Genomic DNA, 53,941 nt, shown 5'->3' with positions numbered 1-53,941 from the left:
CATCCTGTTCAGCCGCCTGATCGCCGAAGCGCGCTGGAAGGGCTTTAAGCGCCTGCGCATCACCACCGGCGCCGAGAATCACGCCATGCGCGCGCTGGCCCGGAAGTTCGGCGCAAATCTGCAATTCCGCCATGGCGAATCGACCGGCACGATCGATCTCATCAAGACACCTGAAGCCGAGCTCGCCGATCTCGCGGCCTCGCCGTTCACGGCGGGGCGCGCTTTGCTCAGCTTCAATTCAACCTGCTGGAAGATCATCTCCAGCATGTACGGCAACCGCGCCGCCTGAGGCGAAAGCCACCTGAATCAAAAAGCGGACCGGCTAAAACCGGTCCGCTTTTGTATTGGGGCAGGGAACGATGCGCTCAGGTGCCGGTGCGCTTATCGTTGCCGAAACGGCGGACGACACGACGCTCGACCACCACCGAGCGCTGCGCGCCCTGTTCGCCGGCGATCACGCGCGTGGCGGTGATGCGGCTGTTGGTGCGGGCCTGCTTCTTCACCTCAGCCTGGACGATTTCGATTGGCATGCCCATCAGCGCTGCGGCGATCTCGGCCTGCTGCTCCTGGTCGTCGGTGATGCCGACGGCGGCGAAAATCGCCTCGTCCAGGGTCGGGGGATCGTGGCGCACGCGCCGCGTGCCATATTTGGTATTCCAGTCTGCGCTCATAACGGCCTCGTTTCGATGCCGGGATACCTAGTGCCGTCCATGTTGCATTGCAATATGAATTTGGTGTGGCATCTCAGCTATGCACTCACAGCTTCTCGAGCTTGCTGGCGTCATAAAGCTCGAGCGTGGTCGGACCAACAGAAAGTGAGCGCAAGGCCCGCACCGTTTCGCCGGATGCAGGTACCGCAAAATGAGCCGCAAGCGCGGCGCGGTCAGCCCATTGCTCGAAGAACACCAGCCTGAGCGGGTTCTCGCAGTCGACATGCACCGCATGCGAGATGCAGCCGGGCTCCTGTCGCGACCGATGAACGTGCTCGAGGCTCAGGCGCCGCGCCTCCTCCAATGTCTCTGGTCGGGCCGTTACGCTGCCGGTTACCACGATCATGCGATGTCTCCCGATGTGTGTGCCGCCTAGGGCAGGGATGCCTCACGGGCGATGTCTTTCACCGGCGCCTGCGGCCAGCGCTTCAGCGCCGCGCGTCCGGCCGCGGTCAGCCCATAGATTCCCCGCTCAGTGCGTTCGAACCAGCCATACACATTGTTAAGCATGATCTTGCCGACATCGGGACAGCGTTGGCGCAATTCGCTCACGCGCCGCGGGCCGTCGGCCAGCTCCGAAGCGCAGGCCAGCGCCTGCTGCCGATAGGCCGTCATGATTGGTGCGCGCGTGCTGCCGCCGAGCACGGGATCGCCCTGGCGGCGCTGATGTTCGGCGACGAGGCGCGAACGGACCTTCGGCTCGCGGCGCGGGGCTGCCGTCGGCGGCTTCACCAGCACCTCGACCTGGCCGCGGTCGGTGACCCCGAGCATACCGAAGCCGAGCCGGCGGCAGAGATTGCGATAGCGCGCATCGCTCTCGCGTCCCTTGCCGCGCACCGACATTTTGGCGGCGATCCAGACCTCGTCACCGGCGGGCGCGCGGTCGACCGCTTGCAGGATCAGCTCGAGATTGAAGGCGAGCTTGAGCTCGCCGATCACCACGACAGGCGGATCGCCGGCGCTGAGGCCCACGAGATCGCAGCCGCCGATCTCGCCCTTGACCGAGAAGCCGAGTTCTTCGAGGAAGCGTTTGACGGGGAGATAAAGTTCAGTTTCCAAGGAAAGCTTCCGAGTCTTGCGTTCGGATCCGAGAATCAGTTGCGGGCAGTTTAGCCCGGAACGGGCTCGGAACTTTGCACCATTTGATCGGGAACCGATGGTGCGGTTATTCTGCGGATGGCACAGCCGGGCGCTTGCAACGATGACAATCAGGAACGGGCTCTATCACATCCGCATCGAGATGCTCGATGCGGTCCAGGGCGGCAATCAGGGCGTCATGGTGCTGCGCGACGGCACCATGCGCGGCGGCGATTCATTCTTCTTCGCCTACGGCACCTACACCTCGGCCGCCGGCAAGTGGAAGGGCGAGCTGACCAACGAGGAGCATTCACCCTCGTTCGACGAACGTCCGGTGTGGGGGCGCAAGGTCGTGACCATCGGCTTCAGCGGCACCTACAATGACGAGACCGCGTACGGCGAAGGCATCGCGCTCGCGGGCAAGCAGAGCATTCGTTTCAAGGGCAATCTGCGGCTGTTGGTGCCGGATTAACCCTTCAGCCTATAAGACGGTCGTAGTCCGCGTGCGCGCCGATCCAGAACCAAACGTAGGCGTCGTGGACTCAATAGCCAGGGCGCGACAATGCAGGCCGACTCTAGCGGACCAAAATCGTCCGACTCGTTTGAATTGAAGTGACGGATGAGTGGGGTTGCTCTTCAGCAGCTTGAAATTGGCATCGGCCAGCCTGCGAACGTGGACCGGCAATGCCTCATAAGCCTTCCAGAATTTCGTCGAAGCCGTGTGCTTCACAAGTCGCGCGTTTGGCCGGCGCGGTAGTCGCTCAGCGCTTCCTCGGCAAAGGCGTCCAGCTTGCCCGCCTTGGCGCCTTGCTCCAAGGCCTCATCGAAGCGTACGGCATCGAACTGCTCGAACCATGCACGAAATCGCGCCACTTCGTCAGGCGTCAGTCGTTCGATCGCTTGCTCGATATCTTCCGTTGTCATGGTTCGAATATAGCAATTCGGTGAGGTTTGGAAAAGGTGCGCGGCGACAGAGCCTACACCCGCCCACCCACGGGGATCAGCGCGCTGGTGACACCGCTCGCTGCATCGCTGGCGAGGAACAGGATCACCTCCGCCAGCTCCTGCGGCGTCACCCATTTGGAAAAGTCCGCCTTCGGCATGTCGGCGCGGTTGGCCTTGGTGTCGATGATCGAGGGCAGCACAGCATTCACCGTGACCTTGCCTTTCCACTCGCTCGCCAGCGCCTCGGTGAGGCGATGCACGCCCGCCTTCGAGGCTGCATAGGGGCCCATGCCGGAGCCCGCCTGGAGCGCGCCCATGGCGCCGATGTTGACGATGCGGCCTGCCTTGGAGACGGCGAGATGCGGCAGCGCCGCGCGCGAGGCATTGAGCGCGGTCAGCACGTTAAGCGCATACATGCGCTGCCACGTCGTGAAGTCACCGTCGCCGACGATCTCGAAGGCGAAGCCGCCGGCGATGTTGATCAGTGCGTCGAGCCTGCCAAAGTGCTTTGCGGCCGCCTCGATGGCCGTCTTCGCCTGCGTCGCGTCGGACAGGTCGACGCCGCTGATCTCGATGCTTTCAGGCGTCGCGGAGATTTGCGAGGGCGCGTGATCGATGCCGGCAATGCGCGCGCCGCGCGACCGCGCCGTCTCGGCGACGACTTTTCCAAGTGCGCCGAGGGCGCCTGTCACGATCAAAACTTTGCCTTGCATCATCGTTCTCCCAGGCAGCGTCGCTTACGATTGCAGATAACGCGCCTTCAGTGCGGTCTGCTCCGATGTGCCGAGCTTGAGCCCGTCGCGCAAGTAGGTTTCGAGATCGCCATAGTCCTTGCTGACGGCCTCGAACGCCGCGGCGAGGTAAGAGGCCTCGACGTTGCCGATGGCGTTGCGGACGTCCTCGGGCAGGTCGGTGGCGGCTGTCGCATCGCGCCTGTAGTGCTGGTTGGTCAACAGATAGTCCTCGGCAATGACGTCATCGGCCACGCCCAGTGCATGCAGGATCAGCGCGCTGGCAAAGCCGGTGCGGTCCTTGCCGGCGGTGCAATGGATCACGAGCGGCGCGCGGTCTTCCAGCAGATGGCCGAACAGCGCGCAAAAGCTGTGCGTGTTGTGGCGGACATAATTGCGATAGGACTCGCGCATGAGCTCGAGCGCGACCGGTGCGGTCAGCGTGCCCCTGGCGAGCTCGGCGCGCAGCCCGGCCACGACGGTCGGCTCGATCGGCAGCGAGTGCACCGTGATCTCGTTCACCACGCAGACACCGGCCGCGCGTTCCTCGACGCCGCGAAAGTCGAATGCGCTTCGCACCCCGAGCGCGCGGACGATCTCGATGTCGGCAGCCGTGAGCTGGCCGAGATGGTTGGAGCGGAAGATGTGGCGCCAGCGCGTGGTACGGCCGTCGGCGGTCGGGTAGCCGCCGAGGTCGCGAAAATTGCTGGCGCCTTGCAGGGCGAGATGACGGAGAGGGGAGTCTTGCACAGAGGAGTCTTGCATCGGATCAGCTTTTGTTATGTTGCCGGCGGGCTATTACAGGGGGCGATCATGAACCGACACAAGGCCATTGTTTTGGCGATCACCATGCTGGCGGGCGGAATTTTCGGCGCGCGGCAGGCCGATGCGCAGACGTTCCGGACCTATCGCTGCGCCGATGGTACGCAGTTCATCGTCGGGTTTTATGACGACGACAAGCGCGCCTTCCTCCAGATCGACGGCGAGCCTGTGACACTTGCCAAGCGGCTGGCGGTTTCCGGCGCGCGCTATTCGGGGGCGGGAATCACACTGAGGATCCCCAACAGCGGGGCCACGACGGTCAAGCATCTGAAGCGGCCGGTGACGGCCTGCGCCGTGGCCGACAAGCCCGGCCTCTAGCCGGAAGGACAACACGAATCAAAAAGGGCCGAAACCTCGTTGTTTCGACCCTTTTTCAAATTGCCGCCAGGCGCGTGTGAGAGCGCCGGGGTATCAAACCAAACGCAGGCATCAGCGATCCCATTTCGGCTTGGCCTCATCGACCGCTTCCTGGTGGTACCAACTGCCACTGCAGATCGTCTCGTTCACGGGGAGCGAGAGGCGGTCGGCAGGAGGGCGAGCCTCACCGTAGCGGCGTCCTGCGAGAGCCGCGCGGCCCCCGGCAGGGAATTGATAGATCGTTGCCGATCCCTGACTCAGTCCATTGTTCATCATTTCGGTATCTCCTCGGGCCAAAGCGCTTAACCTCCATGGTGCGCCCGACTCGTTCGATTGTGGTTACTGGAATCCCCATATCGGCCGCAGACGCCGAAATGCAAAGTGCTGAAAAGGAAATCAATTTCAGCTCATTTTGTAGGCAGTAAGCCGCCTGCATCCTCCAAGGCACCACGTCGATGACTAACGCTTGGGCCATTGCGAAGGTTGCGGGCGGGGGCAGAAGACTTTGCGAAAATTGCCGGACGTTGATGCGCGTTTCATCGGCAACCTCTGGCAACGCACCATCTGCTCCAGAATCGAGCGTTTTCCGCGGGATTTTTGCAGTGCAGCTTCACGGGAAGGTGCGCTTCTATGACGCATGCCGCTGTGGACGGTTTGCCTATGGCGGGGAGGCCCTGGCTGCGGTGGATAACCTCCCGCGCTGCGGCCTTTTGGCACGCAAAATGCTTGGAAAGGGTCGGCCGATGTTGGCCGGGTAAACAATCGTGCGGGGGCCTCCGGGCCCCCACCTTTCGCATCATCTACAGAGAGGCTCAATGACCAAGTATAAGCTCGAGTACATCTGGCTCGACGGATATACGCCGACTCCGAACTTGCGCGGCAAAACCCAGATCAAGGAATTCGCGTCGTTCCCGACGCTCGAGCAGCTTCCGCTCTGGGGCTTCGACGGCTCCTCCACCCAGCAGGCCGAAGGCCACAGCTCCGATTGCGTGCTGAAGCCGGTCGCGGTGTTCCCGGACGGCGCCCGCACCAACGGCGTGCTGGTGATGTGCGAAGTCATGATGCCCGACGGCAAGACCCCGCACGCGACCAACAAGCGTGCGACCATCCTCGATGACGAGGGCGCGTGGTTCGGTTTCGAGCAGGAATATTTCTTCTACAAGGACGGCCGTCCGCTCGGCTTCCCGGCCTCCGGCTATCCGGCGCCGCAGGGCCCGTACTACACCGGCGTCGGCTATTCGAACGTCGGCGATATCGCCCGCAAGATGGTGGAAGAGCATCTCGACCTCTGCCTCGCGGCCGGCATCAACCACGAAGGCATCAACGCGGAAGTCGCGAAGGGCCAGTGGGAATTCCAGATCTTCGGCAAGGGCTCCAAGAAGGCCGCTGACGAAATGTGGATGGCCCGCTACCTCATGCTGCGCCTGACCGAAAAGTACGGCGTCGACATCGAGTTCCACTGCAAGCCGCTCGGCGACACCGACTGGAACGGCTCCGGCATGCACGCCAACTTCTCGACCGAGTACATGCGTACGGTCGGCGGCAAGGAGTATTTCGAGGCGCTGATGGCCGCCTTCGACAAGAACCTGATGGACCACATCGCCGTCTACGGCCCGGACAACGACAAGCGTCTGACCGGCAAGCACGAGACCGCGCCGTGGAACAAGTTCAGCTACGGCATTGCCGACCGCGGCGCCTCGATCCGCGTTCCGCACTCCTTCGTCAACAACGGCTACAAGGGCTATCTGGAAGACCGCCGTCCGAACTCGCAGGGCGACCCATACCAGATCGCTTCGCAGATCCTGAAGACGATCGCGTCCGTCCCGGCTGACAAGAAGGCCGCGGCTTAAAGATCCTCCCGGCCCGGGCTAGGGGGCTGGCCCGGGTTGGCATTCAATCCGCCGGAGCCGAGAGGCTCCGGCGGATTTTTGCATTTTGATGACAGTCGTTGTCGTGGGTCTGCCGGCCATGCCGGCTTGCCGTCTGTCCATCGCCGGCCAAACCGGGATAGAGTATCGTTGGATGCGCGCGGGGCCGGGGACACGGCTGGTGTTTGAAGGCTTCTACAAGACGAGATTTCAGCTCGGCGACGCCGTCGGCCGGAGCGTGATGCATGCCGGCAATGGCAAGATGCTGGGCGGCAATTCGGCCTTCGCCCATATCGGCACCTATGAGAGAACCGAATCCGGCGTCGACATCGTCATCAAGACCGTGCGCCACAATCCCGATCCGACCTACCGCGCCATGGCCGGCACCGATGATGCGACTTTGCTGGCGAAAGGCTGGCCCGACGGCGATCTCTATCGCTTCAAGGGCGAGCTCAAGGAGCTGCCGGGCGTGCCGTTCCAGTCGGTGATGACACCGATCAGGGAAGACGAGGTGCCGATCGCCGGCGGTGTCGGCGAGGGCGGTATCGCCGATGGCCTCTACTCAGTTCACCTGCGCATGCTCGACGGTGTCGATGGCGGTCTCACCGGCGTGATGCTGCTCAACCAGGGCCGCATCCTTGGCGGCGACGCCTCGTTCTACTATCTCGGCAGCTACACCGCCACGAATGGCCGCTGGAAGGGCCAGATCCTCAATCAGGAACACACGCCGGCCAAGGACGATCCGATCTTTGGCGGCCACGAGGTCGGCATCGGCTTCTCCGGCAGCTATGACGGCGAAGAGGCGGTGCTGGAGGCAACGGCGCTCGCCGGCAAGCGCAGCCTGCGCCTGACCGCCGCGCTCAAGCTGATGCACCGCGCCTGATCGTTATCCGGAAAGACAAATGACAAACACCATTCGCATGCTCTCGACCCTGGGCCTGATGGGCGCGATGCGCAGCCTGTCCTTCGCCTTCGAGGCGGCGAGCGGCATTCACGTCGATGCCGGCTTCGCGCCGACCCTGGCGCTGCTCAAGCGCCTGCGCGGCGGCGAGGCCGCCGATCTGGTGATCCTGACGCGCGAGGGGCTCGACGAGATGATCGGCGAGGGCCGCGTGATCGCCGAGGGCGCAGCCGATCTGGCGCGCTCCTTCGTCGGCATCGCCGTGCGGGCAGGGCAGCCGCATCCCGATATCGCAACCGAAGCCGCGCTGCGCGGGGCGCTGCTGGCGGCGCGGTCGGTCGCCTATTCGCGGCTGGGCGCGAGCGGGGTGTATTTTGCCCAGTTGATCGTGCGGATGGGGATCGCGGATGAGATCAACGCCAAGGCGACCATCGTCGAGCAAGGTTTTACCGCGGAGCGGCTCGTCAGCGGTGAAGCTGACCTTGCCGTGCAGCAGATCAGCGAGCTGAAGCAGGTCGAGGGCATCGAGGTCGTCGGCCCGATCCCGCTCGATTTGCAGACACCGGCCGTGTTCTCCGCCGGTCGCATGGCTAACGCGAACAACGCCGTCGCGGCCGATCGGCTGCTGCGCTATCTGGCTTCGCCCGAGGTCGTGCCGGTGCTGCGCCAATCGGGACTCGAGCCTTGAAATCGCCGGCACGCGGACGCAACGTGGTGTCCATGCGGACTTATCTCCTTGCCATCATCCTCGCGCTTGCCGTGCCTGTTACGGCGCATGCGCAATCGGCCGACCTCGTCCTGTGCGACCGTGTCGCCGCCGATCCCAGCGATCCCGACAAGCCGGCCGATGTGAAGGGCGTGCCGGAAATCACGGCTTCCGATATCGCGACCGCGATAAAATTCTGCAAGCAGGCGGCACCATCGTCGCGGCGCGCGATGTTCGCGCTCGGGCGCGCCTATGCGGCCAACCGGCAGACGGCGGAGGCGATCGCCGCCTGGCGCAAGGCAGCCGACAAGGGATCGAGCGCGGCCATGGTCGAGCTCGGCGTGCTCTACGGCACCGGCTCCGGCGTTGCGAAGGACGAGGCGCAGGCGCGCAAACTGTTCGAGAAGGCGGCGCAGGCAGGCAATCCCCGCGGCGTCAGCAACCTTGCCGCCCTCGGCGGTGCAGGAGGTAGCGCGCCCGCCGATCCCGCGCAGGCCCGCGCGCTGCTGGGCAAATCCGCCGAGACCAACGCAGAGGCGCAGTACCAGCTCGGCCTGATGCTCTCCGAAGGCACCGGCGGCGCAAAGGATGACGTCGCAGCGCGCGCGCTGTTCGAGAAGGCGGCGGCGCAAAACCATCCCGGTGCGCTGGAACGGATGGGCGCCTTCGCGCAGGAGGGCCGCGGCGGGGCGAAGGACAAGGACGCCGCAAAGGCCTATTACGAACGCGCCGCCGCGCTCGGCGACGAGGACGCCAAGGCGGCGCTGGAGCGGCTGCGCTGCCCCTATGCGATCAAGGACAAGCAGGGCAAGCTCGTCACCACGCTGTGCTTCTGAGCGAGGAACCGGCCTGAATGCAGGCCGTTGATCCACGACAAGCAGGAGGCGCGATCATGATCCGCAAGCTCGCATCCGGCGAATACCGGCTCTATTCACGCAAGGTGAATCCGAAGACTGGCAAGCGGCGCAACCTCGGCACCTTCAAAAGCCGCGCGGCGGCCGAAAAGCACGAGCGCGAGGTGCAGTATTTCAAGCGTCACTGACGCCTCTCAGCGGGCCCCGCAAACCAAAATTGCGAAAACAACCCCATGCACAGTAGACGGCGCATTGAAATCACAGTGGAATCGTAAAAATTACGGATTTTACGAATTCGGCTTGACCCGTCGGGCAAAACAGGAGCATGATGTCATCATGCAGCGAAGGCTCCCGCGGGCGGCCCCTGCGCGGAAAAGCCGGATGGTTTGGATGCGCTGTCGGTGCTAGGTAGCCAGCGATTCTTTTCCGATATTGTGGGCTCATTGCGTTGCTGGACGGACTGTACAAGGTTGAATACGGCGTCAACGATGCGTTCGGCTGCAGCATCATGTGCCTGCATGACGGCAAGATGCTCGGCGGCAATTCGGGCTTTGCGCATCTCGGCACCTATGCCGAGCAGGGCGACGAGATCGTCGCCGAGGTCATCACCGAGCGGCATAATTTCGATCCCAATTACAAGCCGCTGATGGGCGCCGATGTCGCCTCGATCGGCGCGCGCGGGCGGCTGTACGGCAACCAGATCCGTCTCGAGGGCGGCGCCAACACCATGCCGGGTGCGCGGTTCTGGGCCAACCTCACGCCACTCGACGACGAGGCGCTGCCGCCGAGCGGCACGGTCGGCCCGGGTGGCATCGCCAACGGCCTCTACGGAATGAGCCTGCGCGCGCTCGACGGCGTCGATGCCGGGCTCTCCGGCGTGATGCTGCTGATCGACGGCCGCATCCTCGGCGGCGATGCGTTCTTCTACTATCTCGGCTCCTATTCCTCGGCGGATGGTCGCTGGAAGGGCGAGATGCTGAACCAGGAGCACACGCCGGCGAAAGGCGAGAACCCCGTGTTCGGCGGCTATGAGGTCGGGATCGGCTTCTCCGGGACTTGCACGGAAGACAGCGGCGAACTGGAGGGCATTGCGCTTGCCGGCAAGCGCAGCTTGCGGCTGGCGGCCTCGCTCAAGCTCATGCGAAGGGCTTAGGTGCACATTCGTCGGCATAAGGAGTCCGCTTCGTGAACTGAAGCCGGCCTTACGCTTCGCCCGTGCCAATTTCGGCAAGTGACCCGGATCGAAAGCCGACCAAGTTCGTGGATGAACCATTTGAATTGTGATCCCGACGAAGGGTCGGAAGGGTTCGGGGAATAGCGATCGGCTATCCCCGGCGCTCCGACCCACGTGCGGAAATCGCAGCCGATGCAGATGAGTTCATCAGTTAAATGGTTGTTCTCGGGCCTGGCCGTGGCGGCTCTGGCAGGATTACTGATGGTTCCTGCCGCAGACGACTCTGATATTTGCGCCAAGCGATCGGGCGACCGCGCCATAGCGGCCTGTACGCGCGACATCAATTCGGGCCGCTGGCACGGTCGTGATCTTGCGATCAGCTACAACAACCGTGGCGCCGCGTACTACCAGGAGGGCGACCCCGACCGCGCCATCGCGGACTACTCCGAAGCGATCCGGCTGGATCCGCAATATGCGCCAGCATACAACAACCGCGGTATCACATACCGCCAGAAGGGCGACCTGGACCGCGACATCGCCGACCAAAACGAGGCGATCCGGCTCAATCCCAAATTCGCAAGTGCTTATACCAACCGCGGCGCAGCGTACAATGCCAAGGGCGCCTCTGACCGGGCTATCGAAGACTACACCGAAGCGATCCGGCTGGATCCAGCGACGATAGCCGGTGGGGCCGCTCTGCCCTATGCCCACCGCGGCAACGCGTATTTCGACCAGGGCGATCTCGACCGCGCTCTCGCGGACTACTCCGAGGCAATCCGCCTTGACCCGAAATCTGCGCCGGCCCACTTCAATCGCGCTGCGACCTGGGAAGCGAAGCACGATCTCCAAAAGGCGTTGGTGGATTATGACACAGCTTCCAAACTTGATCCGCAGGATCCCCACGCCCCGGAAGCGATCGGGCGAGTGAAGAAAGCTTTGAGCACAAAATGATGAGCAAGTGAGCTATGCAGACGGGCTCAATCTCCAATGTAACGCAATTCGGAATTGTTGGTCGAAAGACGCTCTTCTTGCTGCTTCTCCTTTTCGCGATCCCCGCGGGCGACTGCTCCGCGCAGACACCGCCGCCGCCGGTCGACGAACATGCGTTCGAGCGCGTGCCGCCGACGGTCGTGAAGAGATTGGCGACCCGCTTTTCGCTGGGCGCATTCGGCGGCCGCTTCGAGGAGACGCGGCTCGGCGCGGTCCGCGAAGCCGTTGGCGAAGGGGCCATCCAACACCAGGGCGACGCTGGAGCCAGCATCTACTGGCTGTGTTATCGGCGCGCGCAGCATCGACTGTGGGTCGTGTCCAGCGGAGAGATGGGCGGCCCGGACCATCTCGTCACAGAGATCGTTGAAGAGCTCACCGAACAAGACACCGAGACCTCGACCGATTGCGCCACCATCCCGAAAAAGTTTGCGCCCGTCGCCTTCGACGGCAAGCTGCATTTGGGTATGTCGCGTCTGGAGGTGGTCACGGCGCTGGGACCGCCATCGAAGTCGGAAGCGGCTCAGATGGTGTATTCTCACGAGGGAAAGCTCGCAGACGGTTTCGAAGAGACCGCATGGCTCATTCTCCGATTTCGTGAGGACAAGCTCGTGTCCATGCGCGGCGGCAAGACCACGACGAATTGAAGGGCCGCCAGCAGCGTTCATGCTTCACGGCGTCATGCGAGCGAGTCGGCTGCGAGCCTAAGCTCTAAGTGCGGTAATCACCGCCCTCAAGCCTGCAGACAGATACTTTCGGGCGGGATAGTACAGATAGATCCAATCTTCAGGCGGGCACCATGCGTCCAGCACGCGGACCAGCTTGCCTTCGGAAATCGCTCGAAGAGCATAGTTTTCCCAAAGATAAGCCAGGCCAATACCATCAAGTGCGGCTTTGAGCATGAGAGCGTGGTCATCCAGCGATAACGGGCCGGTCGGCTGAAATTCCACTTCCTTGCCGCCTTTGGCAAAGCTCCAGGCATATCGCGCTCCGCTGGGGTACAGGTTTTGGAGGCAGGTATGATGCTTTAGGTCATGCGGGGATTTTGGAATTGGGCGCGCTCTGAAGTAGCTCGGCGAGCCCACGACCGCGAAGCGCAATCGCGTCTTGATCTTCACGGCAGTCATGCCATCCCGGAGACTTTCCCCTAAGCGTATTCCGGCATCAAAACCTTCTTCAACGATGTCCACGAGGCGATCGGTCGCGACGATCTCGAGTTGAAGGCTCGGATTGTTGACCAGAAGCGGCTTCAAGACCGGACCGACGACAAAGGATGCGATGGACGAGGGCACATTGATGCGCACCTTGCCGAACGGTGTGTCTCGAAACTGGTTCAGGCTGTCCAGGGCCGAACCGATGTCGGCGTAGGCTGGAGAAAGCCGCGCCATCAGCATGGCGCCCGCGTCTGTCACTGACACACTTCGCGTGGTGCGGTTGAGAAGACGGATGCCGAGCCGGGCCTCCAAACTGGACACGGCATGACTGATCGCGGATGCGGTCACACCCCGTTCCTCGCCGGCACGGCGGAAACTGCGATGTCGGGCGACGGCATCGAAGGCCGCCAGTTCGCTAAGGTCAGTCGCTCTCATTGCTGAATCCTGCTCAGCATTATCTTCAAGATTATCTACCTAATCAAGGGCACGTTGATCGGCCACTTTGGCGATGTCCGGCGCTGATGCCGGCCACGAAAGGAGATGCACATGGCCGATTTCATTCCTCCCGCGAACAACGCCAACTCGCCCTTTGCCGATATGAAGGGGCACCACGTCGCCGTGCGCACACCCGACCTTGCAAGCGCGCTGGCCTTCTACGTCGAAAAGCTCGACTTTCGCGTTGTCGCGACATGGGACTATGCCGACGAGAAACTCGCCTACATCGCGCCAGCCAACGACGATCGCTTCTATGTCGAGATCCTCGGCGGGGGAGAGCCGGCGCCTACGGACGTGCGGCCGTACACGGATCTGGCCGACAGTCTGAAATACCGCGGCTACCACCACTTCTGTCTGAACGTCGACAGCGTCGAACAGACCGTCGCCAAGCTGCGTGCGCGCGGCGTCACCATCGTCACCGAACCGTTCGTCCTGCCGGCCATCAGCCGCAAGCTGGCCTTTTTCTGCGATCCATTCGGCAATTTGATCGAGCTGGCTGAAGTGTTGGTCTGACGGCTCCAGCGAAAGGTAACTGAAATGTCCAAATCACTATTCATCATCGGCGCTGGGCCTGGCATCGGCCAGGCCACCGCCGAACGCTTTGGCCACGAGGGCTGGACCATTGTTATGGCCAGCCGCAACCCGCGCAATCTTGATCCGCTGGTGGCCGAACTCGTCGCCAAAGGTATCGCCGCCCACGGGATCGTCCTCGACGCTACCGACGCGCAAGCCATGCGTTCTGCGGTCCGTAATGCCGACCGGATATCGGGCGGGCTGACAGGAGTGCTCTACAACGCCGCATTCGTGCGCCGGCAAGACCTGTTCACCATGACCGATGCCGATGTGCTGAACGATCTTGCCGTCAATGTTGCAGGTGGGCTCCATGCGATTCGTGCGGCGACGGAACTGTTCGATAAGCGCGGCGGAACAATTCTCGTCACGGGAGGTGGCCTCGCGACGACCCCGCACCACAGCTACGCCAGCCTCGGCATGGGAAAGGCCGCGCTGCGAAACGTCGTGCAAGCGATCGCGCCCCAGCTCGCGAAGCGCAATGTTCGTATCGCAATGATGACCGTCGCAACCTTGATCACTCCACATTCGGCCGAGGCCGACGGCGTAGCGGATGGCTTCTGGTCGCTTGCCAACGGTGCGGCCGATGTGTGGGAAACTGTCTATCCCGCTGCTTTGGCCGAATAGGGCCTTTCATCGCGGAAAGGTGGTCAATCCGCATATGGCCTGATCGGCGCGACGTTCGCTTAGTCGACATTTGTCTTCGAAGGTTCATGCATCCCGGAATATTTTGTGGCTCCTCGGCGCCGGTGAGCAGTCATAGGATTGGATTGTTCGCGGCGAAGCGGCTGCGGTCCTATTGCACGCATTTGGAACGGACACATCGAGCCGTCCGCCGATATGCCGTCGAACGAGAAAAAATCACAGGGGGCATCATGTCCGCGTTGTCACGCCGCGATTTCCTGGCACTTTCGACATCAGCCGCAGCCGTCGGCCTCGCCGCGCCGGCGCGAGCCGCGATGGGGCCGAACGACAAATACGATCTGGTGATCCGCGGGGGAGAGGTCCTCGACCCCAGCCAGTCACTGCGCGCCAGGCGCGATATCGGTATCCGCTGGGGCATGATCGAAGCCGTCCAGGAGACCATCCCGGCCGAGCGTGCGCTGAAGAGCATCGAGGCGTCCGGCAAGCTCGTGATGCCGGGCCTCATCGATCTGCATTGTCACGTCTACCCCTACGGTTCGGCGATCGGCATTCCCCCGGACGAACTGGTGCAATTCCAGGCCACGACGACCGTCGTGTCGGCGGGCGATGCCGGCGTCAACAATCTCGCCGCGTTGCGCCGCTTCATCGTGGCCCAGACGCGGGCGCGGATGTATGCCTTCGTTCACATCGCCAATAACGGCCTGTCGGCGTTCCCGGTCGCCGAGCTCTACAACATCGACATCGCGCAGACCGAAGCCTGCGCGATGGCGCTCGCCGAGAACCCGGACTTCCTCCTCGGGGTCAAGGTGCGCATGTCCGAGAACGTGATCTTCAAGCACGGGCTCGAGCCGCTCAAGCGCGGGATCCTGGCCTGCGAGATGTGCGGCTGGCCGGCGAAGATGATGGTGCATATCGGCGGCGTCGAGTCCAAGGAGCTGATGTCGCAGATTCTGGACCTGCTGCGGCCCGGCGACGTGCTGACGCATGCCTATTCAGGCGCCCCGAACATGTCCAACGTCTTCACGAATATCGTTCAGGAGGGCAGGTTGCTGCCTGCGGCTCTGGCGGCCAAGCAGCGCGGCGTATTGTTCGACGTCGGTCATGGCGGCGGCAGCTTCGATTTCACCGTGGCGGACGTCGCGATCCCCGGTGGATGCACTCCGGACACCATCTCCTCCGACATCCACGTCTTCTCCGGCAATTCGCCGGGCATGCCCTTCCTGCCCAACGTGATGAGCAAGTTCATGACGCTTGGGTTCACGCTGGAGCAGGTGGTTGCAATGGCGACGACAGCGCCGGCGAAGATCATCAATCGCGCGCCGAAAATCGGCACGCTGCAGATCGGTGCGCCCGCCGACGTCGCGATCATGGAACTGGTGGAGGGTCCGGTCAGCTTCGTCGACACGCGCAACAACAAGCGAGATGGGACGGCTCAGCTCAAGCCGATCCAGACCGTCATCAACGGTGTGCCCTTCGGCCGGCCGTACCAGGCGCCGTTCGCAGTGAGGTAGAGGGCCGACCGGCGAGCTCGAAGGCATTGCACTGGCCGGCAAGCACAGCCTGCGGCTGGCGGCTTCGCTCAAGCTGATGCGAAGGGCGCGCACCGCCCCGAATATCACTCGCGCTGCTCAGCCCTCGTAGCGTGCGGATCCTGCCCGAAGCATTCGATCAGCAACTCGGTCAGTAGACGTATCTTCCGCGACGGCTGCTGTTGCCCCGCTGGCCGCACGACGTAAACAGCCGCAGGCGTGATTGGATAGCGCGTCATGACCGGGACAAGCGCGCCTGAAGCGAGATGCTCGGTCATGAGTCCGTCTGGCAGCATAGCGACACCTATTCCCGCAAGAGCCGCGGCCGCAAGAGCTGCTCCATTGTCTGCTTTGAACCTGCCCTGCGGATTGATTGTAATGGTCTTGTTCCCATCCATCACTTGCCACGGCTCGGTTCCCTGCATGAGTGTCTCGTGATCTAGAAGCTCCTCTGGCGTTTCGGGCGATCCGTGCTTCTTGATGTACTCCGGACTTGCGACAAATCGTCCGTTAATGGGGCCTACCCGCCGTGCCAGCAAATTGGAGTCTGGAAGGCGCCCAACACGAACCGCGCAATCGAAGCCCTCTGCGATCAAGTCCACGAACCTGTCGGTGTAGCTGGCGTGGATATGCAGATCCGGGTGGCGTCGCGCCATTTCTGCGAATACTGGGGCAAAATGTAGCGGGCCGAAGGAAAGCGGAGCGGCGATGCGCAGCCGACCGCGGAGACTGCCGGTTGGCAGGATTGTCTCTTTCGCCAGATCAATCTCGGCACAGATCCTGGCTGCGTAGTCTCGGAACGTGATTCCGGCTTCCGTCAGACCAGCGCCACGCGTTGTGCGGGCCACCAATTGAACGCCGAGCTCTTCTTCCAGCCGCGTGAGACGCCTGCTGACGATAGACTTGGACACGCCAAGCCGGTGCGCGGCCGGCGTTATGCCCTCCGCTGCGGCAACCTCGACAAATGTACGCAGGTCTTCGATTTCCAAAACAATCGCCCGTTCCTGATTTCGCGACACAGTGTGCCTAGGGGCGGTTCTACCGGATCGTAAGCGATGCTGGCAACCTCCGCACGGTATCGCAGCACGGCGCGAGCACCTGTCCAATCGCTAACAGCAGAAGGTTTTCATGAAACTCCGCAATGGCCTATCTTCACTTCTTCGTCCCGAGGACTCGGTTCTCGTTCTTATCGATCATCAGGCTTTTCAGCTTACCAACGTGAACAGTCACGACCCGCAGGCCGTGGTCAACAATGTGACCGCTCTGGCGAAGCTTGCGAAGGCGTTCAATGTTCCGACGATCCTTACCAGCGTGCTCGCGGAACGCGGTGGCGTTCTCTTCAAGCAGATCACGGATGTATTCCCGGGCCAGGAGGTGATCGATCGGACCTGGGTGAACACCTGGGAGGACAAGAAGGTGGTGGACCTGGTCAAGGCCACCGGCCGCAAGCAGCTGATCATCGCAGGCCTGTGGACCGAAGTCTGCGTTGCCATGCCTGTCATTCAAGCTGCCGGCGAAGGTTGGGACGTGACCGTGATCACGGACGCGTCGGGCGGCGTTTCGACCGAGTCTCATGAGGTTGCGATCCAGCGGATGATCGCGGCCGGCGCAAATCCGATGACCTGGATGGCCCTGGCTGGCGAATGGCAGCGCGACTGGGCGCGCACCGAGCACGTCGAAGCGCTCACCGAGGTGTTGATCTCGCACCTCGGCGGCACCGGCATCGCTTATCTGTGGGAGCAGCAGCTCCTGAAAACGCCAGCGCCATCTCAGGCTTAACTCGAGCGGGGTGACGAGGTGCGTGCAGTATGCGTCGTGTAAAGAACCTATCGGTATCGGACCTCGTCACTCCGACAGAACCTGCTCTCATTTTCAAAAGCCTGCAAAGGCGTCCCTGCCGTCGCTCCGGCCGAGCGCGCTTGCGGATCGTCAAGCAGAGCGTTGCGCTGGCGACGGCGCTTGCCGCCACGCCGCTTGTTGCGCAGGCGCAGGTCGGAACAGGTCTCGGACGTGCACCGACACTGACCAACGAGCGTTACAACGAGGACTGGATTTATCTCGCAGATCCCGTTTCGCGCACGGGTCACTGGACAGAGCCGTTCAAGTACATTGCGCTCGACGATAATCGATCGACGTATCTCGTGACAGGAATGGAAGCCCGCTCTCGCTATGAGGGCTATGCCAATGTGAATTGGGGATCGGCGCCAAACGATGCTTACATCTGGCATCGCTTTATGCCTTATGCCGACCTTCACATGGGCGCGGTCCGATTTTTTGCGCAGCCCATCGTATCTTCAATCTCAGGCGTTGACCGCCCAACGCGCCCCGTCGATACGACTGGTACGGATATGCTTCAGGCGTTCGGCGAGCTCCGGATGGATGTCACGGAACGCATGTCGCTGAGCTTGTCGATGGGACGCAAGCTGGTGTCGCTGGGAGCAGGCCGCTTCATAGATACGCGTTACGGTGTCAATATTCCCCAAGCCTTTGAGGGCGCTGACGCGACACTGACGAGTCAATTCCGCCAGGTCACGGCTCTATACTATCACCCTGTCGACAACGGGCCGGGGGATTTCGACGATCGCAGCTCGCGGCAGAAAGCTGTTTGGGGTGTCTATGCGACCCAATGGCTGGACGCTAAACGCGCGATCGGCATCGATGCGTTCTATCTGGGTTTGCGCGACAACGCTGCGGTCTATGACCAGGGCACGGGCAAAGAGATCGTTCACACCTTTGGAAGCAGGGTCTTTGGAGATAAGGGATCCTGGCATTGGAATATCGAAGGCGCGCTTCAGGGGGGACATTTCGCAGGCCACCCCCGGACCGGCTGGGGAATAGGAGGCGAAGTTGGCTACCGTTTTCTGAACGTTCCCACGACGCCGGATTTCAGCTTCCTGTCTGAAGTCATCTCGGGCGATGACAACCCGCGCGATCAGCGCCTTGGGACCTTCAATCCTCTCTTTCCTCGCGGCAAATACTTTGGAGCGCTGTCTCCGATCGGGCCCCGGAATTTGATACGTGCGCGGCCGGGCGTAACGGTGGTGCCCTACACGGACGTTGCGGTGTCGCTGACGGGCGCGGCTTATTGGCGGCAGAGTGTGGCCGACGGCGTTTACGGAGTTGCGGGCAATGTCGTGCGAAGCGGCCGGGACAGCACGGCGCGCTTTATCGGCACACAGATTGAACTGACCGTCGCCTGGCAGGCAACGCCGGAACTTAATGTGACGGCATCGGTGAGCGCGTTCGAGGCGGGGACGTTCATCCGGGAAACCGGGCCGGCGCAGACCATAAGGATGCTTGGCATCATGGCGAACTACAGATTCTGACTATGAAACCATCGCCTCATCTTGGGCGGGCCTTGGACATGCCAGGTCTTGGACATGCCAGGTCTTGGACATGCCAAAAAGCGGAGGAGTTACTCGACCCGCACCCTCTGCTCACCTTCCTTGATGGCGCAGCGTTCCGGAAACGGCGACACAGCTTCGCATGTCCTCCGGCTACTCCGGTCACCGGAAGCGATATACGCCCGTATAGCAAACAACCATTCAAACAAAACTGGAATGCAAATTGATGAAGAAGCTCATGAAAACCCCGGGCGAAACCGCAAATGTCGCTTCAGCACAGGCTGACGCGGATCGTCACGGGATCGAACAGGTATTGCAGGCCTACGAGGCGGCTCTCAACACCTCGGATGCTGACAAGGTGATGACCCTATTTTCATCTGATGCTGTCTTCATGCCCCAGCATAGCCCATCGTCGATTGGCACCGACGCGATCCATGCTGCCTATAATGGCATATTTCAATCGATGACATTCGATGTTGAGCTGCGGATCGAAGAGATCGTGCAAGTCGCACCGAAATGGGCGTTTGTCCGGACGAACTCGACCGGGTTCGTGATTGCGCTCGCGACCGGAGAGCGCGACCCCGACGCCAACCACGAACTGTTCGTTTTCCAAAAGGGCGATGACGGCGAGTGGCAGATCGCTCGTTACTGCTTCTCGACGACGCTCCCGCCTCGCCGATAGGGGCGACGCATGCGGAGTGGCTGACCAAGGAGGGGTTGGCAAAGCCGGCGGCACCCCGGTGCCGCCGCTCCGCCCGCGCCCGGCGCGGCGGGGGCGGCCAGCCTGCAGCCAGGCGGGCTGATGGAAGGGCGTGAGCGTCAATTCGCGGGGTGCGACGGCCGTCATATCCGCAGGACGGAAAGCCGCGCGACGAGGAATTCGATGGCGGCGCGGACCCGTCGAGGCATCGCGCCGGCGCCTCGCTTGGGCCAGACAATCTGGAGCGGGATTGGCGGCGGCTCGTGGCCAACAAGGATTTGCTCGACGACCCCCTGATCGATGAGCCTGCGGACCTGCCAGAGCGGAGCGAGCCCGATGCCGAAGCCGGATGCGACGGCCGCGTTGCGTGCTGCGGCACTTTCCGACCGAAACCGACCGTGGACTTCGATGCGCTGCCTCTTGTCGCCAAAGGCCCAGCGGTCGTCATCGCTCGCCCGCAATACGCACGCGTGACCGGATAGGTCTTGCGGATGCTCTGGACTACCATAAGCGGCGAGATAGACCGGCGAAGCGAACACGGCCCAGCTCAGTCCACCGAGCCGTCGAATCCGCAAATTCGAGTCCGGCAAGTTGCCGATGCGAACAGCAAAATCGAGCTTCCCGGCGACGAGGTCGACACGCTCGTCGGACAGGACGAGTTCGATGTCGATTTCGGGATTCCGCGTCAGGAATTGGCTCAGGACGGGAGCCACATATTCGGGGCCGAAGAGGCTCGATGTGCCCACGCGGATGGTGCCGGCAAGTCGCCGGTCGGTGGCGAGCAGATCTTCACGCGCGGCGTCGATGGTCGTGAGCGCGAGGCGGATGCGGCCGGCAAATTCGAGGCCCGCGGGCGTTGGATGCAGGCGCCGCGTCGTTCGCGAGACGAGCTCCACGCCAAGGTCGTCCTCGAGCCGCGCAAGCGAACGGCTGACCGACTGCAGCGATCTGCCGAGACGGGTCGCCGCGGACGTCAGGCTCCCCTCGTCAATGACGGCCAGAAACACCGCATAGTCTGCAAGTGAGGCCAGCGGTCATTCTCCTGAAAAGTGAGATAATATATCCATAGCGTCGAATATTATCATCATAAGTGTGATGTGTTGTGAATGGGCTCCCGATGATTTGGAGCTTGTCATGACGAAACCGGATTCCTGTGCGGTCAATGTCCCTCTGGCGGCCCTGACGCCGCTCTACGGCGCCCCAATCGCGCTCGATGAGGCGACGCGCGTGGCCGATGCGGCGCGTGCCGAAGCGCAGCGTCATGGCTGGCCCATGGTGATCGCCATTGCCGACAGCAGCGGCCATCTCGTGCTGTTGTACCGCCTCGATCAGGCGCAGCATGGCAGCGTGGTCGTTGCGCAACAGAAAGCACAGACCGCCGTCGATTTCAGGCGGCCCACAGGGGCCTTCGAATCCGCGCTGGCGGATGGCGGCCTTCACTGGCGACTGCTGGGCATGACCAACCTGACGCCTCTGGAAGGTGGCGTTCCGATCCTGCGCGAGGGCAGGGTGGTCGGAGCAATCGGCGTCTCGGGCATGCAGTCGACCCAGGATGCGCAAGTCGCCGCGGCAGGTCTTGCGGCTTTCGGTGCCTGACGCTTCAAGGGCTATTAAGTCTCGGGGCGGATTGCGGGAGTTGGGCGGCGGCGACAGGGATCCGTACCGCGCCGGGCTTCCCCTCAGGGCCTACATGGCCTATGACGCTGCAACGCAACAATCCCCCCAAAAAGACCCCATGATCCGCCTCGACAACGTCAGCAAGCAAGCCGGCCACCAGATCCTGTTCATCGAAGCCTCGGCCGCCCTCAACAAGGGCGAGAAGATCGGTCTCGTCGGCCCGAATGGCGCCGGAAAGACCACCCTGTTCCGGATGATCGCCGGCGAGGAACTGCCCGACGAGGGGCAGGTCTCGACCGATCGCGGCATCACCATCGGCTATTTCAACCAGGACGTCGGCGAGATGTCCGGCCGCAGCGCCGTGGCCGAGGTGATGAATGGTGCCGGCCCCGTCAGCGAGGTCGCGGCCGAGTTGCGCGAGCTCGAAACCGCGATGGCCGACCCTGACAAGGCCGACCAGATGGACGAGATCATCGCGCGCTATGGCGAGGTGCAGCACGCGTTCGAAGAGCTCGACGGCTACGCGCTCGACGGCCGTGCGCGCGAAGCCCTGTCCGGCCTCGGCTTCAGCCAGGAGATGATGGACGGCGACGTCGGAAAACTCTCGGGCGGCTGGAAGATGCGCGTGGCGCTCGCCCGCATTCTCCTGATGCGTCCCGACGTCATGCTGCTCGACGAGCCGAGCAACCATCTCGATTTGGAAAGCCTGATCTGGCTCGAGAAGTTCTTGCACGATTACGAAGGCACGCTGCTGATGACCTCGCATGACCGCGAGTTCATCAACCGCGTGATCTCGAAAGTGGTCGAGATCGATTCCGGCTCGCTCACGACCTACGCCGGCAATTACGAGTTCTACGAGCAGCAGCGCGCGCTGAGCGAGAAGCAACAGCAGGCGCAATTCGAGCGCCAGCAGGCGATGCTCGCCAAGGAGATCAAGTTCATCGAGCGCTTCAAGGCACGCGCCTCGCACGCGGCCCAGGTGCAGAGCCGGGTGAAGAAGCTCGACAAGATCGAGCGGGTCGAGCCGCCGCGCCGCCGCCAGACGATTGCCTTCGACTTCCTGCCGGCACCGCGCTCGGGCGAGGACGTCGTGGCGCTCAAGGGTGTCCACAAGGGCTATGGCAGCAAGCGGATCTATGACGGGCTGGATTTCATGATCCGCCGTAGGGAGCGCTGGTGCGTGATGGGCGTCAATGGCGCCGGCAAGTCGACGCTGCTCAAGCTGATTGCGGGTGCGAGTGAGCCGGATCAGGGCACGGTCGCGGTCGGCGGCAGCGTCAAGATGGGCTATTTCGCCCAGCATGCGATGGATCTGCTCGATGGCGAACGCACCGTGTTCCAGTCGCTGGAAGATCAGTTTCCGACCGCAGGGCAGGGCTCCCTACGCGCGCTCGCCGGCTGCTTCGGCTTCTCCGGCGACGATGTCGAGAAGCGCTGCCGCGTGCTCTCGGGCGGCGAGAAGGCGCGGCTCGTGATGGCAAAGATGCTGTTCGACCCGCCGAATTTTCTGGTGCTGGACGAGCCGACCAACCATCTCGATCTCGCCACCAAGGAAATGCTGATCACGGCGCTGTCGGATTTCGAGGGCACCATGCTGTTCGTCTCGCATGACCGCCATTTCCTGGCGACGCTGTCGAACCGCGTGCTGGAGCTGACGCCGGAGGGCATCCACCAGTTCGGCGGCGGTTACACGGAGTATGTCGCGCGGACCGGGCAGGAAGCGCCGGGGTTGCGGAGCTAGCGCTGGGCCTGCGGACCCCGCAACGACTCAGCTCTCGTAGGATGGGCAAAGGCGCACTTGCGCCGTGCCCACCATCTCGTTCTGATCTGCGGCAGATCGTGGGCACGCCGCGCTTTGCCCACCCTACGAGATCCGGCCGCGTAGCCCGGATTTCGCGTGATCTCTCTACCGCAGGATCTCGTGCAGCACCTCACCATCGACCCCGTGCGGCCTGACGCCCAGGATCTGCATGATGGTCGGGGCCACGTCGAGATTGCGCATGCGGCGGATCGTGGTGTTGTCGCGGATTCGCGGGCCGGCGGCGATGAAGGTTGCGCTCATCACCGGCAGTTTTGGATCGTGGCCGTGGGCCCCGTAGAAATTGGGCATCGACAACGTCGTCGTCGCCGCGCTGAACGCGGCATCGCCGAGCCGGGCGACGCCGGGGCTCTGGATGCCGTCGAAATTGTAGCCCGGAGCCATCAGCGCGAACACATCGCCAAAATCCTGGCCGATGGTCTTGCTGGTGCACTGACCGATGCCGGCCTCGCACTGGAGCGGACGGGTCTCGACCACGGTGAAGAGTTTCCCGCCCTCGAGTGAGCCGTTGAACTTCGGGTTGGGATCGGCCGCATTTTTCACGGCATCGGTGATCTGCGCGACCAGCGCTGCGTAGGTGGCGGGATCGACAGTGCCGCCGGATTCGCGCTGCTGCAGGTTGACGTAGATGTTGACGGCGGGACCCGAGGTGCGGATCGCCAGTTTGGTGGTGTCGATGCCGGCATTCTTCAGAATGTTGGTCATGCTGACCGAGGTGTGGAACGGCGCAAAACCGTGGTCGGACACCACGATGACATTGCTGTCCTCGCCCGCCGCCTCAGTGATCCGCTTCACGGCCTTGTCCGCCGTCTGATAGGCGAAGCGGATATAGGATGCGTAGCGCGCGACCTTGGCGGGGTCCTGGTTGGCGCCGGTCGAGTTGGGGTCCTTCGGATTGGTGCCTTGGCGCGGATCGGTGAGCAGGAACTGGTGCTCGGAGCCGTCGGGCTGTTCGATATAGACCATCACGAGGTCGGCGTCGGGATGGTTCTTGATCGCGCGCTCGCCGATATCGGCCTGATAGCGCACGAAGGTCTTGACCATGTCCTCGAACATCGCCTCGATCTCGACGTCGGGGAAGTTGGTGAAGCCCGGGCTCAGCCGCTCCGGAATGCGGAAATCAGCCTGCGGACGCCAGAACCCGATGCTATTGTTGATGTCGTCGACATCGGCCAGCACCGGTGCATTGCGCGGAATGAAGTTGGCCCCGTAACGGGCGAAGCGCACCACCGAGAGATCAGGCGCGAGCTGCGAGACGAAGTACGCAGTGCCAACCTTCGCCCCGCTGCCGTCGAAGAAGAACGGCGCGTTCTCGCCGCCGAATTTGGCATAGGCCGGTCCCGTCGCCGGCGGCGCGAACGGTCCCGCCGTGATGCCGCGCGTGGCATCGAAGAAGACCAGGGTGTCGTAGTTCACCTTGTTGTCATTGGTGGTGTCGAGCGCCGCAACGCGGATCGCATATTTGAGGTCCTGCGTTGCCCCGCTGGTGCAGGTTGCGGTCGAAGCCGATGCGCATGAGAACGTCTCGATCGGCGTGGACGTCGCCAGCACCGGGCTGAACGAGAAGCGGCCGGCTGCCTGGAGCGCCGCGGCCACCGCCGGATCGGCGGTAAAGTCAGTCTGGGTGAGCGAAAAACCCTGGGCACTGAGCCCGCCGAATGCGCCGAACGGCACGGTGAAGTCGGTGGTGCGGATCGGCTGGGCCGGTTGCACCACGGCGCCGTTGATCGAGATGTCGGCGCCGTCGCCGCCGGGCCACGTTGCGGTGACCACCTTCTTGCCCTGCTGTCGCAGCTGCACCCACAGCGGCGACGCGGTCGGGTGCGGCGAAGGCCCGAGCGGGCTCTCGCGATAGCCGCCGATGGGAGCCGCAAAGCCGCTGAGGCTCGATGTGCTCGCTCCGACGATCGCCTGGAAGGTGTTGGAGGGGATGTCGTTGTGGACAGCGGTCGAGCCGGTGGCGATCTCGATATGCGAGACCGCGGTGAGCGACGGTGATGCCGTGATGTTCTGCACCGCCACCGCGCCGCGGCGGCTCAGCCGCGCCAGGCCGCCGTCGCGCGGCAGCACGCCCTCATTGATAAACTGCTGGATGAAATCGGGCTTGGCACCGTCGAGCGAGATGAGGACCACCGGCGGCGATCGGCGTCCGTGATGATGACCCCGATCACGGTCGCGATCCCCAAAATTGTCGGAACCGCGATCGCGGCCGTTGTCATCCTGATCGGCGTGAACAGGCACAGCCGTGCCGGCCAGCGTTGCTGCGAGCGATATCGAAGATATCAGGAAGATAAGTTTTTTCACGAGACCGCCCCATGCTTTTTTGTTGCGCAATCTGTGCGCGTGTATCTCAAGATGACACGGAGATTATCGAGTGTGTCCGACGACGCGCGTGTGACGCTTCGGCGACGCATATGCGTCGCTGCGTGAAGCTGTCGCGAGAGTCCAACTGATATCTGCGTCGCGCCGGCGATGGGAACTCGCCCGTGCAGGCAAGCGGTGATGCGTCTTGAACGCTGTGAACTGGTTCGCTACGCTTGCGAAAATTGGGGAGTGAACGTGTGAAGCAGCTCAGGATCGGCGACATCACCATCGATGCGGTGATCGAGCGGGAGGGGCCGTGGCGGCGGCCGCAGGATTTTTTTCCGGCTTACGACGACAGCGTGTTCAAGCGGCACCTGCCGACCATGGAGCCGGAGGTGTTCGACGCCACGCGCGGCATGATGGTGATCACCTACCAGACCTTCGTGGTGCGCACGCCGCGCTACACCATTTTGGTCGACACCTGCACCGGCGAGGACAAGGGGCACCCGCCGCCGTTCGATTTCCCGGGCAAGGAGCGCTGGCGCAACGAGCTGTTCGCGCTCGGCATCGGCTTCGAGCAGATCGACTACGTCTTCTGCACCCATCTGCACATCGACCACACCGGCTGGAACACGACCTTGCGCGACGGCCGCTGGGTGCCGACGTTCCCGAACGCGAAATACGTGTTTCACAAGGGCGAGTATGCGGCCTGGGAGGCCGAGAACGCGAAGGGCAACAATCCGCCCGGCACGGTGTTTCGCGACAATTGCCTGCCGATCGTCGAGGCCGGGCAGGCGCTGCTCGTGGATGATGATTACGCGCTCGACGACACCGTGACGCTGACGCCGACTCCAGGGCATTCGCCCTGCCATTGCTGCGTCAACATCTTCTCGAAAGGGCAGCGCGCAGTGGTCGCGGGCGACCTCATGCATCACCAGATCCAGTGCCGCGAGCCCGAGTGGTCGTCGAAGCCTGATTGGGATGCGAAACAGTCGGCAGTGTCGCGGCGAAAAGTTTTTGCTTCCGTCGCCGACACCGACACGCTGATCCTGCCGATTCACTTTCCGGCGCCGACGGTCGGGCTGATCAAGCCGCTGGATGGGGCGTTTGATTATCGGTTCAAGCGGGAGTGAAGTGTTTCCTCATCGTCATGGCCGGGACAAGCCCGGCCATGACGAAATCGTGGAGCGTCTGTGAGAGCGCTACCGCGCGCGCACGGTTCGGATAGTCTAGTAAGTGTAGAACATCCGCTGGATTTCCTTGGTGTCGGTCGTCTTGGTCAGCGCCAGCATCAGCAAGATGCGCGCCTTCTGCGGATTGAGCGTATCCGAGACGACGAAGTCGTGTTCGTCGTCCTTGGCCTCGCCGTTGCGCGCGACGATGCCGTTGCCGACGCGGCTGCTGCGAACGATCACGACACCCTTCTTGCGGGCCTCGTCGAGAGCCGGCTCGACCGCGGGCCGGGCGAGGCTGCCGTCGCCGACGCCGGCATGCACGATCCCCTTGGCTCCGGCGCCGACAAAAGCGTCGATCGCGACCCGGTTCATGTTGGCATAGCCGTAGACGATGTCGACTTGCGGCAGGACATCGAGGCTGGAGACGTCAAATTCGGAATCGGCCGTGTGCCGGCGCGTCGATTGACGATAGAAGTACGGTTTGTTGCCCTGCATGTAGCCGAGAAAGCCGAGTTCCGGCGTGCGGAAGGTGTCCGCCGTCGAGGTGTTGTTCTTGGTCACATCGCGCGCCGCGTTGATCTGATCATTGAGGGCAACGAGCACGCCCTTGCCGACGGCTTCTTCACTGCCTGCGAGGATCACCGCATTGAAGAGGTTGATCGGCCCATCCGCACTGATCGCCGTCGACGGCCGCATCGCGCCGACGATGACGACGGGTTTCTTGCTCTTGACGACGAGGTCCAGGAAATAGCTGGTCTCCTCGATCGTATCAGTGCCGTGCGTGATCACGATGCCATCGACGTCGTCCTGCGCGAGGAGCGTGTTGACGCGCTTGGCGAGCTTGAGCCAGTAGTCATTGTTCATGTTCTCGCTGGCGATCTGGAAGACCTGCTCGCCCTTGACGTTCGCCACCGTTTTCAGTTCGGGGACGGCGTTCAGGAGGGTCTCGATGCCCACCGTGGCTGCGGTGTAACCGACCACCGTGGTGCTGCTCGCGCCGCTGCCGGCGATCGTGCCACCGGTGGCCAGCACCATGACGTTGGGCAGACCGGCGCCCCTTGCGTTCGCGACGTCAAGACTGATGAGCAACGCGAAGAGCAAGCTCATTGTCGCCAGTATGTGATCGCGCACTCGAAACTGCCACATCTCGATATCCCTTTGCTAGAAAGCCTCGCCGATGCGCCCCGGTTCGCTCAGCACTGCATGATCCGTCAGCCGAGGCCTCCTGTCCAGCGTGGCGATGCGTTCGGATGATCTGATCTGGACGCCGGGCAGACGGAAGCACGCACGCGAATGGCCGGCACATCTGCGCGAAGACGCGCTTCGCGCTTTTGCCCGGCCATGTGGCAGTTCGTTTGGCGATTGCTCGCTAAAGAAGCGGCGAATTCGCAGCGCCTTACGCGCCGACTTCGCACTTCTTCATAAAACTGTTCTTGGCGGCGCCGGCGAGCGGCTTGCCGTCGGCGCTGACGGCCTTGGGCGCGCAGGCATCGGCCTTGCACTTCTTCATGAACGAGGTCTTGGCGGCGCCGGCAAGCGCCTTGCCGTCCTTGCCGACCGCCTTGCTCTCGCATGTGTCGTCCGCCAAGGCCGAGCCCGCTGCAAAGGTGGCAACGATCGCAGCCAGGAAAATCCGTTTCATCATGGGTGTCTCCCTAAACCAAAAGATAGCGCGCGAATTGGAGACTGGAATCGTGGCGCAATCAAGCAGGATCGGGACACCTCGTCGATTTTGCGATCGGCGCGGTCTCAAGAATGATCACCGATGCTTCTGAGGAGCATCGCGACCTGAACCGCGATCAGGCGCCCCATGTCCTTGCCGTTCCTTGCCGTTTCGCGCAGCCCCCGCATGCCGAAGACCAGACATCGCGCCAGTACCTCGGGCGTGTCCGCAATCCCCGCCGACCGCACCTGGTCACGGATGAGGTCGGTGACCAGCGCCTGAAAATTGTCGTAGACCTTCCGGACCGCGGGGAAACGCAGGTCGAACAGGTCTGCCGAATCGGGATGCGCCTCGATCAGGTCGAACCCATGGCACCCCCAGGATTTGCAGGCGTGGAGCAGCCTGGCGTGAAGTCCGTCCAGTCCGGCAAGGGCCGCCTTGATCTCGCGATGTTTTTGCTCGTCCATTCTCCGGATCGCCGCGGCGAACACGGCATCCTTGTCGGGGAAGAGCAGATAGAGCGCGGGCCTGGAGATTCCGGCCCGCGCGGCGATGTCGCCCATGGTGGTGCGGGCATAGCCGTAGCGCGAGAAGACCTCCGTCGCAGCCGCGGCGGCAAGCTCCTCCTTTGAAGCACGGGGATGAGGCACGGCCTTCACTCCATCTGGACGTCTTGCAAGACGTCATGCCGTCATCATTGACAAAATATCGAAAAATGTCAATGTGTAAGAGTGACGATGCCGTGAGGGACTGCAGATGAATGATGAAGCCCGCCTGAGAACCTGGAACATCTACCAAGCGGCCTGGGGCCCCGTTGACGAGGATGAGCGCCGTCGCCTGCTTGCGCAAAGCGTGACCGCAAATTTCGCCTACACCGATCCCGGTTCGCAGATTGAGGGGCGGGACGCTCTGATGACCCGCATTGGTCAGACCCAGCTCAAGTTTCCCGGTGCCTCTTTCAGGAACGACAGCTTCCTCGAGCACCACGAGCAGGGCCTGTTCCGCTGGACGATGTACGACGGCGCCGGCCGCGTGTTCGTCAAGGGCGAGAGCTTCGGCCGTTTCGGCGAAGACGGGCGGCTGATTCAGGCGACCGGCTTCTTCGAGGTGCCGGCCGGCAGGGGCTGATCGCTGGCGGGTGCGGAAGGGCGAACGCCTCAGCGCACAAGCCCTTGCATCAGATGCCGCGCGTGAGCAATGCCTTGAAGTCGGCCCGCGCACGCTGCGCTTCCGCCCGCGCGACCTCGGAAGTATCGCCAAGGCCGAAATAACCATGGATCAGGCCGGCGCCCTCGTGGTGCTTGACCCGCACGCCGGCGGCCTCCAGCGCCCGCGCATAGGCCGCGCCCTCGTCGCGCAGGGGATCGAACCAGGCGGTGGTCACGATCGCCGGCGCGAGGCCGGCCAGCGATGCGGCGCGCAGCGGCGAGACGCGCCAGTCGGCGGCCTGGCCGGGGTCGGTGAGATAATGGCCGCAAAACCATTCCATCGTGGCACGCGTGAGGAAGTAGCCATCGGCGTTCTCGGTGCGCGACGGAAAGCGTGCGTTCTCGCGCGCGTCCGCATAGAGGCCGACGACGTCGGTGACGGGATAGACCAGCAGTTGCGCGGCGAGTCTGATGCCGGCTTCGCGGCAGGCAATTGCGGTGGCGGCTGCGAGATTGCCGCCGGCGCTGTCGCCGGCAACGCCAAGGCGCCTCGCGTCGCCGCCAAATTCCGCGACCCGGTTGAACACATCGCGTGCGGCGGCAAAGGCGTCATCGAAGGCGCCGGGAAAACGCGTTTCCGGCGGACGCCGATAGTCGACGGAGACCACGACGGCGCCGGTCTCGATCGCGAGATTGCGTGCCTGCCGGTCATGGGTCTCGAGATCGCCCGCGACCCAGCCGCCGCCATGGAAGAACACCACGGTCGGCGCGCGATTGCTGCCGATGCGATAGACGCGGGCATCGAGCGGGCTGGCGCCGCCTTCGACCTTGATGTTCTGCACGGTGTCGACCGGCGGCGGCGGCACGGCCGCGCGCGAGTCAGCCAGTGCACGCAAGGAATCGCGGGCGCTCTGTGGCGTCATCGTCGCGGGATCGCGCAGCGGCAGCAGCGGAATGATCTGGGCGATGACGGGATCGAGCGGTGCGGGCATGGCTTACGTCCTCGCTGGGTTCTTGGTCTTGCTTGCGGGTTAGCATAGATTTGGCTGACAGCATCGGCAACCGGTTACGCGTTACAATTGCAATGCCGTGGGATGAACGGGCAGGGAGGCCAAACAGGTGGAATTCGAAACGCTGGTCCAGTCGCGCCGCAGCGTGCGCGGTTTCAAGAACGAGCAGGTATCCCGCGCGGTGATCGAGGCGATCATCGACAGCGCCAAGCGTGCGCCGTCGTCGATGAACACGCAGCCCTGGCATGTCCATGTGCTCACAGGCGGTCCGCTGGAAGAGGTGCGCCGCCGCAACATGGAGGAGATGGTCGGCGGCGCCAAGGTCAAGCGCGACATCATCAGCCATGGCGAGTATCAGGGCGTTCACCGCACCCGGCAGGTCGACATCGCCAAGCAATTGTTCAGCGCGATGGGGATCGCGCGCGACGACAAGCCGATGCGCCAGGACTGGGTGCTGCGCGGCTTCCGCCAGTTCGACGCGCCGGTCTCGCTGGTCTTGACCTATGACCGCGTGCTCGATCCCGGCGCGGTCTGCCATTTCGATCTCGGCGCGCTCTGCTACGGCATCGTGCTCGCCGCGTGGGACCGCGGCCTCGGCTCCGTCATCAACGGGCAGGGCATCATGCGATCGGACATCGTGCGCGAGGTCGCCAACATTCCGGAGGACGAGGTCATCATGACCTGCGTCGCGATGGGCTATCCCGACGACAACTTTGCCGCGAACGCGGTTCGCTCCGAACGCGAGGGCAATGACGATTTCGTGCGCTATGTCGGCTTTGCCGACTGATGCGCCGACTCGCGCGGAGGAGATTATTCTCTCGCGGAAATTTTTGGTGTGGACTCGTTGCTGCCTCTTGCAATCTCGATCGTGCGGGAGGAACAATATGCGGACTGAAAGGTTTGTTGCTGGCGCGAGGGAATTGACATGCGGCGGCTGGCTAGCCTGGTTCGACGGTTGTTCGGTCCGCGACCGCGGCACACGATCGATCATGATCCAAGTCTTCCCTTCACACCCGAAGAGCTCTCGAGGCTTATCCGCAGTGGCAGACGCGAGGACATGAAGCTGCTTGCGGAAGGATTGGCCTGTCGCTCCATTCCGCGTCCCGCCAGATATCGCGCGACGCATTAGGTCGGGTTGAAGAGGCGTTTGCCGCGCTCACCGCGTGAGCGCTACCTGCTTGAATGACCGCACCAGCGCCTTCTCCAGCCTCCCGCTCATTCCGCAGAGAATGTTGTAAGCGTCGTTGCGCGGCATCGTCGGCTTGTAGTGCCGGTGCTCGATCAGCGCCGCAAAAATGTCCGAGATGGTGAGAATGCGCACGATGTCGCCGATGCTTTCGGCGCAGAGTCCATCCGGATAGCCGCTGCCGTCGAGAAATTCGTGGTGATGGCGCACGGCGTCGAGAATCTCGGGTGAGATCTTGTCGTGGCCCTTCAGGAAGGCAAAGCCAGCGGCCGGATGGGTTTCGATCATGGCGCGCTCCTCGGCGTCGAGGCGGCCGGGCTTGTCGAGGATGGCGAGCGGGATCTGGGCCTTGCCGATGTCGTGGAACATCGCCGCCGTATATAGGCGCTCCAGATCGGCTCTGCCGACGCCGAGGCTCAAGCCGAAGTCGATGGCGACGCCGGTGACCAGCAGACAATGCTGATAGGTTCCCTCGTGGTGGCGCCGCACTGTCATGAGCCATTCCGACAGGCCATGCTGGGTGATGCGGTCGGCGATCTGGCGGCCGGCGTCCCTGGTGCCGTCGACATCGAGCGGCTGGCCGAGGGTGACGGACATGAACATCGATGCGATCGCGGTCGCCGCGGTCTCGACGGCATTGTCCGGCTGCTTCGCACCGCCCGACGGAGCGGTCGCGCCGTCGGGCGGATCGGTCAGTGCCGCCAGCAATTTGATCCGGTTGACCGTGCCGGGAAGGACGAGTGTTGCCCCGAGCGCATAGGCCTGCGAAATGCCGACGTGAGAGGTGTGCTCGAGCAGGAAGATGCGCTTCCTGGCCTTCGCGAGCTTGCCGGCGCGCTTCTTGATGGCCGCGATGTTGTCGATGTCGCGCAACTCGGCGCGGACGACGATGGCGGACGGCACCTGCGTCAGCCTGGAGTCGGCGTCGAGCCGTTCGCCCGCAACGGTGAACTTCTCCTCGAGGATCGAGCGAACGCTCGACAATTTGTCGGAGGTGTCGGCCAGCACCTGCACGAGCGGGCGGGCTGCTTCCGTTGCCCGGATGCCGCCGACGCGATCGACGGGGTTTTGTATGGTTCGCGCCTTCTGCACGGTCTGACCTGGACGTTGACGTTAGTGGCGTTCGATGCGCGGGTTGAAATGTTCGAATCTACTTGCTCTGAGCGACATTCTGCGTGGTGGCCGGTCGTGGGCTTGCGAGCTTCCGCTTGCCGTCTGCGTTGATGAAATGGATGCCGGCAATGGTGCCGTCGATCCAGACCAGTTCGCAGCGCCGATAGGCAAGGCCCGTCGAGGACAGCAGCATGAAGAATTCCTTGGCCTGGAGCACGTCGAGCGTGCCCTCGACCTCGAGCTTGGCACCGGTCTGCGACACATCGAGCAGCAGGCAGCTGCGCTGCCAGGTGCCGTCCGAGCCCATCAGATGGACCGGCTGTTTGTGGTCCATTTTCACGCGCGACGCTTTGCGGCCGTTGAACTTCATCGGTTAACCCCTATCTTCATGCCGCGATTTCCCAGATCGCTTGTCCCGGCACATGCTGCGATTTCCCCCCAACGCACGGACCATTGGCTGGTCGACAGAAGAAGTGTCTCGAAGAGGAGTTGCGCGCGTTCGCGCTCCGCGAAGGAGAGCCGCGCGCCGCTGCGGTTGCTCAGGATCGCAAGCGTGGTCGCCCAGTTCAGCCGCGACGCACGGCAGGCCATTACCAGGCCCTCGCAATCGTCGTCGGTCACGACATGCTCGACGATCTCGAGCGGCGCGCCCGACAGCACCGACAGCGCGGTGAAGAGATTGGCGGTCTCGCCGCGGATCGCGAAACGGTTCACGGTGGAATCGTTGAGCTTGCCGACGCGGTTGAGCGCGACGATCTCCGGCCTGGCGCTTGCGTAGTCGGCGGCGCAGGGCCGTCTTGGCGCCATGTCTTGCATTGGCGGGGCGGCGGATGCACCGGGCTTGGCCGCCGCCTTCTGGCCGGGAGGGGCCGCGAGCAGCTTCCGCACGACCAGGTCGGGTGTGCCGGGCCGCAGCGCCAGCGCCTTCATGATCTCGCCATTCTGCTCAGCCCTGGCGATCAGCGCGGCATAGGCCGCCTCGGAGAATTTGGTTCCGGGGTTGCTGATCAACGCGAGGCAGATCGGTCCGCCGCGCGCGATCAGCGCCTCGGTCACAACAGGCTCGATCGAGTTGCGAGCCGCGATCGCGCGTTGCTGCCGCTCGCCGCAGGAGGCCGCGACTGCGGCGAGATCCGCCGCTGAGACTGCCTGGGATTTGAGCAGGACCGGACACGCCACATCGGGGTCGTCGTGTGAGACGAGACGTCGCAATGTCTCGGGCGGAGCGACCTCGAGCTCGGCCAGCGTGGTGCTGAGCTGAGCCAGTGCGCGGGCCTCGACCCGTTCCGTCAATCGCAGCAGAACGCCGTCGACGACGCCTGCAAGCAGTTCCTGAGGCCTGTCGCGGCTGCTAGTGAGCAACTGCACAATGCCGGACAGGATGCGAGCGCAGCGATCCAGCGGACAGGTTGCGACCGCCTCTTCCAGTTCAGCCAGAATATCAGCAGGCGAATTTGCCATCATGGCAGGGGCCTGTACTCAAAATAAATTTCAACTATCCGACGACCGTCATTGCATCCTATACGTGTTAATTCGAAATTTAGATCCTGAGCGTTTGGGTATTAATACACCTCTCACATTACTGGAAACGATATCGAAATTTGGCGAGGCTTGATGCAGCGACTTGTCCTTTGAACGGGACGATCGTCAACTACTGCGTGTAGTCAGGATGATTCTTTCGGTCTTATGGGACAACCGAAAGGGGCGAATTCAGTCGGCGCTATTGCCGGACACGCGTCGTTTTCTGACGCGGTTTTTCATTTGTCATGAACAGCAATGATGATGCGCCCGGGTTGGCGCCAAAGATATTTCGCTTCTCCGATGTCGACGAATTTCGGAATGCCATACGCGGCCTGAACTTCGAGTTCACGCCTTTCGTACGGAAGATTTCGGCTGAGCAGCGCATTTTGTCGCTGCCCGGCTGCGACGTGAATCTGACCAGGGCGTTTCCCCGCGTGGTTGACGCGCAGCTCGTCGAGAATTGCACGGCGATCGGGTTCACGATGGACGACCTCAACGTGCCCATCCGCTTCAATGGTTCGCAACGCGCCCGGCCGGTCGTCGTCATCGGCAGCGGCGGCGCCGCCTACACCACCATCGAGGAGGTGCAGCGGGAAATTGCCTCGGTGATCTTCAGGCCGGAGGTGACGGATCGCGGCTGGCCTCAGGCGATCACGAGCTTCAAGATTTTCGAAACGACGGCCGCGGGCCTGAACCGGCTGCGCAGCGTGGTCCGGGAGGTGCTGGCCGCTGCGTCGGACCCCATCGGTGCATCGGAGATGCCATTGAAGGCCGCGGCCATGAAGGAGTCGCTGCTCAGCGCCGTCGACGACGCGTTCGAAAGCGTCGTTTCCGCGCGATGGATCCTGCATCCCAATGACGAGCGGAACTTCAGGATATTCCAGGACATCCGCGCGCTGTTGTCCGACGACCTCTCGCAGCCGATCTACAGCGAGGAGATCGCGCGCAAGCTCAATTTGTCAGTCCGCACCTTGCATGACGTCGTCCGCCGCTATCGCGGCATGAGCCTGCATCGCTATTTGCGCCTGCGGCGTCTGTGGCTGGTGCGCCGGAGGCTGCTCGCCGGCGCCGAGAGCGTAAAAGCCGTCGCGCTGGCGCTCGGCTTCTGGCATCTCAGCGATTTCTCCCGAAGCTACCGCGACCAGTTTGGCGAGGCGCCATCGGAAACCCTGGAGCACGGACGCCGGCGATAGCGCGACAAGGCGACCGGGTTTGTGCTAGCTTCTGCCCATGAGCAATCGCATCCTCGTCCTCTACGGTTCCTACCGTTCCGACCGCATGGGCATCCGCCTTGCGAACTTCGTCATCGATCGCCTGCGCAAGCGCGGCGAGGAGGTCGAGTTCATCGACGCCAAGGCGATCGGCCTGCCGATGCTCGACCGCATGTACAAGGAACATCCCAAGGGCGCAGCGCCCGAGGCGCTGGAGAAGCTGGCCGGGCAGATCCGCGGCGCAGACGGTTTTGTGTTCGTCACCGGCGAGTACAATTGGGGCATCCAGCCCGGCCTGAAGAACCTCACCGACCATTTCCTCGAAGAATGGTTCTGGCGGCCGGCCGCGATCGTGAGCTACTCCGCCGGCCGCCTGTCCGGCGCGCGCGCCTCGACTGCCTGGCACGGCACGCTGTCGGAGATGGGCATGGTGGTGGTGTCGAGCACCATTGGCGTCGGCCCGATCGCACAGACGCTTTCGGCCGAAAGCGAGCCGATCGGCGAGGGCGGCAAGGCGCTGGAGCGCTCGTTCCCGCGCTTTGCCGATGATCTCCAGTGGTGGATCGAGGCTGCGAAAGCGCAGCGGGCGCGCAAGGCGCCGCCTTACTGAGAGGGCGTCTTACGCCGCCCTGACCTCACCGAGGAAGCGGTCGAACTGGCCGGCGAGATCGCGCGATTGCGTCGAGAGCTGCTCGGCGGCGCCCAGCACTTCCCTCGCGGCAGCACCGGTGTCGTCGGCGGCGCGCTGCACGCCCGTGATGTTGGTGTTGACCTCCTGGGTGCCGCGGGCGGCCTCCTGGACGCTGCGCGAAATCTCCCGGGTCGCCGAGCCCTGTTCCTCGATGGCGGCGGCAATCGCGGTGCCGATCTGGTCGATCTCGGCGATGACGTCGGCGACGTTGCGGATCGCGGTCACGGTCTCGTCGCTTGCGGTCTGGATCGCCGAGATCTGCTCGGAGATTTCGGTGGTGGCCTTGGCGGTCTGTCCGGCCAGCGATTTCACTTCGGAGGCGACGACGGCAAAGCCACGGCCGGCATCGCCAGCGCGGGCGGCTTCGATGGTCGCGTTGAGCGCGAGCAGGTTGGTCTGCTCGGCGATGCTCTGGATCAGCGTGACGACGTCGCCGATCTTCTGCGCGCCCTCGGCGAGCGCGCGGGCGGTGTCGCCGGTGCGGCGGGCGTTGTCGACGGCGCGGGCCGCGATCTCGGTGGATTGTGCGACCTGGCGGCCGATCTCGGAGATCGACGATGTCAGCTCTTCCGTGGCGCTCGCGACCGTCTGCACGTTGGTCGAGGTCTGCTGGGAGGCGGCGGCGACGATTGCGGCCTGGCTGTTGGTCTGGGCTGCGGTCGAGGTCATCGACTGCGCCGTGCTTTCCATGGTGGAGGAGGCGCTCGACAGGCCGCCGACCAGTTCAGTGACCTTGGCCTCGAAGGCGCGGGTGAGGCCGTCGAGCGCCTGGGCGCGGCGCATCTTGCCGTCGTTCTCGATCTGCTTCTCGGCTGCCAGCCGCTCGGCGCGGATCATGCTGTCCTTGAACACCTGGACGGCGGCGGCCATCGCGCCGATCTCGTCGGAGCGCGCGGCGCCGGGGATCTCTTCCGTCACGTCGCCGTCGGCGAGCCGCGACATCCGGCTCGTCAGGCTGACGATCGGAGCGCAAACGCGGCGGCGGACCATGACGATGAGACCGGCACTGGCGATCAGCACGGCGAGGAGGCCGACGAGGGCGATGGTGAAGCTGGTGCGCGCGGCGGAGGAGGCGCCGGCGAGAATCTGTTCGGCGTTGTCATAGAAGGCGTCGCGGACGTCGATGATGGTGCTGAGGCCCCGCTGCGTGGCGGTGTAATAGGTGTCGACGTCGTGTTCGTACTTGCCGCTGATCGCGCCTTCCTTCACCAGCTTGAGCTCGCGGCCGAACTCCTCGATATAGATCGCGTTGAACTTCTCCAGTGCCGCGGCGACGTTCGCCGGAGTTGACGGGTTGCCACGCAGCTCCTGAAGCGACATCACGATCTGGTCGTTGCGGCCCTGCGAGCGGGTGATGTCGGCCTTCTCCGCGTCGGTCGCCGGTTTCTTGCCGCCGACGAGATTCTTGTGCAGGCTTGAGTTGAAGCCGCCGACGTCGCGCAATGTCATCGCGATGTTGGCGTAGCTGGCCTGCCGGTAGGCGTCGCCGTTGAGGATCGCCATGCGGCGGACCTGCTCGTTGAGCAGGGCGGTCACGCCGCCGTTGAGCACGGCGTTGTCGGCGACGATCTTCTTGGCGGCGTCCTTGCGCGTCTCTGCCGGTCCCGCCATCGCCTTGTCGATGGCCTCGCGCAGCGCGCTGAATTTCGAGTTGATGCCGTCGATGTTGCCGCCGATGGTGCTGCCGTCGTCGAACGGACCCGGCAGCTCCTTGCGCAGCGCGTTCATCCTGTCGCGGGCGCCGTCGGTCTGCTTGCGCAGCTTGTCGTGCTCGGAGAGCTGCACGGGGTCGTAGGTCGCGGGCCCGTAGAGGATGTTGGTGGCAAAGCCGCGCTCGGGGTTGAGATAGCGCGGGATGTCGCTGACGGCGCGGACGATCGCAAGCCGCCCCTGCGCCTCGGTGATCCTGTCCATGGTCTGGTACTTCGTCACGGCGACGTAGACGGCGAGGCCGCCGCCGACAGTCGAGAGCGAGACGATGGCCGTGGTCAGGAGCGTACCGATTTTCATGATCTGTCCGGCAATTGCGCAGGGAGAAAGATATTCTCCGAAAAATAGGGGGAGCGTATTAATCGCGGGTTTATGCTGCCTGCCGCGATACGCAGGTCAGCTAGGCCTTTCGATCAAGGGTCGCCAGGATCTCCAGCGTCGCGTCGTCGCGTTCGCCCGCGAAATAGCGGGCGAGGGCCTCGCCGAAAACCGGCTGGTCGGACACCTCGCCGAACAACGTCATCGACGAGCGGAATTTGGCATCATCGGGCGCGCCGAGGATGGCGTTGATGGTGCGCCCCTCGACCGCGAGCACGAGGCGGGTGCATTCGATCAGGCGCGGGCCGAGGACGGGGTGGGCGAGATAGGCCACCGCCTCCGCGCGGGAGCCGATGGCGTAGCGCCTGGACATGGCGCTGAAGCCGAGGCCGGCGATCTGCGGGAAGACGAACCACATCCAGTGGCTTTGCTTCCGCCCCTGGGCCAGCTCCCCCTGGACGGCGCGAAAAACCGGATTTTGGGCCTGGATGAAGCGGTCTAGATCGAAAGGATCGGGCATTGGGTACCCCCTGGGTGGCTTTCCGGACCTTGCCGGTCGCGATTCTGCCTAACTTTTGGCTCCCAATGTGGTAGCTGGTATAGAGTCTCCGGGTGGGGGTGGGTACCCCCGGGGGTCGATTTGGGGATCTGATGGTTTCCGACCGCGCAAGCGCCGAGAGGCTGTTGTCGCGCCGCCGTATTGGGCGAGCGGAGACGATTCTGCTGTCTTTGGCGGCCGTCGCGCTGGCGCTGGGGGCCGCCGCCTGGGTCGCTGACATCGGCGACTCGACCCCGCTGATCTCTGCCGCGTTGCCGCCGTCCAATGCACCGTCCTTTGAAGACCGTTTCACCTCGCTGTCGGGTAATCCGTCCGCGCGCGACATCGGGCTGCGGACGCTGGAGCGCTCCGCCGTGAATGCGGTCCAGATCAAGCTGCGCGATGCCAAGGCGATGCTGACCGAGAAACTCCAGGGCAACGACTGGCGCTCGACCTTGACCGAGGACGACCGGCATGTGGTTGAGGAGACGAGGCCGTCGCAGCGCGCCGACGTCGTGCCGATGCCGCGCTCGCGCCCGACCCAGGCGGACTTCGCTTCCCAGATCGCCTCGAGCCAGGCCTTTGCCGAAGCCAACCCCAGGGTCGACAACCGCAACTTCTTCGAAAAATTCACTGACAAGATCAGACTGGCTTCGCTGACGCCTGGCGACGGTCTGCTCGGCAGGGCGCCGGATCTCGTGGCTCTCGGCTACGATTCGCGCACCGCGGTCTATGACATCTCGGCCAAGGCGCTTTATTTGCCGAGCGGCATCGCGCTGGAGGCGCATTCAGGCATGGGCGCGCTGATGGATGATCCTCAGCATGTCGACCAGCGCATGGTTGGCGCGACCCCGCCTGCGACCTACGATTTGAAGCCGCGCGAAAAGCTGTTCCATGGCGTCCGCGCGCTGCGCCTGACGCCTACTGACGGCACCAGTGCGCTCGGCCGTGTCGGCCTGCTCACCCACAATTTCATGCTCGGGCCGCGCGGCGATTCCAACGGTTGCGTTTCGATCAAGGACTATGATCGATTCATGAAGGCCTATGACAATGGCGAGTTCAACCGCCTGGTCGTGGTGCCGAGCCTCAGCGGATCGGCGGTTGCCGCGCAGCGCGCGAGCACCGATTCCTGATTTCGATATCCGACGTTTGCCTGCCGCGGCGGGGCTGCCGTTGTCCCTTCGTTAAGCCGTCATCGTCCAGAAGCAGCCCATGAGTGATCCGCAAAATTCAGAGACCCCGCTGCGCACGACGTTCAAGATCAAGCTGAACGGCGATACGCTGGCGATCGCGACCGTCGGCCAAGCCTATCAGTTTCTCACCAACTTCAAGTCGGTCGAGTGGATGGAATTCCGCGCCCTGCATGAGGACGCGGTTGCGGCGCTGGAAGGTGCTGCCGGCAATGCGATGCTTGCGGTGCAGGCGACCAACGCCGTGCGCGCCCTGCTGGTGAGCGCGAAGCTGCTCTGAGGGTGCCTTTATAGTCGGCGAGTCCCGGACGCGCTGCAGCGTGCAACGCTGCTGCGCAGAGCCGGGACCCAGAGATCACAGAGCCAGTGGAAGCATGGGCCCCGGACGCAGCGCAACGCTGAAGAAGCGCTGCGCTGCGTCCGGGGCACAAGAGTATTCGACGATCAATGCCTGTCGTCGCCGTGCCCGTCGTCGTCATCGTGGAAGTCGTGGTCGCCGCCCGGCCTGAAACCGGGGTCGATGCAGGCAAAGCTGCCGGCGTCGTTGGTCAGGCCGCTGCCCTTGTAGGCCGCGATCTTCGGATAGACGCAGAGCGGCCGCGTGCCACTGGCCGGAAAGTTCATGGCAATGCGCGGATCGAACAGTCCGCCGGCAGGATAAGGCGAGGTGGCGTTGGTATTGGCCGCGACGATGCGTTCCGGCGCGATGCCGTGCTCGACCCAGTCGGTGATGGCCTTGAGCTGGTTGCCGGCGAAGCTCGTGGTGGCCGCGCCGCCGCCGCAATGGGCCATGTTCGGCACCATGAACAACCGCGCGAAATCGGTCGCACGACCGCTCATGTGTCGGTCCATGTGGCGATACCAGCGGGCGATCGCAGCCCCCGAGAAGATGCCGTCATTGACGGAAGAGGAGATGATCAGCTTGCCGCCGCGCGCCCTGAACGGCCGCAGATCGGTCGAGACGGCGGCCATGAAGTCCATGCTGCTTTCGGGATAGGCCTGGGTCTTGGTGAAGATTTTTGGCGCGTCGGTGTCGAAGTTGAATTTGAACACGAAGGCTTCCTGGCCGTTCGGCCCGTTGACCGGCGTGACGACGGGCGGGGTCTGGAAGATCATCGGGATCGCGCCTGCGCCGAGCGTCAGGTTGATGGCGGTGTTGACACCAGGCACCGGTGCGGTGACGACGTTCCAGAGTTGCCAGCCCGCGCCGGGCGCGGTGGGCGGCGTCCAGATGCCGGCATCCCAGAACCAGTTCGAATAGAGCCGCTGTCCTCGCGAGTTGACCGGCCCGGCATAGATCTTCTTGAGCGCGTCGACTTGCTTGCTGGTGAGGCAGGTGCCGCCATGCGGCGTGCTGCCGTGCGAGCCGGAGCCGCAGGTGTAGCTGGCAAGCGCCGGATAGACCTTCTTGGCCGTGCAGGCGTGGTAATTGTCGATGATGCCGTCAACGAGGCCATCGAGCGCGTCGCAGGCGCTCAGGATCGCGGCGGAAGCCACCTGGAGATCCTGCACGGGGAACGTGTCGGGGATGAACGGCTGTCCGTTGACGTCGTTGCTGGTTGCGAGGGTGCCGAGCACCTGCTCGTTCCAGGCTTCCGCGAGGCCCGCCTGCGGCAGGTTGAAGCCGGGATTTTGCGAGATCACGCCGTCGAACAGCCAGGGGAAGCGCTGCGACGCCACCATGGCGTCGCGGCCGCCGTTCGAGCAGCCCATGATGTAGGAATTGACGGTCTCGAAGCCGTAGAAATAGGAGATGATCTGCTTCGAGGTCGTCGCGGTTTTCTCGATGCCGTTGTAGCCGTAGTCGCGGCGCGCCTGGGCGTCGATGGCGAAATGCGCGGAGCCTCCGGCATTGGCATCGTCGTCCTGATGTCCGCCGACGACATTGGCGGCGTTGTCTTCGTGGCCGCCGTCATCGGCGGCGACAGCCCAGCCCTGGCCGAGCTCGACGCCGGCCGCACCTTGCGGATCGGCATTGAGGCTGCCGTCGGTGCCGCCGCCGCCCATCATCTCGAAGCGGCCATGCCAGGTGTTGGGCAGGTTGAGCGCAAAGCCGATCCCGTAGGTGAAATGATCGGGGTCCTGCGTCGAGACGCGCTTGTTGATGATGCCGATGACGTTGCAATAGCCCGACTTCTGCGTCGCGCTCAGGATCTGCGTGTTCGGCAAGGTGAGGCCGGTGAGGGCGGTACAGGACGCGCGCGGCGCGACGCCGGCCGGTGGCAGCCCGTGTGCGGCGGCATGGGCGCCGAGAGACGCCCATGTGGCGATGATCGTCGAGGCGAGGAAAAGTCGTTTCATGTCATGCCCTCCCGGTTTCAACGTTGATGATTGAACGAAAGCGTCCGACGCCTCGCCGGTTGGCGACGCGTTGCTGGAAACCTTTGTAGAATTGCTGTTGGGAGAAACGCGCTCGCGATGCGCTGCAACGCAGTTGCGTGCAAAACCAGTCCGCCGCGATGCGCTGTGGCATGCGGATCGGTGCCCACCCCAGATGACGGCACGGACGTTCGCTCCCCTTAAACCCGCTCGTGTTACGGCGGACTTTCACGATCCTTAGGCAAGCGATGTTGCCGTGTCAACATGCCGCATTGCGCGATATTGCCATGCAACCTGTCGTGGAAGCTGTAGGCGCGGAACGAAGTTTCGCCCGGCTTCTCGATTCGAATGCGTTGCGTTAGTCTCGCTGTCCGAATCCTCCAGTCACGGCCGGATGCGCCTGCATCGGCTCTGCGAAAGATGCGCGTCGATGCGGCCAGCCAAGGCACGGGTGAGGAAACGGATCGCGGGACCGCAGCGGGCGGCACGCACGACAAAGCCGCAGCGCTCAGTGCCGCGCGCCGCGTCCGGCGCGACCTCGACCCGGGCGAAACCGCTTGCCCTCGGCGACCTTTCGCAACTGCTGGGCTATTCCATCCGTCGCGCGCAGCTCTGGATCTTCAAGGAGTTCAGCCGGCAACTGGCGGCCTTCGAAATCAGCCCTGCCCAATTTTCCGTGCTCTGCGTGATCGACGCCAATCCCGGCGTCAATCAGCTTGCCGTCGCGCAGCTGTTGTCGATCGAACGTGCCGGGCTCGGCAGGCTGGTGGACCATCTGGAAGGCCGTGGCCTGGTGCGGCGCAGCGCGTCGGCGGTCAACCGCCGCTATTACGTGCTCTATCTGACCGATACTGGCACGGCACTGCTGGGCCGGCTGAGGCCGGCGGCCGCCGCAAGCGACAAGGCGCTCGCGGCCAAGATCGGACCGCGCGCCTACAAGGAATTGCAGCGGGCGCTGTCGACCTTCGTCGGGGATGCCTGAGCGCGCCGGCCTGATCTGGCAGGTCACCCCTTCTTTATCTTGGCTTGAACTATCGTGGCTTGAACTGCGTGGCTGGAACGGGCAAACGGTCCGCGAAGACCGTGGCTTACGCCACCCATTTCAAGCCTGACTTCAAGGGAGAGACCCCATCATGGAACGCCGTACATTCCTCAAGGGCGGCGCGGTTGCCGGCGCGACGACGCTGGTTGCAGCCCCTGCGATCGCGCAGAGCGCGCCCGAGATCAAATGGCGCCTGACCTCGAGCTTCCCGAAGTCGCTCGACACCATCTACGGCACCGCGCAGACCTTTGCGAAATACGTCGCGGAAGCCACTGACAACAAATTCCAGATCCAGACCTTTGCCGCCGGCGAGCTCGTCCCCGGCCTGCAGGCGCTCGACGCCGTCAGCGTCTCTACCGTCGAGATGGCGCAGACGCCGCTGTATTTCTACATCGGCAAGGAGCCGGCGCTGGCCTATGCCACCGGCGCGCCGTTCGGCATGAACCATCGCCATCAGGAATCCTGGTGGCACTTTGGCGGCGGCGCCGAGCTGACCAACGAGGCGCTCAAACCCTTCAAGACGCACGCCATCCTTTGCGGCAATTCCGGCACCCAGATGGGCGGCTGGTTCCGCAAGGAGATCAAGACCGTCGATGATCTCAAGGGCCTCAAATTCCGCATCGCCGGCATGGGCGGCCATGTGCTGGCCAGGCTTGGCGTGGTGCCGCAGCAGCTCGCCGGCGGCGACATCTATGCGGCGCTGGAGAAGGGCTCGCTCGACGCGGTCGAGTTCGTCGGTCCCTATGACGACGAGAAGCTCGGCTTCCAGAAGGTCGCAAAATACTATTACTTCCCGGGCTGGTGGGAAGGCGGCGCCATGCTGCACATGATCGTCAATGACGAGAAATGGGCGAGCCTGCCGAAGCAGTACCAGGCCGTCGTCAACCAGGCTGCGTCTGCGGCCGGTGCATGGATGCTCGAAAAATACGACAGCGTGAATCCGGCGGCGCTGAAGCGGCTGATCGCCAACGGCGCCGAGCTGAAGGCCTTCCCGCAGCCGGTGCTGGAAGCCTGCTACAACGCGACCCAGGAGCACCTGAACGAGCTCGCCGCCAAGAGCGATCTGTTCAAGCGCACTAAGGACAGCCACGACGCCTATATGAAGGAGCTGCTGTTCTATACGCAGATCGCGGAGAATTTTTACGACAATTATCTGCTCAGCAAGATGCGTAACAAGAGCTGAGAGCAAGCCGCGGGTGCGCGGAGAGGTGCGCCTGGACCGATCCCGGTCATCCTGAGGTGCTCGTCCTGCAAAGCAGGACGAGCCTCGAAGGACGACGGCCCGGATGCAGCGGAGGCCGTGCATCCTTCGAGGCTTGGCCCGCGCCGCTTCGCGTTGCGGGCCGCGCACCTCAGGATGACGGGTCTGCCTTAGTGATCCTACGAACTGAGGCCCAGCTTCGCGTAAATCCGCCTCGCATAGGCACCGAACGCATCCGTCGTCTTCAGCGGCAGGTCGCGCGGGAAGGGCAGGGCGATCGGGAAATAGTCGGCCATCTTGGCCGGCCCCGCCGTCAGCACCGCGCAGTGCGAGGACAGGAATACGGCTTCCTGGATCGAGTGCGTGACGAAGATGATGGTCTTGCCGCTCTCGCGCCAGATCCGCAGCATCTCCAGATTCATCTGCTCGCGCGTCAGCGCGTCCAGCGCGCCGAACGGCTCGTCCATCAAAATCAGTTTTGGATCGTGGATGAAGGCGCGCGCGATCGCGGTGCGCTGCTGCATGCCGCCGGAGAGCTCGCGCGGATATTTCTGCTCGTAGCCGGCAAGCCCGACCAGATTGAGCAGATCGCGCGCCCGCTCGCGCGCGGCTTTCATCGGTAGGCCCACGATCTCGGCCGGCAGCAGCACGTTGTCCAAAATGGTCCGCCATTTCAGCAGCAGCGCCTGCTGGAACACCATGCCGATGTCGCGGGTCGGATCGAACGGGCTGTTGGCATTGCCGATTGTGACGGTGCCGCCGTCGGCACTATGCAGGCCCGCAAGAATCTTCATCACCGTGGTCTTGCCGCAGCCGGACGGGCCGACCAGCGAGACCAGCTCACCTTCCTGCACGTCCATGGTGACGTCGGACACCGCCAGGAATTCGGCGCCGCCGCTGCGATAGACTTTTCGGACGCCGCGCAGGCTGATGAAGGGCCCGTCCGTCATGCCAGCCATTTGTTCAAATTGGCGGCGACGAAGGCATCGTCGCTGAGGTCGGCATGCTCGCGCGTGACGCGATCGATCTCCTCCTTCTGGCCGGGGCTGAGACCCTCGTTGGGATCGAGGCACCACAGACCTTTCAGCAGGCCCTGGCGCCGCAAGATCTCGTGACAGCCGGCGATGCAGCCGTGAAAATTGTTGGCGACGTCGAAGAAGGCGCTGTTGCAATCGGTGACGCGGGCATCGAGCGCGAGCAGATCGGCTGGCACGTTGTCCTTGTGCCGCGCCTGTTTGCAGCGCTCGAACTGTTGGATTGCGCTCGCGGTCCAGACCGACCAGTGGCCGAGCAGGCCGCCTTTGAAATAGGTGCGGGTGGTGACGCCCTTGTCACGCAAATCGAACGGCAGCATCAGATCGAGCAGGATGTGATCGTCATTGCCGGTGTAGAGCGCGACGCGGTCGAGCGCGCCGGCTGCGGCGACACCGCGCAGCACATCGAGGGTACGGTAGCGGTTGAACGGCGCGATCTTGATGGCGATGACGTTGTCGATCGAGGCAAAGCGCTGCCAGAATCGGCTCGACAGGATGACGCCGCCGACCGCCGGCTGAAGATAGAAGCCGACCAACGGGATCTCGGCGGCGACGGCCGTGCAATGCGCGATGATCTCGTCCTCGGAGGCGCTCCTCATCGCGGCGAGGCTGAGGAGCCCGGCGTGATAGCCGATGTCGCGCGCGGTACGGGCTTCCGTGGTCGCCTGATTGGTTGGACCGGCGAGGCCCGCAACCATCGCCAGCGGACGCCTGGTCCAGTTCGCGGCGGTCTCGGCGGCGAGCTCGAGCACGGGACGATAAAGGCCGACATCTCGGATTGCGAATTGCGTGGTGTGCACGCCGACGGCAAGGCCGCCTGAGCCGGCGTCGATGTAATAGCGCGTCAACGCGCGCTGATAAGTCTTGTCGAGCTCGCGCTCGGCGGTGAGCGCCAGCGGATGCGCCGGCATCACGGTGCCCTCGGCGATCAGCTTGCGGATGTCGGCGTTGATCTGGCTGTGGTGCATGATGTCCTATCCGAATTCAGGGCCGGCGACGGCGAACGGCATTTCCTCAGCCATGGCGGTGGCAGGGCCGAACCGCATGCGCTGGAACGGACGCTCGATGGTCCAGCCGGATGCGGTCAATCCTTCCAGGAATGCGGATTGTGATGCGATGGCGTCGACCAGAAGCGGGCCGGTCTCGGATCGCGCGATCGCATGAACCAGGGCCATCGCGGCCGCGGCGTTGTCGGCAAATAGCGGGCCGATATGGCGGGCGGTCCGGCCGTCGCGAACCAGCGCGATGGCGCCATGCGCGGAGACGATGCGCGAGCCCGAGCGCTGCGCGAAGGCGGTCAGGAGCGCGGTCCGGTCGAAACCGGTGGCCCGCCGGTCCCGCGCACGCAATGCATCGATGGTCGCGGATGACGTTGGTGGCGCTTCCGCTCGGGCCGGATTCACCAGCTTGAGCCGGCGCAATTGCAGGGTCGGCGTGAAGCCGAGTGGGCCGTAGACGGCGGCACCGTCGGGCGTGGCGTCGAGCCAGCTGGTCAGGCCGTTCCTGCGCGCCGTTTCCAGGCAGGCATCGACGAGACGCGTGGCGAAGCCGCGACGGCGATGCGTGCCTGATACCAGCACCATGCTGATCCAGGCGTTGTTGCCGGAATAGGGCAGCAGCGCGGCCGTGGCGACCAGCCGCATCCCGTCGCGGATTCCGAACACGACGCCATCGTGCAGGAAGACGCGCCAGTCCTCCTCGGTCTGGTTCCAGTGCGCTTCCGTCGACAGCACGAGCCCGGCGATCGCATCATCGACGCCGAGCTTGAGGATGGGCGGGCCGTCAGTAGCGTCCATCGCGCACCTCGTATTTGGTGGGCTTGCCGAGGCTCGGCATGGCGCGCGAGACCCAGTCGGCGGTCCAGGCGATCAACTGCTCGGTGTCGACCACCGGCAGGCCGAACAGCTCGACCGCCTTGGAGGTATCCGTGAGCCACGCCGTCGGTTCCTCCTTGCCTGATAGCACCGGCGCGCGGCCGAACCTTGCGCCGAATTTTGCCGCGAGATCGCGCACCGCAAGGATCTCGTGGCCGCTGACGTTGATCGGCGTGGTCGGCGCCGTGCAATGCGCGAGGCACCGCAGCGCCTGCGCGGAGGCATCGCCCTGCCAGATGAAATTGACATGGCCGAGGCTGACGTCGATCGGCGTGCCCGTCAGCACTTTTGTCGCGATGTCGTGCAGCACACCGTAGCGCATGTCGATCGCGTAGTTGAGGCGGAACAGCCGGCCGGGCGTCGAAAACTTGCGCGAAAAATATTCGAACATGCGCTCGCGGCCGACGCAGGACTGGGCGTATTCGCCGGGCGGGTTCGGCGCCATGTCCTCGGTCGAGCCTTTGCCGTCGACGGGCACGAACGGATAGATGCAGCCGGTCGAGAACGCCACGATCCGCGACGACGGGAAGGCCTGCGCGACCAGCGCCGGCACATGCGCATTCATCGCCCAGGTCAGCGACAGATCGCCCTCGGCGCCGAATTTGCGGCCGGCCATGAAGATGATGTTCGGTGCCTTCGGCAGCGCCTCAATGGCGGTCTCGTCCATCAGGTCGCAATTGATGGTCTCGACGCCGCGGGCGTGCAGCCATTCCTTGATACCGGCTTCGCTGAAGCGGGCGACGCCGATGACGCGGCGATCCGGCGCGGCGGCTTTCGCCAGACCAGCCAGCGTCGGTCCCATCTTGCCGGCAACACCCAAAATCATGATGTCGCCCTCGACCTTGGCGAGGTCGTCGATCAGCGCCTGAGAGGGACGGCACAGGAGATCGTCGAGCGCTGCGATATCAGGAATGGTCTTCGGCAGCGTCTGGCGGGTGAGCAGCATCGTTCGGTCCTTCGTTAGGCTTGCCTGGCGTCGCCGACCACGAACATGCGTTCGAGGACGAGCACCAGGCCGTAGAGAGCAACGCCCAGCAGCGTCAGCAGGACGACCGCCATCACCATCGCGGGCGTGTCGAGCGAGGACTGCACCTGGATCATGAGGTAGCCGAGCCCGCGCTCGGAGGCGATGAACTCGCCGACGATGGCGCCGGCGACCGCGAGGATGGCGCCGACTTTCATGCCGGAGAACACATAAGGCAGCGATCCCGGCAGCTGGATCTTGCGGAACAGCGTCCAGCGCGAGCCGCGCAGCGATTTGACGAGGTCCAGCAGATCAGGCTCGACCTCGCGCAGTCCCCGCGCGGTGGTGAGCAGGATCGGGAAGAAGCAGATACTGAAGGCGATCAAAATGTTCGGAACGATGCCGTAGGAGAACCAGACGATGAGGAGCGGGCCGAGCGCGACCTTCGGGATCATGTTCAGCGTCACGAACAGCGGCAGCAGCGCCATGCTCAGCAGCGGCGCCCAGCTGAAGATGACGGCGAGCGCGACCCCGACGAAGGCGCCGAGCGCAAAGCCACCGAGGATCTCGATTGCGGTGACCAGCGCGTTGGCGCCCCAGGCATAGTTCGCGGTGCCCAGCGTCTGCACCGTCGCGAGCGGGGAGGGCAGGATGAATTTCGGCACGTGGAAGGCGTCGACCAGGACCTGCCAGAGCACGAGCACGACGAGATGCACGATCAGGATGATCGCAAAGCTGCGTGCCGGGCTTGCTCCGTCGGCTGCCACCCGTCTGCTCCCTTTTGTCCGCGGCCTCGCTGGCCACAACGGTAAGCCTAACCGGCCTCGGGTCAAGTTTCAACCAGTTGGTTGATTATGGCCGGAGCGACTGCAGCACGAGATCGACGACATGGCGGCGGCGGGAGCGGCGCTGGGCGCGGCTCGACAGGTCCTTGCCGAAGATCGCCGACAGCGTCGGCGTGTTCGAGAAGAAGAAATAGCTCAGCCCCGCAATGGAGATATAGAGCTGGATGGGATCGATCCCCTTGCGGAACATGCCGCTGCGCACGCCTTCATGCAGGATGTGGGAGACGCTCTTGACCAGCGGCGAATGCATCGCCTCCAGCCGCGTCGAGCCGCGGACGTGGCGGGCGCCGCCGCGGTTCTCGTCGTTCAGAAGCACGATGAAATCAGGGTTTGCGGCGAGGTGGTCGAACGAGGCCTCGATCAGCCGGCGGATCGCCTTGTCCGGCGGCAGGCCTTCGAGATTGAGCTTGCGCTCCTGCTCGCGGATGTCCTCATAGACCCACTCGAGCACGGCAAGGTACAGCGCGTCCTTGTCGCCAAAGTAGTGATAGACCAGCTGCTTGTTGACACCGGCGCGCTCGGCGATCTCGTCGACGCGGGCGCCCGCAAAGCCGTGCCGGGCGAACTCCTGGCGTGCTGCGGTGAGCAGCTTCTTGCGGGTGGCGATGGGATCGCGCCGCTGCGGCACGGTGTCGCCAGATCGTTTTGCAGGCATTTCCAACCAAACAGTTGACAAGTGGAGGGCGGGCTTGTTGCATTGGTATCCTCACACGGGGAGAGCGACAAGCCGGGTCGCGGGCAATGAGGAGAGATGCGATGAAGCATTTGCAGGCGGCGTTGGTGGCGCTGGTGCTCGGTTTGCCGGCAGCGCCGGCAGGCGCGGGCGAGGCGGTCAATCTCATCCTGAACTGGACGCCGACGGCGGACCACTCGCCTTACTACTACGCCAAGGCGCTAGGCTGGTACGAGAAGGCGGGCATCGACCTCACCATCGAGACCGGCAAGGGCTCGGGCGTCTCGGCCGCCAAGGTCGGCTCGGGCGGTTCGCCGTTCGGCGTCGCCGACCTTGCCACCATGCTGGTGGCCAAGAGCAAAGGTGCCGACACGGTTGCGGTGATGAGCGTCTACGCCAACACCGGCCAGACCTTCTACTGGCTGAAGAGCTACGGCGTGAACGGGGTGAAGGATTTTGCCGGGCACAAGATCGGCAATCCGCCGGGCGACGCCTCGCGCGTGATGTGGCCGGCCTTCGCCAAAGCCGCAGGCCTTGCGCCCGATGCGGTCGGCTTCGTCAATGTCGGGCCGACCGCGAAGATCGCGGCGCTGAAGAGCCACACCGTCGACATCATCAGCGACTTCTACAACGAGCACGATTTGAAGGTGATCGAGTTCGGGCAGGACCTCGGCTACGTCAACTGGAAGGACATCGGGCTCAACCCTTACGGCAACTCGCTGATCGTCAACGGCGCCTATCTCCAGAAGAACCCGAAGGTGGCCGAGGACTTTGTCCGCGTCACGCAGAAGGCCTTCGCGGCCTGCGTCGCCGACGTCACGCCCTGTCTGAAGGCGCTGCTCGACCAGGTCTCCGGCCTCGACCAGGCGAACCAGGAGCGCCAGTGGGAGCGCATCAAGTTCCTGATGACGGACGAGTTCACGACGACCAATGGTCTCGGCTGGATCGACGGCGAGCGGATGAAGAAGGACTATGAGCTGGTCCAGACCTATCTCGGCATGGAGAAGCCGTTCGACGTCAGCACGGCATTCACGACGAAGATGCTGGATCCCGGCATCAAGATGGATGCGAGCAAGGTGAAGAAATAGGAGCGCGGGCGGGTACGGCCTGACTGCGGCCGCGCGTCATCAGCTTTTCTTCATGTCGTAGACGTGTTCAGGCCCGGGAAAGGCGCGCGACCGCACGTCGGCGGCATAGCTTTCGATCGCGGCCTCCATGGCCGGACCGAGATTGCCGTACCGCCGGACGAATTTCGGGGTTCGCGGCGACAGCCCGAGCATATCCTCGAGCACGAGCACCTGGCCGTCGCAGGCCGCGCTCGCACCGATGCCAATGGTGGGGATCGCAATCGTCTCCGTAATCTTGCGCGCCAATGGTTCGGCCACGGCTTCGACGACGACCGAGAATGCACCGGCATCGGCGACGGCCTTCGCATCGTCCTCGATGGGGCCCCAGTCAACCTCGTTGCGCCCTTGGGCACGAAACGAGCCGAGCGTGTTGATGGATTGCGGCGTCAGGCCGATATGGCCCATCACCGGAATGCCGCGTCCGGACAGGAACGCAATCGTCTCCGCCATGCGGACGCCGCCTTCCAGCTTCACGGCGCCGCATTGTGTCTCCTTCATGATCCGCACGGCGGAGTTGAACGCCTGCTCTCTGGAGGCTTCATACGATCCGAACGGCATGTCGACGACGACCAGTGCCTGCTTCGAGCCACGCATCACGGCCGCGCCCTGGAGGATCATCATCTCGAGCGTCACAGGCACCGTCGTCTCGAAGCCGTGCATCACGTTGCCAAGGGAATCGCCGACCAGAATGACATCGCAATGCCGATCCACCAGCGCTGCCGTATGCGCGTGATAGGAGGTCAGCATGACGATCGGTTCGCCCCGCTTGCGTGCACGGATATCCGGCGCGGTCTTGCGTCTGATGGCGGACTGAACTGACATGATCGGCTCCTTCAGCGAGGGGCGGGATCGAAGCCAGATGCCACGATCGTGTCAATCGCGCCTGTGATCACGATGGACGGCGCGAGAGGTGAGGGGCGGGGGCACGCAGGCTCTGCGCCGTCATTGCGAGCGCAGCGAAGCAATCCAGAGTCTTTCCACGGAGGCAGTCTGGATTGCTTCGCTGCGCTCGTAATGACGACGTAGACAGAGCGGCGCGCCAATCTATCACCGTCACCCTGAGGTGGCCGCTTCTTCAGCGGCCCTCGAAGGGCGACGGCCCGGCTCCTTCCGCGCGGCTCGCTGCTCGGCCGCGCATCCTTCGAGGCTCCCCATGGGACGCGTTGCGTCCCATGCCTCGCACCTCAGGATGACGGGGTGAGATTGGCGCCCTGCTTGAGACCCGCCCCCACCCCACGTATCCCCACGGAGAAATTAACCGGCCATTAACCATATCGGCGGCATCGTTAACCATTCAATAACAGGGAACGAGTCGGCCGCCATGGAGGCTGCAGCAAAAGTCCAACGCCAAATGGTGCGCCTGCGCGGGCGCTCCTATGTGGCCTTCGTGTTCGTGCCGACGGTTCCGATCCAGGACTGGCTCCAGGAAATCGACACCACCATCGCCCGCTCGCCGGGTTTCTTCGCCGGCCGGCCCGTGGTGATCGACCTGTCCTCGGTCGACCTCAGCCAGTCCGGCATCGGCCATCTGCTCACCAGCCTTCAGGATCGCAACATCCGCGTGCTCGGCATCGAGGGCGTGGAGGAGGGCCGGTTGACGCCCTCCATGCCGCCGGTGCTCTCGGGCGGGCGGAGCTGCGTGATCGAGCCGACCGCGCCGAAGAAGGCGGAGGCGAAGGCCGAGACCAAGCCGACCTCGCTGTTGCTGGAGACCCCCGTGCGCTCCGGCCAGACCGTGATCTTCCCGGAAGGCGACGTCACCATTCTGGGTTCGGTCGGCTCCGGCGCGGAGGTCGTCGCCGGTGGTTCCATCCACATCTACGGCGCGCTCCGCGGCCGCGCCATGGCGGGCGTGAACGGTCACACCAGCGCGCGTATCTACTGCCAGAAGATCGAGGCCGAACTGCTTGCAATCGATGGGTTTTACCAGACTGCGGACGACATCGACGCGGCCTTGCGCGGCAAGCCGGCGCAGGCCTGGCTGCAGGGGAATACCATGCGAATTACAGCACTGAACTGACCAGAAGGAGATTTTTGAGATGGCCAAGGTACTGGTCGTGACATCAGGCAAGGGCGGCGTCGGCAAGACCACGACGACCGCCGCGCTGGGCGCTGCGCTGGCGCAACGCGGCGAGAAGGTTGTCGTCGTCGATTTCGATGTCGGCTTGCGCAACCTCGACCTCGTGATGGGCGCCGAACGCCGCGTCGTGTTCGACCTCATCAACGTGGTGCAGGGCGTCGCAAAACTCCCGCAGGCGCTGATCAAGGACAAGCGGCTTGAGAACCTCTGGCTGCTGCCGGCTTCGCAAACCCGCGACAAGGACGCGCTGACGGAAGAGGGCGTCGGCAAGGTCATCGATGATCTGCGCAGCCGTTTCGACTGGGTGATCTGCGACAGCCCGGCCGGCATCGAGCGCGGCGCCTCCATGGCGATGCGCTTTGCCGATGAGGCCGTCATCGTCACCAATCCGGAGGTGTCCTCGGTGCGCGATTCCGACCGCATCATCGGCATGCTCGATTCCAAGACGGTGCGGGCCGAGAAGGGCGAGCGCGTCGAGAAGCACATTCTCATCACCCGCTACGATGCCTCGCGCGCCGCGCGCGGCGAAATGCTGACCATCGACGACATCCTCGAAATCCTTGCCACGCCCTTGCTCGGCATCATCCCCGAGAGCCAGGACGTGTTGAAGGCTTCCAACGTCGGCACGCCAGTGACGCTGTCGAACGCGGACGGCGCACCCGCGCGGGCCTATATCGACGCGGCGCGGCGGCTGTGCGGCGACACCGTGCCGATGCAGGTGCCGACCGAGCGCAAGGGTTTCATGGATCGTCTGCTACGACGGAGGGCCGCATGAGCATGGGTCTGCTTCGGCTTCTCCGCGGCAAAAAGCCCTCTGCACCGGTCGCTCGTGAGCGGTTGCAGATCCTGCTTGCCCATGAACGCGGAATGCGCGGCCAGCCCGATCTGCTCGGTGTGCTGCGTGAGGAAATTTTGGCCGTCGTGTCCAGGCACGTGACGCTGGACCCGACAAAAGTCATCGTGCGGCTCGAGCGCGGCGACGAGGTCTCAACCCTCGAG

The 53,941-nt window shown here is 63.7% G+C and carries 60 protein-coding genes (2 of these 60 cut by a window edge); 32 read left to right on the top strand and 28 right to left on the bottom strand.

What is annotated here, in order from left to right:
• Window positions 1-289 carry the end of a GNAT family N-acetyltransferase gene (locus B5V03_RS25915; protein ID WP_129273590.1) on the top strand. Its footprint begins 323 nt before the window's first position, so the window shows 289 of its 612 coding nt (coding positions 324-612); its start codon lies off the left edge, out of view; the stop codon is at window positions 287-289.
• 76 nt (window positions 290-365) lie between these two features.
• On the opposite strand, the gene B5V03_RS25910 is transcribed toward B5V03_RS25915, so the two are convergent.
• The 3 genes from B5V03_RS25910 to B5V03_RS25900 all read right to left on the bottom strand — a co-directional run bounded on the left by B5V03_RS25910 (window position 366) and on the right by B5V03_RS25900 (window position 1,769).
• The gene (locus B5V03_RS25910; protein ID WP_129273203.1) at window positions 366-671 is read right to left on the bottom strand and encodes a hypothetical protein; all 306 of its coding nucleotides are present in this window, start codon (window positions 669-671) and stop codon (window positions 366-368) included.
• An 85-nt stretch (window positions 672-756) separates the two neighbouring features.
• Complete coding sequence (locus B5V03_RS25905; RefSeq protein ID WP_129273202.1) at window positions 757-1,056, bottom strand: putative quinol monooxygenase; 300 nt, start codon at window positions 1,054-1,056, stop codon at window positions 757-759.
• Window positions 1,057-1,082: 26 nt separating this feature from the next.
• Complete coding sequence (locus B5V03_RS25900; RefSeq protein ID WP_129273201.1) at window positions 1,083-1,769, bottom strand: DUF2161 domain-containing phosphodiesterase; 687 nt, start codon at window positions 1,767-1,769, stop codon at window positions 1,083-1,085.
• 142 nt (window positions 1,770-1,911) lie between these two features.
• Here B5V03_RS25900 and B5V03_RS25895 point away from each other — a divergent pair, with 142 nt between their 5' ends.
• On the top strand, window positions 1,912-2,259 hold the full coding sequence (locus B5V03_RS25895) for a GrlR family regulatory protein (RefSeq protein ID WP_129273200.1): 348 nt from the start codon (window positions 1,912-1,914) through the stop codon (window positions 2,257-2,259).
• Window positions 2,260-2,513: 254 nt separating this feature from the next.
• On the opposite strand, the gene B5V03_RS25885 is transcribed toward B5V03_RS25895, so the two are convergent.
• The 3 genes from B5V03_RS25885 to B5V03_RS25875 are packed head-to-tail and all read right to left on the bottom strand — an operon-like array spanning window position 2,514 to window position 4,213.
• On the bottom strand, window positions 2,514-2,711 hold the full coding sequence (locus B5V03_RS25885) for a hypothetical protein (RefSeq protein ID WP_129273199.1): 198 nt from the start codon (window positions 2,709-2,711) through the stop codon (window positions 2,514-2,516).
• A 53-nt stretch (window positions 2,712-2,764) separates the two neighbouring features.
• Complete coding sequence (locus tag B5V03_RS25880; RefSeq protein ID WP_129273198.1) at window positions 2,765-3,445, bottom strand: SDR family oxidoreductase; 681 nt, start codon at window positions 3,443-3,445, stop codon at window positions 2,765-2,767.
• A 24-nt stretch (window positions 3,446-3,469) separates the two neighbouring features.
• Complete coding sequence (locus B5V03_RS25875) at window positions 3,470-4,213, bottom strand: tyrosine-protein phosphatase (protein ID WP_129273197.1); 744 nt, start codon at window positions 4,211-4,213, stop codon at window positions 3,470-3,472.
• Window positions 4,214-4,276: 63 nt separating this feature from the next.
• On the opposite strand from B5V03_RS25875, the gene B5V03_RS25870 reads away from it, so the two are divergent.
• Entirely contained in the window at window positions 4,277-4,603 is a 327-nt protein-coding gene (locus tag B5V03_RS25870; protein ID WP_129273196.1) for an MliC family protein, read from the top strand.
• 111 nt (window positions 4,604-4,714) lie between these two features.
• On the opposite strand, the gene B5V03_RS25865 is transcribed toward B5V03_RS25870, so the two are convergent.
• The gene (locus B5V03_RS25865; protein ID WP_129273195.1) at window positions 4,715-4,918 is read right to left on the bottom strand and encodes a DUF2735 domain-containing protein; all 204 of its coding nucleotides are present in this window, start codon (window positions 4,916-4,918) and stop codon (window positions 4,715-4,717) included.
• Between the two features lie 539 nt (window positions 4,919-5,457).
• Between B5V03_RS25865 and B5V03_RS25855 the strand changes: the two genes are divergently transcribed.
• The 8 genes from B5V03_RS25855 (at window position 5,458) to B5V03_RS25820 (ending at window position 11,779) form a co-directional block, all read left to right on the top strand.
• Window positions 5,458-6,492 (top strand): glutamine synthetase beta-grasp domain-containing protein, encoded by a 1,035-nt coding sequence (locus B5V03_RS25855; RefSeq protein ID WP_129273194.1) that lies wholly within the window; start codon window positions 5,458-5,460, stop codon window positions 6,490-6,492.
• A 199-nt stretch (window positions 6,493-6,691) separates the two neighbouring features.
• Window positions 6,692-7,393, top strand: coding sequence for a GrlR family regulatory protein (locus B5V03_RS25850; protein ID WP_129273589.1), 702 nt, complete (start codon window positions 6,692-6,694; stop codon window positions 7,391-7,393).
• Window positions 7,394-7,412: 19 nt separating this feature from the next.
• Window positions 7,413-8,099: a substrate-binding domain-containing protein gene (locus tag B5V03_RS25845; RefSeq protein ID WP_129273193.1), complete on the top strand. Its 687-nt coding sequence runs from the start codon at window positions 7,413-7,415 to the stop codon at window positions 8,097-8,099.
• A 32-nt stretch (window positions 8,100-8,131) separates the two neighbouring features.
• On the top strand, window positions 8,132-8,953 hold the full coding sequence (locus B5V03_RS25840) for a tetratricopeptide repeat protein (protein WP_164988283.1): 822 nt from the start codon (window positions 8,132-8,134) through the stop codon (window positions 8,951-8,953).
• Window positions 8,954-9,009: 56 nt separating this feature from the next.
• The gene (locus tag B5V03_RS25835; RefSeq protein ID WP_007609497.1) at window positions 9,010-9,159 is read left to right on the top strand and encodes a hypothetical protein; all 150 of its coding nucleotides are present in this window, start codon (window positions 9,010-9,012) and stop codon (window positions 9,157-9,159) included.
• Between the two features lie 260 nt (window positions 9,160-9,419).
• A complete protein-coding gene (locus tag B5V03_RS25830) occupies window positions 9,420-10,124 on the top strand; it encodes a hypothetical protein (RefSeq protein WP_129273192.1) in 705 nt (234 codons plus the stop codon).
• Between the two features lie 213 nt (window positions 10,125-10,337).
• Window positions 10,338-11,096, top strand: coding sequence for a tetratricopeptide repeat protein (locus B5V03_RS25825; protein WP_129273191.1), 759 nt, complete (start codon window positions 10,338-10,340; stop codon window positions 11,094-11,096).
• Window positions 11,097-11,173: 77 nt separating this feature from the next.
• Window positions 11,174-11,779 carry a hypothetical protein gene (locus B5V03_RS25820; protein WP_164988282.1) on the top strand — a complete coding sequence of 202 codons (606 nt, stop codon included), beginning with the start codon at window positions 11,174-11,176 and terminating at the stop codon, window positions 11,777-11,779.
• Window positions 11,780-11,836: 57 nt separating this feature from the next.
• Here B5V03_RS25820 and B5V03_RS25815 read toward each other — a convergent pair whose 3' ends face one another.
• The gene (locus B5V03_RS25815) at window positions 11,837-12,721 is read right to left on the bottom strand and encodes a LysR family transcriptional regulator (RefSeq protein WP_129273189.1); all 885 of its coding nucleotides are present in this window, start codon (window positions 12,719-12,721) and stop codon (window positions 11,837-11,839) included.
• A gap of 111 nt (window positions 12,722-12,832) precedes the next feature.
• On the opposite strand from B5V03_RS25815, the gene B5V03_RS25810 reads away from it, so the two are divergent.
• The 3 genes from B5V03_RS25810 to B5V03_RS25800 all read left to right on the top strand — a co-directional run bounded on the left by B5V03_RS25810 (window position 12,833) and on the right by B5V03_RS25800 (window position 15,507).
• Window positions 12,833-13,294: a VOC family protein gene (locus tag B5V03_RS25810; RefSeq protein WP_129273188.1), complete on the top strand. Its 462-nt coding sequence runs from the start codon at window positions 12,833-12,835 to the stop codon at window positions 13,292-13,294.
• Between the two features lie 24 nt (window positions 13,295-13,318).
• Window positions 13,319-13,978: an SDR family NAD(P)-dependent oxidoreductase gene (locus B5V03_RS25805; protein ID WP_129273187.1), complete on the top strand. Its 660-nt coding sequence runs from the start codon at window positions 13,319-13,321 to the stop codon at window positions 13,976-13,978.
• Between the two features lie 248 nt (window positions 13,979-14,226).
• On the top strand, window positions 14,227-15,507 hold the full coding sequence (locus B5V03_RS25800) for an amidohydrolase family protein (protein WP_129273186.1): 1,281 nt from the start codon (window positions 14,227-14,229) through the stop codon (window positions 15,505-15,507).
• Window positions 15,508-15,611: 104 nt separating this feature from the next.
• Here B5V03_RS25800 and B5V03_RS25795 read toward each other — a convergent pair whose 3' ends face one another.
• On the bottom strand, window positions 15,612-16,514 hold the full coding sequence (locus tag B5V03_RS25795) for a LysR family transcriptional regulator (protein WP_129273185.1): 903 nt from the start codon (window positions 16,512-16,514) through the stop codon (window positions 15,612-15,614).
• 139 nt (window positions 16,515-16,653) lie between these two features.
• Here B5V03_RS25795 and B5V03_RS25790 point away from each other — a divergent pair, with 139 nt between their 5' ends.
• From B5V03_RS25790 to B5V03_RS25780, 3 genes are all read left to right on the top strand, one after another.
• Entirely contained in the window at window positions 16,654-17,304 is a 651-nt protein-coding gene (locus tag B5V03_RS25790; RefSeq protein ID WP_129273184.1) for a hydrolase, read from the top strand.
• Between the two features lie 140 nt (window positions 17,305-17,444).
• Window positions 17,445-18,851 (top strand): alginate export family protein, encoded by a 1,407-nt coding sequence (locus B5V03_RS25785; RefSeq protein ID WP_164988281.1) that lies wholly within the window; start codon window positions 17,445-17,447, stop codon window positions 18,849-18,851.
• A gap of 244 nt (window positions 18,852-19,095) precedes the next feature.
• A complete protein-coding gene (locus tag B5V03_RS25780) occupies window positions 19,096-19,551 on the top strand; it encodes a YybH family protein (RefSeq protein WP_129273182.1) in 456 nt (151 codons plus the stop codon).
• A 161-nt stretch (window positions 19,552-19,712) separates the two neighbouring features.
• Here B5V03_RS25780 and B5V03_RS25775 read toward each other — a convergent pair whose 3' ends face one another.
• Window positions 19,713-20,576 carry a LysR family transcriptional regulator gene (locus tag B5V03_RS25775; protein ID WP_245502343.1) on the bottom strand — a complete coding sequence of 288 codons (864 nt, stop codon included), beginning with the start codon at window positions 20,574-20,576 and terminating at the stop codon, window positions 19,713-19,715.
• 127 nt (window positions 20,577-20,703) lie between these two features.
• Between B5V03_RS25775 and B5V03_RS25770 the strand changes: the two genes are divergently transcribed.
• Both B5V03_RS25770 and B5V03_RS25765 read left to right on the top strand, forming a co-directional pair.
• A complete protein-coding gene (locus B5V03_RS25770; protein ID WP_129273180.1) occupies window positions 20,704-21,165 on the top strand; it encodes a GlcG/HbpS family heme-binding protein in 462 nt (153 codons plus the stop codon).
• Between the two features lie 139 nt (window positions 21,166-21,304).
• Window positions 21,305-22,927: an ABC-F family ATP-binding cassette domain-containing protein gene (locus B5V03_RS25765; protein WP_129273179.1), complete on the top strand. Its 1,623-nt coding sequence runs from the start codon at window positions 21,305-21,307 to the stop codon at window positions 22,925-22,927.
• Window positions 22,928-23,092: 165 nt separating this feature from the next.
• Here B5V03_RS25765 and B5V03_RS25755 read toward each other — a convergent pair whose 3' ends face one another.
• A complete protein-coding gene (locus tag B5V03_RS25755) occupies window positions 23,093-25,309 on the bottom strand; it encodes an alkaline phosphatase family protein (RefSeq protein ID WP_129273178.1) in 2,217 nt (738 codons plus the stop codon).
• Window positions 25,310-25,566: 257 nt separating this feature from the next.
• Here B5V03_RS25755 and B5V03_RS25750 point away from each other — a divergent pair, with 257 nt between their 5' ends.
• Entirely contained in the window at window positions 25,567-26,442 is an 876-nt protein-coding gene (locus B5V03_RS25750; protein WP_129273177.1) for an MBL fold metallo-hydrolase, read from the top strand.
• A gap of 96 nt (window positions 26,443-26,538) precedes the next feature.
• On the opposite strand, the gene B5V03_RS25745 is transcribed toward B5V03_RS25750, so the two are convergent.
• From B5V03_RS25745 to B5V03_RS25735, 3 genes are all read right to left on the bottom strand, one after another.
• Window positions 26,539-27,630: a type II asparaginase gene (locus tag B5V03_RS25745; protein ID WP_129273176.1), complete on the bottom strand. Its 1,092-nt coding sequence runs from the start codon at window positions 27,628-27,630 to the stop codon at window positions 26,539-26,541.
• A 250-nt stretch (window positions 27,631-27,880) separates the two neighbouring features.
• A complete protein-coding gene (locus B5V03_RS25740) occupies window positions 27,881-28,129 on the bottom strand; it encodes a hypothetical protein (protein WP_129273175.1) in 249 nt (82 codons plus the stop codon).
• A gap of 104 nt (window positions 28,130-28,233) precedes the next feature.
• Window positions 28,234-28,797 carry a TetR/AcrR family transcriptional regulator gene (locus tag B5V03_RS25735; RefSeq protein WP_129273174.1) on the bottom strand — a complete coding sequence of 188 codons (564 nt, stop codon included), beginning with the start codon at window positions 28,795-28,797 and terminating at the stop codon, window positions 28,234-28,236.
• Window positions 28,798-28,903: 106 nt separating this feature from the next.
• Between B5V03_RS25735 and B5V03_RS25730 the strand changes: the two genes are divergently transcribed.
• Window positions 28,904-29,275, top strand: coding sequence for a nuclear transport factor 2 family protein (locus B5V03_RS25730; RefSeq protein WP_129273173.1), 372 nt, complete (start codon window positions 28,904-28,906; stop codon window positions 29,273-29,275).
• Between the two features lie 49 nt (window positions 29,276-29,324).
• On the opposite strand, the gene B5V03_RS25725 is transcribed toward B5V03_RS25730, so the two are convergent.
• Entirely contained in the window at window positions 29,325-30,287 is a 963-nt protein-coding gene (locus B5V03_RS25725; RefSeq protein ID WP_129273172.1) for an alpha/beta hydrolase, read from the bottom strand.
• 127 nt (window positions 30,288-30,414) lie between these two features.
• On the opposite strand from B5V03_RS25725, the gene B5V03_RS25720 reads away from it, so the two are divergent.
• Window positions 30,415-31,092, top strand: a complete 678-nt coding sequence (locus B5V03_RS25720; protein ID WP_129273171.1) for a nitroreductase — start codon at window positions 30,415-30,417, stop codon at window positions 31,090-31,092.
• A 369-nt stretch (window positions 31,093-31,461) separates the two neighbouring features.
• Here B5V03_RS25720 and B5V03_RS25710 read toward each other — a convergent pair whose 3' ends face one another.
• The 3 genes from B5V03_RS25710 to B5V03_RS25700 are packed head-to-tail and all read right to left on the bottom strand — an operon-like array spanning window position 31,462 to window position 34,068.
• Complete coding sequence (locus tag B5V03_RS25710; protein ID WP_129273169.1) at window positions 31,462-32,583, bottom strand: HD-GYP domain-containing protein; 1,122 nt, start codon at window positions 32,581-32,583, stop codon at window positions 31,462-31,464.
• A gap of 58 nt (window positions 32,584-32,641) precedes the next feature.
• Window positions 32,642-32,974: a PilZ domain-containing protein gene (locus tag B5V03_RS25705; protein ID WP_129273168.1), complete on the bottom strand. Its 333-nt coding sequence runs from the start codon at window positions 32,972-32,974 to the stop codon at window positions 32,642-32,644.
• On the bottom strand, window positions 32,971-34,068 hold the full coding sequence (locus B5V03_RS25700; protein ID WP_129273167.1) for a DUF2336 domain-containing protein: 1,098 nt from the start codon (window positions 34,066-34,068) through the stop codon (window positions 32,971-32,973). Before B5V03_RS25700 ends, B5V03_RS25705 begins: the two co-directional genes overlap by 4 nt.
• A 302-nt stretch (window positions 34,069-34,370) precedes the next feature.
• Here B5V03_RS25700 and B5V03_RS25695 point away from each other — a divergent pair, with 302 nt between their 5' ends.
• Together B5V03_RS25695 and B5V03_RS25690 are read left to right on the top strand one after the other, a co-directional pair.
• On the top strand, window positions 34,371-35,318 hold the full coding sequence (locus B5V03_RS25695) for an AraC family transcriptional regulator (protein WP_129273166.1): 948 nt from the start codon (window positions 34,371-34,373) through the stop codon (window positions 35,316-35,318).
• Between the two features lie 37 nt (window positions 35,319-35,355).
• Window positions 35,356-35,946 (top strand): NADPH-dependent FMN reductase, encoded by a 591-nt coding sequence (locus B5V03_RS25690; protein WP_129273165.1) that lies wholly within the window; start codon window positions 35,356-35,358, stop codon window positions 35,944-35,946.
• A 9-nt stretch (window positions 35,947-35,955) separates the two neighbouring features.
• Here B5V03_RS25690 and B5V03_RS25685 read toward each other — a convergent pair whose 3' ends face one another.
• On the bottom strand, window positions 35,956-38,037 hold the full coding sequence (locus B5V03_RS25685) for a methyl-accepting chemotaxis protein (RefSeq protein WP_129273164.1): 2,082 nt from the start codon (window positions 38,035-38,037) through the stop codon (window positions 35,956-35,958).
• A 100-nt stretch (window positions 38,038-38,137) separates the two neighbouring features.
• Window positions 38,138-38,575: a DUF1810 domain-containing protein gene (locus B5V03_RS25680; protein WP_129273163.1), complete on the bottom strand. Its 438-nt coding sequence runs from the start codon at window positions 38,573-38,575 to the stop codon at window positions 38,138-38,140.
• Between the two features lie 200 nt (window positions 38,576-38,775).
• Here B5V03_RS25680 and B5V03_RS25675 point away from each other — a divergent pair, with 200 nt between their 5' ends.
• Entirely contained in the window at window positions 38,776-39,726 is a 951-nt protein-coding gene (locus B5V03_RS25675; protein ID WP_164988334.1) for a DUF2778 domain-containing protein, read from the top strand.
• A 79-nt stretch (window positions 39,727-39,805) separates the two neighbouring features.
• Window positions 39,806-40,063: a hypothetical protein gene (locus tag B5V03_RS25670; protein ID WP_129273161.1), complete on the top strand. Its 258-nt coding sequence runs from the start codon at window positions 39,806-39,808 to the stop codon at window positions 40,061-40,063.
• Window positions 40,064-40,227: 164 nt separating this feature from the next.
• Here the strand turns inward: B5V03_RS25670 and B5V03_RS25665 are convergent, their stop codons facing one another.
• The gene (locus B5V03_RS25665) at window positions 40,228-42,084 is read right to left on the bottom strand and encodes a tannase/feruloyl esterase family alpha/beta hydrolase (RefSeq protein WP_164988280.1); all 1,857 of its coding nucleotides are present in this window, start codon (window positions 42,082-42,084) and stop codon (window positions 40,228-40,230) included.
• Window positions 42,085-42,532: 448 nt separating this feature from the next.
• Here B5V03_RS25665 and B5V03_RS25660 point away from each other — a divergent pair, with 448 nt between their 5' ends.
• Both B5V03_RS25660 and B5V03_RS25655 read left to right on the top strand, forming a co-directional pair.
• Window positions 42,533-43,084 (top strand): MarR family winged helix-turn-helix transcriptional regulator, encoded by a 552-nt coding sequence (locus B5V03_RS25660; protein ID WP_129273160.1) that lies wholly within the window; start codon window positions 42,533-42,535, stop codon window positions 43,082-43,084.
• Between the two features lie 151 nt (window positions 43,085-43,235).
• Entirely contained in the window at window positions 43,236-44,327 is a 1,092-nt protein-coding gene (locus B5V03_RS25655) for a TRAP transporter substrate-binding protein (protein ID WP_129273159.1), read from the top strand.
• A gap of 197 nt (window positions 44,328-44,524) precedes the next feature.
• On the opposite strand, the gene B5V03_RS25650 is transcribed toward B5V03_RS25655, so the two are convergent.
• The 6 genes from B5V03_RS25650 to B5V03_RS25625 all read right to left on the bottom strand — a co-directional run bounded on the left by B5V03_RS25650 (window position 44,525) and on the right by B5V03_RS25625 (window position 49,717).
• On the bottom strand, window positions 44,525-45,304 hold the full coding sequence (locus B5V03_RS25650; RefSeq protein ID WP_129273158.1) for an ABC transporter ATP-binding protein: 780 nt from the start codon (window positions 45,302-45,304) through the stop codon (window positions 44,525-44,527).
• Complete coding sequence (locus B5V03_RS25645) at window positions 45,292-46,347, bottom strand: dihydrodipicolinate synthase family protein (protein WP_129273157.1); 1,056 nt, start codon at window positions 46,345-46,347, stop codon at window positions 45,292-45,294. The genes B5V03_RS25650 and B5V03_RS25645 overlap by 13 nt, the downstream gene beginning before the upstream one ends.
• Before the next feature lie 6 nt (window positions 46,348-46,353).
• Complete coding sequence (locus B5V03_RS25640; RefSeq protein WP_129273156.1) at window positions 46,354-47,175, bottom strand: GNAT family N-acetyltransferase; 822 nt, start codon at window positions 47,173-47,175, stop codon at window positions 46,354-46,356.
• Complete coding sequence (locus tag B5V03_RS25635) at window positions 47,162-48,199, bottom strand: NAD-dependent epimerase/dehydratase family protein (RefSeq protein WP_129273155.1); 1,038 nt, start codon at window positions 48,197-48,199, stop codon at window positions 47,162-47,164. Before B5V03_RS25635 ends, B5V03_RS25640 begins: the two co-directional genes overlap by 14 nt.
• Window positions 48,200-48,213: 14 nt before the next feature.
• Window positions 48,214-48,984, bottom strand: a complete 771-nt coding sequence (locus B5V03_RS25630; RefSeq protein ID WP_129273154.1) for an ABC transporter permease — start codon at window positions 48,982-48,984, stop codon at window positions 48,214-48,216.
• Window positions 48,985-49,069: 85 nt separating this feature from the next.
• Entirely contained in the window at window positions 49,070-49,717 is a 648-nt protein-coding gene (locus B5V03_RS25625; RefSeq protein WP_129273153.1) for a TetR/AcrR family transcriptional regulator, read from the bottom strand.
• 101 nt (window positions 49,718-49,818) lie between these two features.
• Here B5V03_RS25625 and B5V03_RS25620 point away from each other — a divergent pair, with 101 nt between their 5' ends.
• Window positions 49,819-50,823, top strand: a complete 1,005-nt coding sequence (locus B5V03_RS25620; protein WP_129273152.1) for an ABC transporter substrate-binding protein — start codon at window positions 49,819-49,821, stop codon at window positions 50,821-50,823.
• 39 nt (window positions 50,824-50,862) lie between these two features.
• Here the strand turns inward: B5V03_RS25620 and panB are convergent, their stop codons facing one another.
• Entirely contained in the window at window positions 50,863-51,684 is an 822-nt protein-coding gene (gene panB, locus B5V03_RS25615) for a 3-methyl-2-oxobutanoate hydroxymethyltransferase (protein WP_129273151.1), read from the bottom strand.
• Window positions 51,685-52,183: 499 nt separating this feature from the next.
• Here panB and minC point away from each other — a divergent pair, with 499 nt between their 5' ends.
• The 3 genes in view from minC to minE are tightly spaced (at most 19 nt apart) and all read left to right on the top strand, a layout consistent with a single transcriptional unit that may run on beyond the window.
• The gene (gene minC / locus B5V03_RS25610) at window positions 52,184-52,882 is read left to right on the top strand and encodes a septum site-determining protein MinC (RefSeq protein WP_129273150.1); all 699 of its coding nucleotides are present in this window, start codon (window positions 52,184-52,186) and stop codon (window positions 52,880-52,882) included.
• Window positions 52,883-52,901: 19 nt separating this feature from the next.
• Complete coding sequence (gene minD, locus B5V03_RS25605) at window positions 52,902-53,717, top strand: septum site-determining protein MinD (RefSeq protein ID WP_129273149.1); 816 nt, start codon at window positions 52,902-52,904, stop codon at window positions 53,715-53,717.
• A protein-coding gene (gene minE, locus B5V03_RS25600; protein WP_129273148.1) for a cell division topological specificity factor MinE crosses the window boundary here: on the top strand, window positions 53,714-53,941 show its 5' portion. It continues 54 nt past the right edge of the window; only the first 228 of its 282 coding nucleotides appear in the window; the start codon lies at window positions 53,714-53,716; its stop codon lies off the right edge, out of view. The genes minD and minE overlap by 4 nt, the downstream gene beginning before the upstream one ends.

Origin of the sequence: Bradyrhizobium betae, assembly GCF_004123905.1 — a bacterium.
GTDB classification, from domain to species: domain Bacteria; phylum Pseudomonadota; class Alphaproteobacteria; order Rhizobiales; family Xanthobacteraceae; genus Bradyrhizobium; species Bradyrhizobium betae_A.
This window is presented reverse-complemented; position numbering and strand designations above follow the sequence as displayed.

What these genes read in the sequence shown, in the direction of transcription:
- B5V03_RS25910 (WP_129273203.1), bottom strand. Translation starts at nt 671, where the DNA reads ATGAGCGCAGACTGGAATACCAAATATGGCACGCGGCGCGTGCGCCAC.
- B5V03_RS25905 (WP_129273202.1), bottom strand. Translation starts at nt 1,056, where the DNA reads ATGATCGTGGTAACCGGCAGCGTAACGGCCCGACCAGAGACATTGGAG.
- B5V03_RS25895 (WP_129273200.1), top strand. Translation starts at nt 1,912, where the DNA reads ATGACAATCAGGAACGGGCTCTATCACATCCGCATCGAGATGCTCGAT.
- B5V03_RS25885 (WP_129273199.1), bottom strand. Translation starts at nt 2,711, where the DNA reads ATGACAACGGAAGATATCGAGCAAGCGATCGAACGACTGACGCCTGAC.
- B5V03_RS25880 (WP_129273198.1), bottom strand. Translation starts at nt 3,445, where the DNA reads ATGCAAGGCAAAGTTTTGATCGTGACAGGCGCCCTCGGCGCACTTGGA.
- B5V03_RS25870 (WP_129273196.1), top strand. Translation starts at nt 4,277, where the DNA reads ATGAACCGACACAAGGCCATTGTTTTGGCGATCACCATGCTGGCGGGC.
- B5V03_RS25865 (WP_129273195.1), bottom strand. Translation starts at nt 4,918, where the DNA reads ATGATGAACAATGGACTGAGTCAGGGATCGGCAACGATCTATCAATTC.
- B5V03_RS25855 (WP_129273194.1), top strand. Translation starts at nt 5,458, where the DNA reads ATGACCAAGTATAAGCTCGAGTACATCTGGCTCGACGGATATACGCCG.
- B5V03_RS25845 (WP_129273193.1), top strand. Translation starts at nt 7,413, where the DNA reads ATGACAAACACCATTCGCATGCTCTCGACCCTGGGCCTGATGGGCGCG.
- B5V03_RS25840 (WP_164988283.1), top strand. Translation starts at nt 8,132, where the DNA reads ATGCGGACTTATCTCCTTGCCATCATCCTCGCGCTTGCCGTGCCTGTT.
- B5V03_RS25835 (WP_007609497.1), top strand. Translation starts at nt 9,010, where the DNA reads ATGATCCGCAAGCTCGCATCCGGCGAATACCGGCTCTATTCACGCAAG.
- B5V03_RS25825 (WP_129273191.1), top strand. Translation starts at nt 10,338, where the DNA reads ATGCAGATGAGTTCATCAGTTAAATGGTTGTTCTCGGGCCTGGCCGTG.
- B5V03_RS25815 (WP_129273189.1), bottom strand. Translation starts at nt 12,721, where the DNA reads ATGAGAGCGACTGACCTTAGCGAACTGGCGGCCTTCGATGCCGTCGCC.
- B5V03_RS25810 (WP_129273188.1), top strand. Translation starts at nt 12,833, where the DNA reads ATGGCCGATTTCATTCCTCCCGCGAACAACGCCAACTCGCCCTTTGCC.
- B5V03_RS25805 (WP_129273187.1), top strand. Translation starts at nt 13,319, where the DNA reads ATGTCCAAATCACTATTCATCATCGGCGCTGGGCCTGGCATCGGCCAG.
- B5V03_RS25800 (WP_129273186.1), top strand. Translation starts at nt 14,227, where the DNA reads ATGTCCGCGTTGTCACGCCGCGATTTCCTGGCACTTTCGACATCAGCC.
- B5V03_RS25790 (WP_129273184.1), top strand. Translation starts at nt 16,654, where the DNA reads ATGAAACTCCGCAATGGCCTATCTTCACTTCTTCGTCCCGAGGACTCG.
- B5V03_RS25780 (WP_129273182.1), top strand. Translation starts at nt 19,096, where the DNA reads ATGAAGAAGCTCATGAAAACCCCGGGCGAAACCGCAAATGTCGCTTCA.
- B5V03_RS25770 (WP_129273180.1), top strand. Translation starts at nt 20,704, where the DNA reads ATGACGAAACCGGATTCCTGTGCGGTCAATGTCCCTCTGGCGGCCCTG.
- B5V03_RS25765 (WP_129273179.1), top strand. Translation starts at nt 21,305, where the DNA reads ATGATCCGCCTCGACAACGTCAGCAAGCAAGCCGGCCACCAGATCCTG.
- B5V03_RS25745 (WP_129273176.1), bottom strand. Translation starts at nt 27,630, where the DNA reads ATGTGGCAGTTTCGAGTGCGCGATCACATACTGGCGACAATGAGCTTG.
- B5V03_RS25740 (WP_129273175.1), bottom strand. Translation starts at nt 28,129, where the DNA reads ATGATGAAACGGATTTTCCTGGCTGCGATCGTTGCCACCTTTGCAGCG.
- B5V03_RS25730 (WP_129273173.1), top strand. Translation starts at nt 28,904, where the DNA reads ATGAATGATGAAGCCCGCCTGAGAACCTGGAACATCTACCAAGCGGCC.
- B5V03_RS25725 (WP_129273172.1), bottom strand. Translation starts at nt 30,287, where the DNA reads ATGCCCGCACCGCTCGATCCCGTCATCGCCCAGATCATTCCGCTGCTG.
- B5V03_RS25705 (WP_129273168.1), bottom strand. Translation starts at nt 32,974, where the DNA reads ATGAAGTTCAACGGCCGCAAAGCGTCGCGCGTGAAAATGGACCACAAA.
- B5V03_RS25700 (WP_129273167.1), bottom strand. Translation starts at nt 34,068, where the DNA reads ATGATGGCAAATTCGCCTGCTGATATTCTGGCTGAACTGGAAGAGGCG.
- B5V03_RS25695 (WP_129273166.1), top strand. Translation starts at nt 34,371, where the DNA reads ATGAACAGCAATGATGATGCGCCCGGGTTGGCGCCAAAGATATTTCGC.
- B5V03_RS25690 (WP_129273165.1), top strand. Translation starts at nt 35,356, where the DNA reads ATGAGCAATCGCATCCTCGTCCTCTACGGTTCCTACCGTTCCGACCGC.
- B5V03_RS25685 (WP_129273164.1), bottom strand. Translation starts at nt 38,037, where the DNA reads ATGAAAATCGGTACGCTCCTGACCACGGCCATCGTCTCGCTCTCGACT.
- B5V03_RS25680 (WP_129273163.1), bottom strand. Translation starts at nt 38,575, where the DNA reads ATGCCCGATCCTTTCGATCTAGACCGCTTCATCCAGGCCCAAAATCCG.
- B5V03_RS25670 (WP_129273161.1), top strand. Translation starts at nt 39,806, where the DNA reads ATGAGTGATCCGCAAAATTCAGAGACCCCGCTGCGCACGACGTTCAAG.
- B5V03_RS25665 (WP_164988280.1), bottom strand. Translation starts at nt 42,084, where the DNA reads ATGAAACGACTTTTCCTCGCCTCGACGATCATCGCCACATGGGCGTCT.
- B5V03_RS25660 (WP_129273160.1), top strand. Translation starts at nt 42,533, where the DNA reads ATGCGGCCAGCCAAGGCACGGGTGAGGAAACGGATCGCGGGACCGCAG.
- B5V03_RS25655 (WP_129273159.1), top strand. Translation starts at nt 43,236, where the DNA reads ATGGAACGCCGTACATTCCTCAAGGGCGGCGCGGTTGCCGGCGCGACG.
- B5V03_RS25650 (WP_129273158.1), bottom strand. Translation starts at nt 45,304, where the DNA reads ATGGCTGGCATGACGGACGGGCCCTTCATCAGCCTGCGCGGCGTCCGA.
- B5V03_RS25645 (WP_129273157.1), bottom strand. Translation starts at nt 46,347, where the DNA reads ATGCACCACAGCCAGATCAACGCCGACATCCGCAAGCTGATCGCCGAG.
- B5V03_RS25640 (WP_129273156.1), bottom strand. Translation starts at nt 47,175, where the DNA reads ATGGACGCTACTGACGGCCCGCCCATCCTCAAGCTCGGCGTCGATGAT.
- B5V03_RS25635 (WP_129273155.1), bottom strand. Translation starts at nt 48,199, where the DNA reads ATGCTGCTCACCCGCCAGACGCTGCCGAAGACCATTCCTGATATCGCA.
- B5V03_RS25625 (WP_129273153.1), bottom strand. Translation starts at nt 49,717, where the DNA reads ATGCCTGCAAAACGATCTGGCGACACCGTGCCGCAGCGGCGCGATCCC.
- B5V03_RS25620 (WP_129273152.1), top strand. Translation starts at nt 49,819, where the DNA reads ATGAAGCATTTGCAGGCGGCGTTGGTGGCGCTGGTGCTCGGTTTGCCG.
- panB (WP_129273151.1), bottom strand. Translation starts at nt 51,684, where the DNA reads ATGTCAGTTCAGTCCGCCATCAGACGCAAGACCGCGCCGGATATCCGT.
- minC (WP_129273150.1), top strand. Translation starts at nt 52,184, where the DNA reads ATGGAGGCTGCAGCAAAAGTCCAACGCCAAATGGTGCGCCTGCGCGGG.
- minD (WP_129273149.1), top strand. Translation starts at nt 52,902, where the DNA reads ATGGCCAAGGTACTGGTCGTGACATCAGGCAAGGGCGGCGTCGGCAAG.